This window comes from Akkermansia sp. UBA7090, assembly GCF_002493465.1.
In the GTDB taxonomy this organism is placed as follows: Bacteria; Verrucomicrobiota; Verrucomicrobiia; order Verrucomicrobiales; family Akkermansiaceae; genus Akkermansia; species Akkermansia muciniphila_A.
In genome coordinates, this window is sequence record NZ_DKYW01000019.1 from 1 (window position 1) to 57,671 (window position 57,671).

Genomic DNA, 57,671 nt, shown 5'->3' on the forward strand with positions numbered 1-57,671 from the left:
TCCGGATTTGCAATCCGCCGCCCGAATTCCCGCCTCATTTGCCCCGGGCATTCTTTACTCATACGATTTTTTCATTGCCCGTAGTTATGGATTCCTGCATCATGGCGTTTCGCAGTACCCCTGCTTATGATACACATGACTTTAAGAAAGAAAACTCTCTGGTTTCTTGGAGCTTTGAGCTTTTTTGCCCCTCTTGCCGCAGGGTTCGCTATCTTCTGGCTCAACAGGAATAATTCTTCTTCCGTGGAATGGAATTTCAACCCCATCTGGACAAAATCGGAAAAAGAACAAATTCTTACCGCTGCGAACTTCACAGCCCATCGGAATCCGGAACGTTTCATTTACCGCGGGCTTTCCCTCAATTCACGCCATATTGACTGGCACATGTTCTCCGAGGTTTCCATGCGCCAATACATGCAGGACGAAATCAGGGAACGGCTTCAGATGATACGGAATACGGCGGAAAGCGCAGACGGCCGCTGCATCACTCCCTCCCATGAAACCCTGCTGCATCTTGCCGCCGGGCTCGGAGAAGTGCAGTTGCTGAACCGCCTTTTACAGCGCCATGCGGACCCGAACGTTCAGATTATCCTGCCGCAACAGGCTTTTCCCTCCATCCCGAACTCCGAACAGGGAAATACCCCCCTGACTTACGCCTGCCAGCCAGGCATGGACGATTCCATTCCCCTGCCGGTGCATAACAGGCTCTCCTGCATTCATCTCCTGATTCAACACGGTGCGGATGTGAATAAACCGGGGCCGCTGGGCTGGCCGCCCATCGTCATCACCTGCGTGTCCGGCATTGGAGGAGCGCCTTATGAGGAAACGGCCCTGTTTCTCCTGAAATGCGGTGCGGATATTTCCCTCCAGCCTGAATTGAAAGGCCAAAAAACAAGCCTTCTCACCTGGGCCGCGGCCGCCGGATACCCACGGCTGATCCGCAAGCTCTGCGAAGCCGGGTATGATCCCAATTTCCGCGGGGAGATGGCCCCTCCCCTTCTTTCCCTGAATCTGAACACTCCGAACACCGCACTGCAAACAGCACATATTCTGCTGGAATACGGAGCGGACGTGAATGCGGCCATGCCCGCGTCCACAACCCTGCCGGAAACCGCGGGGGATACGGCCCTGCTGAACCTGTGCCGCCAGCTGGCTTTCATTGATGTGTCCTACCTCCCTCAAATCAGGGAACTGGTCAGTCTCTTCATCAGCAAGGGAGCGGACGTCAACCATCAAAACGCCGCAGGAGAAACTCCCCTCATGGCGTGCTGCCAGGACATGCTGCTGGGAGACGATTCCCTGGACCGGCTGAAACTGGGTATCGCGCGTCTTCTGCTGGACCACCACGCAAACCCCTCCCTGAAAGACAAACACGGACGCACAGCCCTCCAGCGGACAGGCAGCCGGTCAAACGAACATCTCCAAATGGTGCTGAAATACCTGCCGGAATTAAGCGCTCCGCCGCTGCCGAAGAAGGAAAACCGCTGAATCCCGCCGCTCGTTACTTCACCCGGGCATTCACCGTATCCAGCAGAATGCCGGCATCCGGTTGGGAACCGGTGCTGATGAAATGGATATAGCTGGCTCCGTTGGGGGATTTATTAGACATCTTCAACGTTCCGGCCTTCTTTCCGTCCAAAGACACCACAGCCTGAGCCCCCTGCCACAGAAGGGAAATTTCATGCCACGCGCCGGGCGTGAAAGGCACTTTTTTCATCCCCAGCAATAGATGGGGCGCAGGTCTCAGCCTGATCGGGAAGGTGAACAGGGCATAATCCTTTGTAGTGGAATCACAGGCATTGAACAGCCGGTCCGTCAGAGAGACCTGAAGGCCGGAATCATCCGCCTGCTCCCCGTCCGCTGCACGGAAGCGGAATTTGACCAACCCTGTAGTTCCGTTCGGAAAGTTCCAGGAAGCTCCGCCGTTCCGGTAATCCACATTGGATTTTTCATTGACCAGTTCGGGATCATTCAGACGCTTGATTTGCAGCACCTTTTTCGCGCCTCCGGACGGGTCCGGAACCAGCTCTGCGGAAGGCTTGCGGTTATAACTGCAATGGCCTTTTTTCTGGGGGATATAAGTATGAATGGTCCACTGGGAATCCAAATCTTTCCCCGTCTGCGTGGCGCGCGTTTTGGCCCCTACCCAGCGGCGGTCCACAATAACCAGGCGGCGGTGGTTTTTATGCTGCCCCAGGGAAATAAGGATGCGGTTTTTGTCCAGCTGCACCATTTCGCTCTGGTGCTTGCCGCGGTCTTCCGGACCATCCAGCGTAGCATAGCCGGGATGATTGCGATGTTCGTCCAGGATAATCTCCCGGAACCCGTACCAGGTTTTGCCCTCGTCCCCGGACATGGCAATGTGGTGGGAATCACGGTTCGTGAACACGTCCTCCCACGTTCCGTTGCCGGCTGTGGCGTTTTCAGGCAAAGCCATCGTATTCGTCCACAGGGAAACGATGGTTCCGTCATCCAGGCGACCCAACGTGTTCATGGTCAGGGTGCCGAAAAAGCGGGAAGGTTCCGGGCTGCTCCATGTTTCCCCGTAATCCCTGGAGAAAGCCTGCCATGCCTGATCCTGGGAAGTGCGGGCAAGCGCCCACAATGTACCGTCCTTCATTTCCAAAACCGTGGCTTCCACGGCATTGTTGAACCATCTGACGCCCTGGTGGGGAGGCCTGGCTTCATGTCTGGGGGAAGTAACACCGTTCCTGGATACATGCCAGGTCAGCCCCCCGTCATCGGAAATATGGAACTTGGTGCCGCTGCCCATGTTGTGGAACGGCACGATCACCCTGCGGCCCTTGTTCACAAAAATGGGGGTGCGCATGATGCCGCCCAGTTTTTTCAGGTTTTTCCTCTTTTCCGGGTCTTTCCAGTCTTCTTCCAGTTTGCCGTCATTCGTGACGGCAAGCCACTTGCCGTCCAGCCCGCCCCTAGAAAGAAAAACAAAGCCTCCGATAGGCTGCACACGAATGAATTCCCTGGTCAGAGGGTTGCGCGCAATAGCCGGGGATTCCTTGGGAATGCCGCCGTAGTTGGGAGGATAGCCGGCCGGAGCGGCCTTCATTTCCCATGTTTTTCCGTTATCCCTGCTCACCAGGTAATCCGGTTCCTTGCGGGTACCGGAATAATGGCGTATTTCACGGGAGTCCACACGGATAAGGCCGCGCCCCGCGTCAGCCGGCGGAATGGCGACAACTTCAGGCTCCGGAACGGGTGCAGCCTTCTGTTGGGCATAACAGCAACAAAAGGAACCGGTCAACAATGCAAACAACAGGTTTTTCATAAACTAAATAAAGGCCGTATATTTCCTCAACCGGGGCTTTCTCTTCAAGCGCAATTCCCGCTTTCCTCCAAAAGATCGTTCATCAGGACGCTTTCCCTACTGCTTCCCTCCCCGGTATTTTGCATCAAGCTTTTTCAAAAGCACGGCCAGTTCCTTTTCCAAAACCTCATACCCCCTGGCATTGGGATGCACCACATCCTTCATGAATTCATTCTTCGGGGAAACGCCGTCTGCGGAAAGAAGCGCCTTTCCCGGATTGGCAAAGAAAATGCTCTTTCCGTTATGCAGCCCCGCCAGAAGCCTGTTCGTCTGCTTCACCGGTTCCGCCAGGTTTTTCTCCTTCCGAGGGAGAACGCCCAGCAACAAAATTTTGGAAGAAGGGCATTTCTGGCGCACCAGGCGGACAAAAGCCCTGATATTGTCCGCACATGCCTGCGGCGTATCCTTGCGGTGCCCCAGATTATTGGTTCCCAGCAACACAATGATGACCCGCGGAGAAATGCCGTCCAGCTCCCCGTTTTGCACACGGTAATAGGCATTATCCACATAATCAAATCCAAAGCCCATATTCGTCGCCGCATGCGGGCCGAATAATTTCTCCCAGGAACCCGCTCCCGTATTTTTTCCGTCACCGGAAGGCTCTCCTCCCCAATGGTGGGTAATGCTGTCCCCTATCATCACGTATTCAGGTTTGACGGTCCGGTTTCTTTTTTTAACGGCTTCATGCCGGGCATTCCAATCATACGGGTCCCGTTGATGGGGCTCCGGCTTCAGGGTATCGGGCAACACGGGGGCCGGAACGGAAGATGCAGAAAACACCAGACAGTAAACCACCAGCAATATGGTGAGCATGCAGGATAGGAACTTCATGATAAAAAAGTGAAACCGGTTTTCATTTTAAGCAAATCCCGCCGGGCGATCAAGACCGCAGGCGGCACTTCCGCCGGCGGAATAAAAAAGACCACTGCCCGTCCGGCAAATCCCGCCGTAATAAGACCCCAGGCAAACACCGCGTCCGGCCTTTTCCAAAATGCATTCCATTTCATCCATCTCCCGGCCTCGCCTGGAACAGGAGCGATCTCCCCTTCTTATTCTACTTCCATCAGAGAAAGGGCAGTTTGCCGTACTTGCGGTCCATTTTCTTCAGCAATGCGTTCAATGACCTCCCCGCATGTCGTCCCTCCGACACAGGGATGCAGCCCATCCGCCGGCAGCCCGGGCTTTGCGGACACGCCGTCCTCCCCTGAAATTCTCCGCCGGGATTGGAGAAAAATACGTTGTTTCCGCCACTTTTCCGCAATCGTATTCCCCCCCTCATCTCCCGTTCCGCAACGGACAAACAGGTGAAACATGCCAAGCCAACGCTCCCATATTCCGTTCACAAAGAATTAGCCTTGTTGTCCCCCGGAATTCACGATATAATTATGTGGCGCGGAGTTTTGCCGTTTCCGGCCTTTCAGGGGTTGCGGAACGTTTTTCTCCGGTCTTCTTCACTACATTCCATTTATGATCAGCATAGTAAAAGACTTGACGGAATCCACCGCCCTTCCGCAGGAATGGCGGGGATTCAAGCCGGGAGCATGGACGGAGTCCATTGACGTACGGGACTTCATCCAGCATCATTATACACCCTATTCCGGCAATGAAGAGTTTCTTTCCGGCCCTTCCCAGCGCACGCTTCGTTTATGGGATGAACTGAAAGTCCTGCTGAAACGGGAAATAGACAACGGCGGCGTACTGGATGCTGATGAAGAAGTAGTATCCTCCATCACATCCCACAAGCCCGGCTACATTGACAAGGAACTGGAAGTGGTCGTAGGCCTCCAGACGGACGCCCCCCTGAAACGGGCCCTGATGCCCTTTGGCGGCCTGCGCATGGCCCAGCAGGCTCTGGAATCCTACGGGTTCAAGATGTGTGAGAAAACCGCGGATATTTTCAAAAAGATACGCAAGACGCACAATGAAGGCGTTTTCGACGCCTACACCTCCGACATCCGGGCGGCCCGTTCCGCCGGCATTATCACCGGCCTTCCGGACGCCTACGGTCGCGGCCGCATTATCGGGGACTACCGACGGGTGGCCCTGTACGGCACAGACAGGCTGATTGCCGAACGCCGCAAAGATCTCAAAAACCGTGAACATTCCCCCCTTACGGATGAGCTGATCCGTCTGCGTGAGGAAATGAGCGAACAAATACGCGCCCTGGAAGAACTCGCCCAGCTGGGCGCCTCCTATGGCTGCGACCTCACGCGCCCCGCTGCAAACGCCCGCGAAGCCGTGCAATGGACGTACCTGGGCTACCTGGCCGCCGTGAAGGAACAGAACGGAGCGGCCATGTCCCTGGGCCGTGTTTCCACTTTCTTCGACATTTATTTCACCCGCGACCTGGAACAGGGGCTCATCACGGAAGAGGAAGCTCAGGAAATCATCGACCAGTTCGTGATGAAGCTGCGCATCGTCCGTTTCATCCGCACGCCGGATTACAATAATCTGTTCTCCGGAGACCCCACCTGGGTGACGGAATCCATCGGCGGCATGGGAGAGGACGGCCGCACCCTCGTCACCCGCAGCTCCTTCCGCATGCTGCAGACCCTGTACAACCTGGGGCCGGCTCCGGAACCGAACCTGACCGTTCTGTGGTCCCGGGATCTGCCGGAAGCCTTCAAAAACTTCTGCGCCAAGGTCTCCATTGAAACGTCCTCCGTCCAGTACGAGAACGACGACCTGATGCGCCCGCACTGGGGCGACGACTACGGCATCGCGTGCTGTGTGTCCGCCATGCGCATCGGCAAGCAGATGCAGTTCTTCGGAGCGCGCGCCAACCTCGCCAAGTGCCTTCTTTACGCCCTGAACGGCGGCGTGGATGAACTCAAGGGCAAGCAGGTGGCCCCGCCCTCCCCCCGCTATACGGAGGAAGTTCTCCACTATGATGAAGTGATGGCCCTGTACGACAAGATGCAGGACTGGCTCGCCAAAACTTACATTGACGCGCTGAACATCATCCACTACATGCACGACAAATACTGCTATGAACGCATTGAAATGGCGCTGCATGATCCGGAAATCCTGCGCACGATGGCCACGGGAATCGCCGGGCTTTCCGTGGCGGCGGACTCCCTGTCCGCCATCAAATACGCCACCGTGAAAGCCATCCGCAATGAAGAAGGGCTGATTGTGGACTTCAAGACGGAAGGGGAATTCCCCTGTTACGGGAACAATGACCCGCGCGTGGACGACATAGCATGCAGCCTGGTCAGCAATTTCATGGAAAAACTGCGCAAGCTCCACACTTACCGCAATTCCCTGCCCACCCAGTCTATCCTGACGATCACCTCCAATGTGGTGTACGGCAAAAAGACGGGCAACACGCCGGACGGCCGCCGCGCCGGGGAACCGTTCGCCCCCGGCGCCAACCCCATGCACGGCAGGGACAGGAACGGAGCCGTGGCCTCCATGCTCTCCGTAGCCAAGCTGTCCTATGACGACTCCCTGGACGGCATCTCCTACACCTTCTCCATCGTTCCGCAGGCCCTGGGCAAGGAGGAACGGGAACGCCGCGTCAAGCTCGTCTCCCTGCTGGACGCCTACTTTGCCGCTACAGGCCACCACATTAATGTGAACGTACTGGAACGGGAAACGCTTCTTGACGCCATGGACCACCCGGAAAAATACCCGCAGCTTACCATCCGCGTTTCCGGCTATGCCGTGAATTTCATCAAGCTGACCAGGGAACAGCAGCAGGAAGTCATCAACCGCACCTTCCACACCCGCTAACCCGGAAGACAAACGGATGCCGCAGGTTTTTCCACAAAACCATGACCCGGACGGGAAAAACTCCGTCACCGGGTTGGTTCATTCCGTGGAATCCTGCGGCACCGTGGACGGCCCCGGCATCCGCTTCGTCCTTTTCCTGTCCGGCTGCAGCCTGCGCTGCCGCTACTGCCACAATCCGGATACCTCCTACGTGCGGCGGGGCCGGACCAGAAGCGCGGATGATGTCCTCAGGGAAATAGCCCGTTACCGGGATTTTTTGCAGGCGGCGGGCGGCGGCGTTACCCTCTCCGGCGGGGACCCCCTCTTCCAGCCGGATTTTACCGGCGCCGTGCTGAAAGGCTGCCGGAAGCTTGGGCTGCACACCTGCCTGGACACCTCCGGCCATCTGGGCGCGAATGCAGACGAAAAAATGCTGGCGGATACGGACCTGGTCCTGCTGGATATCAAGGCATGGAATCCGGAACGGTACCGCGCCCTGACAGGCGGGGAACTGCGCCCTACGCTGGAGTTTGCGGAACGCCTGGCCTCCCTCCGCAAGCCCGTGTGGCTGAGGTATGTGCTGGTACCCGGCGTTACGGACAATCTGGAAGAAATTAAGGAACTCTCCCGCCATGCGGCGCTCCTGGGCAACGTGGAACGCGTGGACGTGCTCCCTTTCCACCAGATGGGGAGATTCAAATGGGATGAATTGAAGCTGGATTATACCTTGAAGGACGTCCCGGAACCGTCCGCAGAACTTGTGGAACAGGTACGCGCCGTTTTCCGGCAGGAAGGCTTTCCGGATTGCGTGCATTAACCGGATTTGCGCGCCTTGGCGCCATCAACCGCAGCAAACCCCGGATAACAGACACCTTCCCCCCCTTTCCCAAATTATTCCTTCCCGGAAATTTCCCGCAAAGCATCCAGTACTTCCCGCACGGCAATGTGACGGTTGCAGGGGACATCCCGGTCACATGTCTCCCGGAAGCAGGGGGAACAGCACTGGTGGCTGTAAAGGGAGCGGTTGAACGTGCCCATAGGGCGGTACACATCCGGAAGCCGGGTGGAAAACAGAGTCACCACCGGAAGCCCCCGGAAAGAACAGAAGGACGGGAAATCGCCATCCACGGCTACCGCCGCCGCAGCGCCGTCCATCACGGAGAACAGAGCCTCCGGCGTTCCCACCGCGAGCTCCACATTCAAATGTTCCGCCAGCGCGGCGGCGCGCTCCCGGTCTTCTTCCAGAGCCGCCAGCACCGTCCTGCCCGGCAGAAGGGAAACCAGCTCCGTCCACTGCTCCCTGCTCCATTCACTGGCGCTCCCCAGACGGGAAAACGGAGCAATTAAAATGGGGGCGCCTTCCGCCGGGGCCGCTTTTTTCACAGGGAACAAAGACGGTTTGCCGACGTCCAGCCCATGCAGCTCACCCAATTGCAGATACAGCTGCACCCGGTGCACCGGGGGGGCGGCGCGCAGGACGGGGGCCTTTACCCGGAATTTGTATTTCCGGGCGCCGGGATGCGTGTCCAGCCCGGAGAACATCATGGGGCCATACGGTTCCAGCGCTTTCAGGGTTTCCATATCTCCATCCAGCATGACGCCCAGATCCAGCGGGCCTTCATTGTAAAATTCATCTGCCGCCAAAGCTTCCCGAAGCTGCTTCAGGGAATCGTGCGGCAGCACATGGGTAATTTCCGGCACCGTCTTCCATATCCCCAGCTGGGCAGACGGGCAGATGACGTTCACCTGCATGTCGCACCGGACGGTTTTCAGGGCACGAATCAGGGGAACAGTCGCCAGGGCTTCATCCAGCGCCCCGGGAACGGCTACCAGAATGCGGTACGGCTTCAGCTCCATATTTTCCAGAAGCGCAGCCGTTTTTTTATCCTGCGGAGCAAAGCGGTCAACGGATTTCCACCGGTGGTGCATCCAGAACACATCCAGCACGGATTCCCGGATCAACGTTTCCAGCCCCCTGTTTACTTCAATAGTATCTCCCGCCAGAGAGCCGTCCGACCCGGAAAAATCCACCACATTCCCCATATCCGCTATCCAGTGTCCGGGAGCGTCCGTGCGCACCGCTATGGCCACCATGTCCGCGCCCGTCCTTTTTCTCAGCAGAGCGGGCAGCGGAGTCGTGCCGGTCACCTTGCCGAAGAAGGGGACATACACCCCCTCCCATACAAACTGGTCGCTCAGCACGCCCAGGGCCCCTCCTTCCTTGAGCATTTTCATGGGCGCCTTAATGCCGCCCTCCTTGGAGAACATCTGAGTTCCACGTTCCGTGCGCCGCTGGTACACGTATTCCTCCATCAGCGGATTGTCAAACTGGCGGTACATGGACCCGTAACGCTCCACCTCCGGGTAAAACGCGCGTATTCTCGCCAGCGCCTCCCAGTTGCCGGAATGGGCTATGGCGCAGACCTGCCCGCGCCCTTCCAGCACAGGCGCGGCAAACTGTTCGTGCCCTCCGACCGTCACGCAATGTTTCAGCTGCTCATCCGTCAGGGTGGCCGTCTTCGCGGAACACAGGAAATTGGCAATAGTCCTTTTGAAATTTTCCCTGCTTAATTTCTGCAATTCCCTTCCGCGCAGGGCCGGATTCAAAACGATGCGCAGGTTTCTTTCCACAATGTTCCGGCGCTGGGGAAGCAAATGCCACGCCACGGCCCCTGCCGCGCGCCCCAGACGGTACAGCGTTTTCATGCCCACGAGCTTCAACAGCCCTTCCATGAGCAAAAACCCTTTCATTCCCAGATGATGAACAAACGCATTCCGGGAAGCCGGGGTGGAATCAGAAGAGGAAGAATCAGTCATAAGGAAACCGGAAAAGATGTTATACGAATCCCTTCCGGTCCACAAACCCTTTATTCCCCGGCTGCCCCCATTCCCGCACTTTATCTTTTCGGATAAATTATGTCTTCTCAAAATTGTTCCGCCGGACCGGAATTCAAAGCCATCCATGCCCACGACATATTCCTCACAAAAGCATCCCCGAGGGGACCGCATCTTACTTTTGGCAAAGAAATGACTTTACAATTCTTAACTAATCGGTATATTCCGTCTCCCGAACCGAACACCAAACCGGAGTTATACACCATGAAAGTTCTTTCTTCCTTAGCCTCTATGAAGCGCCGCCACGCAGACTGCCAAATCGTGAAGCGCAAGGGCACGCTGTATGTGATCTGCAAGAGCAATCCCAAGTTCAAGGCCCGCCAGGGCGCTACGGCAGGCACGCGCCTTTCCAAAAAGGGCGTCAAGTAATTCCCTGGCCCAGCACAGATTTCAAGAAGACCGCCGCCCGCCGGGTGCCGGTCTTTTTTTGCTGACCAAGCATCTTTCCGTACAACCATGCAGCCTCCTGCCGTCCAAACCAAATTCCTGCATCTGTCCAATTCATTCTCCCTGAGGAATGGAGCTACACTGGACAAGGTATGCGTCGCCTATGAACAGTACGGAAGCCTGACGCCGGAAAAAGACAACGCCATCCTGCTGTTCCATGCCCTTTCCGGCAGTCAGCACGCCTACGGCTACAATCCGGAAGTCCCGGGCACCGGCTCCCTCTGGAAACCGGAAAACCACGAAGGCTGGTGGAACAGCATCATCGGCCCCGGCAAGCCGCTGGACACGGACCGCTTCTGCATTATCTGCGCCAATTACCTGGGAGGATGCTACGGCACCACAGGCCCCGCTACCCCATGCCCTGCGGACGGCCAGCCCTACGGCTCCCGCTTCCCGCATGTGGAGGTCGCAGACCAGGCGCGCTTCCAGGCCCTTCTGCTGGACAGCCTGGGCATAGAACGCGTTCATCTTATGGGTCCCTCCGTGGGCGGCTTGATCGCCCTCAGCTTCGCGTGCCAGTTCCCGGAACGGGTACGGAGCTTCATTTCCATCGGTTCCGGTTACCGGGCTTCCATTGAACACCGCCTGTCCCTGTTCGAACAAATCCTGGCTATTGAGCTTGACCCGGATTTCCAGGGCGGAGATTATTACCGGGGGCCGGCGCCCAAAAAAGGGCTGGCGTTCGCCCGCATCATCGGCCACAAATCATTTGTTTACCAGGAGGGGCTGGAACAGCGCGCCAGAAAAGAGGTAGGTGGCCAATACGGCCTGCTCACGTGGATGACCCCCACCCGCAGCACGCAAAGCTACATGCTTCATCAGGGGACCAAGTTCGCGGAACGCTTTGACGCCAACTCCTATATCCGCATTGCGGATATGTGGGCGGAGTTCGACATCCGCGACCATACCCCGGACGGAACCTTTCAAACCGCCCTGGAAGGCTTCCGCCGCGCAGGGATTCCCGCGCTTGTCTTTTCCATTGATACGGACTGCTGTTTCCGCCCGGCGGAACAGCAGGATTTCGCGGCGCAGCTTGAAGCCGCCCATATTCCCACGGAGTTCCATACCATCGCTTCCACCAAGGGACACGATTCCTTCCTGCTGGAGCCGGAGCTTTATGCGGAACCCATCCGGCGCATTCTGACGGCAAAGCAGCCGAAGAGGTCGGCGTAAGCTTTTTCCCGCCGTGAGAAGGTAAAAAGAAAAAATTGACCATGTCATGGAGGAACGGCCGGGTTGGGTTCCCTGTACCGCGGAACCACACGGCGCTTTCATATGAAAATAACCTGATTCGGATGAACCCGGACGGGGTTGCCGCTGTCAAACCTTCATGACTGATCATTATTATACCTCCGAAACGGAGAATGTCGGGCAATTCCGCTGCGAAACCACCTTTATTCCTTCCAACATCACTTTTGCCACGGACCTGCCCGCTTCTTTTGAAGGCCGCGCAGAATTCCCCTCCCCCGGCGTCATGCTCGGCTCCACGCTCGCCTCCTGCATGATGAGCCTTGTTTCCGTGGTCGCGGCCAGAAAAGGAGTGGATTTGAAAGGCATGCGCGTTCTGGCGCGTGCGGCGGAATCATCCAGGGGAATTGAAAAAATTGAACTCAAGGCCATTATGCCCCTGGAAGGCAGCCACCCTCTCCGCGCCATGCTGGAAAAAACCGCCATGTCCTGCCCTGTGCGCCAGGCGCTGCGGCCTGATTTGGAAACGCCCATTGAATGGGAATGGAAGTAAGCCGCCATCAGGGCCAAAAACTCAAGCTTGAAGTTATCCTCAAAATCCCGCCTGTTTATAAAAAAGCCGCTGCGGAATCATCCGCAGCGGCTTTTCGATTGCCAACGTTTTTCCTTTAGAAGTTGTAGCGGTAGCCGACGCTCCCGTTGATGGAGCTGGAACCGCTGCGGACATCCGCGTTGCCGTCCACGAAAATGACGCCCTTGGTGCCCACGGGAACGCTCAGCCCCGCACCAATCTGGAAGGCCGTGCTTCCAACCTTGGCGCCATATACCGGACGCGTATAGGAAGGATCCGCCAGGAAGCCCACATTGGCCTGCCCGCGGCGGTCTCCCATATCCTGGGAAACGTTCACCCGTACCTCTCCCAGCGCTTCACGCCCGAAGACGTTGGACCCCATGAGTCCGGAGAGCCGGACGCCCACAGCGACAGCAGCCGTAGTCAGTTCCTGGTCTTCCACCCTCAATCCGGCATTTCCGGCAGAGCCGCTTTCCTGATAACCGTCCATGCGGGTCGTCACAATGGAAGCGTTGAATAAAGGCTGGAGAATCACGCTCCTGTCTTCATTGAGAGCGATGTCGTACGCCAATTCGTACATGGCTCCGAAACCGGCCCCCGTCGTACTGCCGTGGGCCTGGTAAGAACCCGTACCATAGTTCACCGTGCGCGTCAGCGCGGCATCATTCCAGCCGCCCGTCAGGATCAGCAGATGGGACCATTTGCGGGACTGGTAGCGGACGAACAAATTGACATAGTAACTGTCCAGGTCTCCATCCGCCGTATCCGCAGCATTGGCTGTCAGGCTTCCGTAATTGGCCGTAAACGCCGCTCCCGCCGTAAAGCGGGCGTTGATATCCACGTCCATGCCTACCGTGCCGCCCCAGGTAGTAAGTTCGTAGCCGCTTTCATCGCCCTTGGTATCCAGCTTGGCATAGGACCCTGTCCCCTGCATCCACATATGGAAGTAGGGCATGTCCTCATGGACGTATGCGGGATTAACGCCCATCTGCGCCACGCGGTTGCGTATCCAGCCCATCTGGTCACGCAGGGAGTCGCGCTGGGCGATGCCCAGGCTGGTAACCGTGCTGCCGGCGGCGGCGGCCAGTTTGCGGGCGGCGCCGGAATAGTCGCCTGAATTCTGGGAGAGAAGAACAGAGGTATAGAAATCGCGCAAGGCAGAGCCTTCCTCCATGTGATAGCGGGAATTCCAGAGGATGTCCGCTCCCGTGGAGGCATTCCGCGTCAGGGACGAGTTACGGAAAATGTTTTCCGTGCGCGCCGTGCCGGTGAGGATGATGGCCGTCATGCTGTCATTGGTGGCCAGCTCCAGATTTTCATACATGGAGCCAAGAATCATGTCCTGAAGGGTGACGTTGCCGCCCAGGGACACCAGCGCGCCGTCCGTCGTCTTGAACAATTCCATATTCAGCGTTTCCGCGCTCCCGGAAACCAGGGTATCCAGATTGTTCATGACCAGCGTGACTTCTCCCGTCCCGTCTCCCAGCGTAATGTTGCCGCTGGAAGTAACGAAAGGATTGCCCAGGCCGTCCACAGTGGTGGCGGAGGTGGTAATGGCAACCGTGCTGTCCCCCGTTACGCTCAGGCCGTCCGAGCCAAGCGTCAGCTGGGTTTTAGGATCGTCCGCACTGCCGATATTGAGCGTGCCGCCGTTCACGGTAATCCCCTGATAGGAAGCCTGGGCGGGATTGCCGCCCTCCCCTGCCGCTCCGGCCAGGGTCAGGACGCCGCCGTCACTCACATTCAGGAGATAACCCGCATTGCCCGCACCCTTGAGAGTCTGGACGCTTCCGTTGCCGGATTTGACGTTGAGCGTTCCGGATGCCCCGTCCAGCGTACCGGTAAAGGTATGGGAGGCGGAGGAGTTGATCGTCATTTCCGCGCCGCTCAGCTTCAGGGCTCCGCCGCCCGCCAATCCGGAAACGGTGTTCACGGAACCGGTTGCCGCGGACAGGGCGGAACCTTCACGGATGTCCAGCAGAACACCATTCAGGGAAGAGCCGTTGCCCAATGTCAGGGAGGAGTCCGTGCCCGTGCCGCCCAGGGTCAGCGTACCGTCCCCGGAGATAGTCACCTCCGTGACATGGCTGCCGGCCTGCTGGCCGGTAAGAACCATCTGGGTTCCGTTACCCAGCTCCAGAGTTCCCCCTTCCGCGCCGGAAGCCAGTGTTTCCACCGTAGTTATGCGGGACGCGCCGTCATCACGGCCGCCCAGCGTTATGTCTCCGCCCGCGAGTTCCAGCTCAGTAAGGCTATTGCCGGCGCCGTTCAGGACGATGTTCCCTTCCGAGGAAGTGAGCCTGGAATCATTTCCGGTGAAGTTGCCCTCCACGGTGAGGGTTTCCGCGCCTTTTTTGACAAAATCCACATGGTCCCCGCTGATGGTTCCGCCGTAGCTGTTGCTGCCGGCGTCAACGTCCTGAACCAGATCCACTACGACGTGGTTGGAGGCCGCATCATCCGCCGTATTCGTCACCACCAGCGCACCGTCGCTGCCGACCAGATTGCTGACTTTCAAGCCGTCTCCGTTCCGGGAGGCTTCCGGCGCCCCGTTCAGGCTCACATGAAGCGTAGTGCCATTAATACCGACGGACTTGTAGGGATCCAGCGCGGCGTAATCGCCGATATTGGGGTCGTCTGAATTGGGGGTGGTGTCCACCAGATAGACAAGATCCGTATTGCCGCTGACCATCAGCGTCCCGTTCGCACCCAGGACTTCCGTCACGGTATAACCGAGAGAAGTCAGAAGAGGTGAGAATCCGATTTGCTTGAAATTATCCACAGCCAGGGTTCCCATTGTCAGTACAAGCCCTACGCCGTCAGTGGAATCCCGGTTGGCGGCGAGCAGGTCCAGAACGCCCTGGTTGCTGAGGTTGATGGTTGTGTCGGCGGCGGAGAGCGTCAGGCTGTCCGCATCAATGACGCCCTGTCCGGTTGTTCCGCCCGCGGTAAGGCTGCCGGAATCCAGTTTCAGCGTCACCGTCTTGCCCGTCATGTCCAGAGCCCCGGAAACGCCTGTAAGCCGGGAGTAATCCTCCATGACGATGGAGCCGACCATGGAACCGGACAAACCGCCCAGGTTGATCGTATTCAGGTCTCCCTGCGTTCCGGCGGAAGCGGCTACTTCCACATTCCCGGCGGTTTTGGCTTCCGCGTTTTCCAGGCTGCCCTTCGTAATCAGAATGACGTTGGCCGCATCCAGGGAAGCCAGATCGAGAACGCCGTCGTTGACGGTGACCCGCCCGGACCCCAGGGAGTCAGCCCCTCCCAAAGTAACGGTGCCCGTTCCCGCGAGGGTGGTGGAACCGGTGAACCCGGTGTTGCCGGCCGCCAGCGTTATCTCTCCGGCAGTGTCAATGACCAGGGAACCGTCTCCGGAGAGGGACCCGGCCCAGGCGCTCCCGTCACCCAGACGCGCCGTAGCGCCGCCCGCAATGGAGAGTGCGCCCAGGAAGGTGTTCGCTCCGGTGAGTTCCAGCGTTCCGGCGTTTACGGATACCGTGCTGCCGGCCGTGCCGCTGATGACGCCTCCGTAGGAGAAATCGCGGGCAAAGGCCAGCGTGGAGTTGTTCTGGATGTCAATGCTGTCCCCCAGTTTGGTCACATTGGCGGAATTCACGGTCACCGTGCCGCGGTGCACCTTGAGCTGACCGTCCAGGTTGACGCCGCCCGCCAGGGTCATATTGCCCGCGCCCTGGGTGGAGAACGCCGTTCCACTCAAATCGCCGCTGAAGGTGAAATCCTTGGTGGCAAAGACCTGGTTGCCCGTAAAGACAACGTCATTGGCAAACGTTCCTCCGGCTGTTCCGTTCCATTCCGTACGGACGTTGGAATCCGCAAGTTTCAAGATGCCGTCCGCCCCCATCGTTACGTTATTCAATTGGAAATAGCCGGACGTCACGGACAGGATCCCCTGAAATTCCGTGCTCATATTCAGGACATTGGCCCCATAGCTGGTTCCCAGTCCCACGGAAACGGTACCGGAACCGGAGGCATTCAGGTTCAGAGCCGAGTTATCATTAGCCCCGCTGACCATCAGTACGGAACCGTCCGCCAATTCCACGGCTTTTCCATTGGCCAGAGCCTTGGCGACGGTGGCGGCCACTTCCTCGCCCAGCGTCATGGAACCGCCCGTCCACGTCATGTTGTCTGCGGTAAACGCCGTGGCAAAAGAACCGGAAGCCAGATTGAGGCTGCCGCCCTGCAGGTTGATCATGCCCATTCCCGGCTGAACTTCCGCGGTAGCCAGCGTGAGCATGCCGTCCGTAACGGTAATGGCGCCGGACCCCAGGGAGTTGGCGACCTGAGCCACCAGTTCGCCCTGCTGGACGGAAATATCCCCGTTCCAGCCCGTGTTGTCCAAATTAAGGACCAGCTTCCCTTCGCCGCGCTTGGTCAGCGTTCCCTGGGCGATTTTTCCGGTGCCGTCGGAAACGAAGACATAATCGCTGCCGGCAGCATTGTTGACTGTGATGGAAGCAGGATTCCCGCTCCGGATAGGGTGACGGTTCCCGCCCCGGTACTGTTGAAGATCAGATTCTTCCCGGCAGCCGTATCCGTGGAACCTTCAATGCCCCACATGGCGCCCGTGTTCGTATCGCTCCAGGTCACTCCTTCCGCTCCCTGCCAGATCCACACGTCCCCGGCGGAAGTCACTACCAGCTTGAGGGATGTTCCCGTCTGCTCCAGTTCATAAATCAGCGTTTCGTCCCCGGTATATCCGGCCCAGTTAAAGACGGCGCTGGCGGCATCAAGACCGCTGGCGGCGGAAATCAGGGTATATTCCCCGGCATCCGTAATGCCTTCAAGCCCGTTCAGCGTAAGATTGAACGTTCCGGCCCCGAAAGCGCCGCCCACTTCGAGGGCGGAGCTGATATCCAGTGTCAGCGTAGAGTTGGCCGCCAGGTTCAGGGCGCCCGCAGTCGTCATCCGCGTATTGGCCGCCATCGTGATATTCCCCAGGGACGTAGCTCCGGAAGCAGTAAGAGCGAGCGTTCCCCCCTGAATATCCGTCAGCCCCGTGTAGCTGACCGTTCCTCCCAGCGTCAGCGTTTCCTCGCCGACCTTGGTCAGAGACAGGACGCCGGATTCGTCATACGAAATGGAAGTGGCTCCGTACCCAAGAGCAACACCACGGTCTGTGAGCGTGCCGTTGTACGTGCCGGCCCCCACCGTCAGCGTGCGCGCACCGCCTACGGCTCCCACTTGGGAATTTTCCGTTCCGTCCAGAGAGGCAATTTCAACATCCCCCAGCACGCGCATGAAAGCGAATCCGGTCGTGTCCGTTCCGGATGTCAGGGTGACGCCACCCTGAGAGATGGAAGTGCGCAGATCCAGCCCGGCGCTATAGCCGTTGGAAGCATTCATGGTGATCATTCCGGTAAATCCGGAAGCGTCTCCGCTGATGATGAGCTTTCCGTTGGAATTGTACCTGCCGTCGCCCGCTCCGCGGCTGTAAGTCAGAGAGCCGGCTCCAGTGAGCGTTCCGGTGAAGCCCATTTCTTTGGCCCAGTTGTCCCTGCCCACCAGGGAGACCGCCCCGTTGACGGTAACGGTTCCGGTGAAGCTATGCTGATAGTCCGCGGCGCTTGCCTGGGAGGCGTCCACCCATTTCAGGGAAACGGCGTCGGACGCGTTTGTTCCCAAAATCAAATCGGAGTTGATGGTATGGTGGGAGGTTCCCGAACTGTTGCCGGCAATAATCAGCGACGTGCCGTTTTCCAGGGTGACGGAAGAACCCGCGCTTCCCCAGCGGATGGATGAGGTTCCGTTCCCTATCTGGAGGTTGCCCTCCTGCACCACGATGTGGCCGGAGTTGCTCCCCGTCAGTTTCAGCAAGCCCGTGCCGGTTTTCCGGACAGTTCCTTCCCCAGTAATGGCATTGCCGAAAACGATGTCGGACGGAGTCGCCAGAGTGATGAAAGAGTTGGCATCCGGAGAAAGGGAGAATACCGGGTTAGTGACGGTTCCCAAATCCACCGTCACCGTCGCTCCATTGGCCGCACCCAAAAAGGAACCGGCCTCCCAGGTTACCCCCGTGCCAGGCAGGGCCGTATCATAACCGAATGCCAGAACACCCTGCGACACAGCCACAGTAGTACCCGTGCCGAGTATGGAAGAGGTGCCGAGGACCAACGTTCCCGTGCCTTCCTTGGTGACGGCCGTATTGGTAATTTCTCCCGTCCCCGTCAGTTCATAACGGGTAGTGGAGTTGCGGACAAGCATGGAGCTTGGCGAAACCTCGGAATCCAGCTGTACAACAGAGTTAGAGACTCCGGCCTGGTCTGCAAAGGAAACCGCCAGACCGTCCTCATACGAGGCTGGGGCGCCGCCGTCCGTCCAGACATTTTCCGCGCTCCAGACGCCGCTTTCACCGCCCGCCCACAAGAGGAGGGTTCCCGCCGTATAAACAAGGTCTTTGCCGTTTTCGGAAACGGTGACGGTTCCCGCCACGCCGTCAGCAAAGGAAACCTTAATGGAAGATATATTGGACAGGCCTGTAGTTGAAAGGACGGACATGCCGTCTGTCAGGGTTCCGAATTCGGAAAGATCCAGGCTCAATTCTCCTTCAGCGGAAAGAGCGAACGTACCGTCCACACTGATTCCCGTTCCTGCCCCTCCCGCCAGCGCCAGCACGCTGGAACCGGTCATGTTCAGATTCCCCGTAAAGAAAGAATCCTGGAACATGGTCACGATGTCGAAACCGGTCACAGCCGTATTGGAGAAGGAAATGGCATGGTCCGCCGTATTGCCGTAACCGCCCAGAAGCAAGGAAGAGGTGCCGCCTACCGTACCCTCCGATGCATTCAGCGTACTGCCCGTACGGAATACTGCTTTCTTAACGATAAGAGTAGCGTCCCCGTTCACAGCGGACCTTGCCCCGCCGCCGCCCGCATAGAGGGCTCCCGTATAAGTGCCGCCATCCAGCGTCAGGCTGGAATTGCCGCTGACGGTGGATGTTCCGGAGGTGCCGTAGCCGCCGCCATAGACAGCCCCGGTAAAGACGGCGTCACTGGCGGCGGTAATGCTGACGCTGGAATCGCCTCCTATCGTATACGCCCCGGAACCTCCCGAATAGGAACCGCCCACGATGCTCTTGACAAAGCTGCCGGAGGCCGTTCCCAAATCAATCGTCACATTGGTGCTTCCGGTAATGGCGGCACGGGATGAGGAGTTGGCTTCATAAGTGCTGCCGCCGATGATGAAGCCCCGGACAACGGAGTTGAGCGAAATGGTTTCGTCCGTGACGCTTTGCATGCTGCGCACGACGACGTATGTGCTGCCGTCAAGGTTGTTTACGGAATTATGGGCTGCCGTGCCTCCGCCTACCAAACTGCCTTTAATGACGGCATTCCCGTCCACGGATACGTAAACGTTTCCCGTGATGCCTGCCGCCTGGCCGTCCTTGTAGTTGCCTCCCACGACCCAGTTGACGGAGGTGTCCCCCTGAATCTGGGTATGGACGTCTCCCGTAACGTTCCACTTGCCGGAACCGCTCCAGTTGTTGGCATAGCTGCCGCCGATAATCAGATTATAATTGCCCCCCAGCACATCCGTCCAGATGCCGGTGGTGATTTGCGTAGCCGTGGCATTGGACGCAGTATTGTAGTAGCCGCCGGCCAGGGTCACTCCTGTCAGGTCTCCCGTTCCGGTGACGGCATTCACGGAACCGAACCCCTCCTGCATGGAAGAAGGCCGGATACCGTACAGGGACAAAGACTGCTGGTTCGCCAGCGTACCTGTTGCGGAAGAGGGAGCTTCTTCCAGCCCCCAGGCAGGGTCCCAGACGGTCTCATGGGCGCCGGAAGCCGTAAAGGTGATGACTGTTTTTCCGTCCACAGTACTGATCGTGTACAGGGATTCGTCAACATCCGCCAGAGTGAAGCCAGACCCCAGATCAACGCCCAGGTTATAGGAGGTGTTCACCAGGGCTTCAGAACCGAACAGGTCCTGGAATTCCTGAAAACCGGAGAAATCAATGAGACCGGAAGTCAGCGTCACGTTCTGCAGCACGCTGCCTACATTGTCCATGGAAGTATAATACAGGCGGCCTCCATCCACCGTCACATTGCCCGTGATCTCCCCGGAACCGTTGGCAAGGATGCCCATCGTTTCCCCTACCGTGAAGGCGTCCTGGAAATGCATGGTGCCCGCAGAAGCGGAAAGGACGCCATTTCCCGACAGCCCCGCCACGGTCATGGTTCCGGCCCCCGCATCCAGTCTGCCCCCGGCAAGAGCGGCGTTGATAGAGCCGACCTTGGAGAGAACAGCGCCGGAATTGACGGTATAGGTTCCCGTAAGCGCTACGTTCTCGGAAAGATGCACCCAGCCCGACTGGGCAACAAAGTTGCCGGCTCCGGTGATGGAGTTGCCAATAACATCCGCCGTTTCTCCCGCAGTACCATAATACGTCACATACTGGGAACCAGTGGAAGTGGTTACGGCAGCATTGCCAAGGGAGCCAGAAGAACTAATTCCCAGGGAGGTGAAGTTACGCGTAACGGCAATCGTCCCTCCAATTTCATTGGAGGCATTGAGCAGGTTGTAATAGGTATATTCATTCGCGCCGCCGCTGATGGAGAAACCGCTTGCCGCGGTAAGAACACCGGAAAACTTCACGTTCTTGCCCCAGCTGGAAGTCAGATTGACGCCGCTGCCGAACGTCGTCGCTCCGGAAAAGTTAAAACCGCCGCTGTTGACGGAAGTGGCGTTATAGCCGGCAGACCCCGCCACGGAAGGACCGTCCTGTACGTTCAGCGTGGTGCCGTCACCCATCACCAGTTTCTGGGACCAGGTGACATTGCCGGAAAACAGGGAAAGAGTGCCGCTGCTGATTTTAAGAGTGGCATCAGGAGAGGACGCGGGCGTAAGCGCCGTACCCTTGTTGGAATTGCCCAGGGTGAAGGTCCCTCCCCCCGTATAGTCCACTGTCACGGTCCCGCCGAAACTGCCGCCGTAGGAGGAAGAATTCCCCGTGATGGTCAGCGTAGTCCCCTCCCCGGTGATCAGAGCCGCGGTATTGTTGTGCTCCAGCTTGCTGATGGAAGTGTTCACGCCGGCTTTCAGGACGGAAGCTCCCGTCGTGTAACCGTGGCCGCCCAGCTTGATCGTGGCGTATTGGGCAGCCTGCGCGTGGTTGAGATTCAGGATGTTATTCTGTGATCCTCCCGTCGTGTTGGAATAAAGGGAAATGATTCCGTTGAAGGTCCCTGCTCCGTTCAACGTCAGCGTGGAAAGGCTGGCGCCCCCGCTGGCCACGCGGTTTACCGTCAGTATGGCTTCCGGGGCCGTTCCGTTCAAATTGGTGATGGTGGCCGTGCCGGCTCCGGCAAAATTCAAGGTGGTAGAAGCCGTGACAGTACCAATGTCATAGGAGGCCGTACCTCCCGCCGCCACATTCACCTGCGTTCCGTCAAAGGCAACATCCGCCGCATAAGACTGTGATGCTGTCATCAGAAGACCAGAAACTCCTGCCAGCGTGGCAGTGCCAAGCGTTACTCCGGAGAAGGAGGTCATCAGGGCAGCCAACAAATTCAAAGGGAGGTGTAATTTCATGTAACGTTTGATAATTAGGTATTTAATGAAACAAATAAGACCCTTTCCCACAACACGGCAAGGGGAATATGATTGTGAATATAAATAAGGAATTCGCAATCCGCTTCGCTTTTATTCACATATTATTCAATTTTCTAAATAAAAATTGTATTGATAATTAATATGTTATTATCTTCAGAATAATCTGTCGGAGGGAAATCTGGATTTTCTTTGACGGAAGGAACGGCCCGGATATTCCGGAAAACCGTTGTAACTGCTTCTTTTCCTTTGACAGCGGATTGCGAATCCGTATTTTCATAACCTATTACCAGATAAAATAAAATAGGCCTGCACAATAAGTTGCGCAGGCCTATCCTTAAAAGCCAGGGAGAAACGCGCGGTTCAGCCTCTGGTCCATTTTCCCAAAAATTCCCAGGCGTCCTTCCCTTCTCCAATATGCCTGAGCAGAGCGCTCCCAAGCACGGCGGCATCCGGCCGGGCATCTTCAGGCAGCGTCTCCAGCTGGTCCGGCGTCTGAAGCCCGAAGCCCAGCGCCAGCGGCACATCAAAAACTGACCGGGCACGGCGCATAGTTTCCGTCACGCTCTGTTCCAGGTTAGCCTTCCCTCCGGTGGTTCCCAGAACGGAAACCACATAAACGAAGCCGGAAGTATAAGGCTTGTATTCCCGCATGCGTTCCACGGAAGTATTGGGAGCCACCAGAGTGACGAGCGTCAGGCCACGGGGGCTGAAAACTTCCCGGAACATTCCGGATTCCTCCAGCGGCATATCCGGTACGATGAAACCGCTGACGCCAGCCTCCTCCGCATCCCGGGCAAGCTGTTCCAGGCCATACTGGTAAAAGGGATTTACATATCCCATCAGCACCAGCTTGGCAGAAAAACAGCCCTTACGGGCTTTCAGGCCGTCCAGAATCCATTTCAGGCTGACGCCGCGGGCCAGGGCATCCCGGGATGCCTGTTCAATAACCGGGCCGTCCGCCACGGGGTCCGAGAAGGGAACTCCTATTTCAATAATATCCGCGCCGGATTCGTCAATGCGGGACAGGTGGGTCCAGAAAGAATCCTTGTCCGGAAATCCGGCGGTGATAAAAGGAATAACGGCGCGTCTGCCAAGGGCATGGGCCCTTTCCACGGCTTCCTGTAACGGTGTTTTCTGCATGTTGTTCATGGAAATGATGCGGCTTAAAGATTGATATATTTCCTGACGATTCCCAGGTCCTTGTCTCCGCGGCCGGAGAGATTGACCAGAACGTCCCCTCCCTGCGGCAATTCCTCCGCATGGTCCAGCACCCAGGCCACGGCATGGGAGGATTCCAGCGCAGGAATGATGCCTTCCTTCCTGGTGAGCGTCTGGAAAGCGTTTAAAGCGGAGGCGTCGCAAATCATACCGTAATGAACGCGCCCCGTTTCCGCCAGATAGGCGTGTTCCGGGCCTACCCCGGGATAGTCCAGCCCGGCGGAAATGGAATGGGACGGCTGTATTTGCCCGTCTTTATCCTGTAAAAGCATCGTCACATGGCCGTGCAGCACGCCGGGACTGCCCAGATTGATGGGGGCGGAGTTATAGCAGCCGGGCTCACCGGTGCCTCCCGCCTCGACACCCACCAGGCGGACGCCTTCATCCTCCACAAAGGGGTGAAGCATGCCGATGGCGTTGGAGCCGCCGCCCACGCATGCCACCACCACATCCGGCAGCCTGCCTGCGCGCTCCAGCATCTGGGCGCGGGCCTCCCGCCCAATGACGGATTGAAGCTGCCTGACCAATGTGGGGAACGGATGGGGGCCAGCCGCCGTACCGAAACAATACAGGGTATCCGCCTGATGGGAAATCCAGTAGCGCAAAGCCTCATTGATGGCATCCTTCAACGTGCGGGAACCGCTCTCAATCGGGAAAACCGTCGCTCCCAGCAGTTTCATGCGCATGACGTTCATGGACTGGCGTTCTACATCCTCTGCGCCCATAAAAATGGTGCAGTCCATGTTAAGCCGGGCGGCCGCCGTAGCCGTAGCCACGCCGTGCTGCCCCGCCCCGGTTTCCGCAATAAGATGCGTTTTCCCCATCATTTTGGCCAGAAGGGCCTGGCCGAGGGCGTTGTTGATTTTGTGGGCTCCGGTGTGCAGCAGGTCCTCCCGTTTCAGCCACAGGCGGAAGCCCAGTTTTTCCGAAAGGTGGGGACAGAACGTGAGGGGAGTTTCACGCCCAGCGTAATGGACCAGCAGATCCTGAAGCGCATCCCGGTACTCGCGGGACGGCATGATGGAGTCCATGGCTTCCTCCAGCTCCATAAGCGGGGGGCGCAGCGCTTCCGGTACGAAGCGACCGCCGAAATTGCCGAAATATCCTTCTTTCTTCATGCGATGTGGTAAGGAGTGTAAGGGGTGAGTGGTTTGAGGGCCGCCAGCAGTTTTTGCGGGCTTTTCTGGCCGGGAATGGCTTCCACGCCGGAGTTCAGGTCTATGCCGTCCGGAGAGCATTGTTCCAGCGCCCTGTTCAGAGAGGCGGAGGAAAGGCCGCCCGCCAGGAACCAGGGCCGGGGGGAACTCAGAAACGCCAGGGAGGACCAGTCAAGGGAAACGCCGTGGCCGCCGCCCTGGCTGCCGGCATCCAGCAGAAACCAGGCGCAGCTGTCCGCCCATAGCTCCATTTCCCTTTGCAGGGCATCTACGGATTCATACCGGTCCGGCCACAATACGCGGATTACCTTTTCCGGACCGATGCGGCGCGCGCAGTCCAGAGAATGGGCACCATGAAGCTGGGCAAATTCCAGACGGGCCGTTTTCATGATATCCATGATTTCCTCCGCGTTCTGGTTCACGAAAACGCCCACGCGGCGGATCAGGGCGGAGTCCAAGGCTGCCGCGCGCGACGGCGCAATATAACGCGGACTTCCGGGATGAAAGATGAAGCCGCAGAAATGGGCCCCCATCCCCATGGCGGTTGATAAATCGCTCTGGCGGGTAATTCCGCACACCTTGATTGCAAATGAATGCTTCTTCATATTGTTTCTTCTAAAATTGCTGCCAGTTTTTCACCCGGCCTTCCTCCGTCCATCAGGGCTGTTCCCATCAGTACGGCCTGGAAGCCCGCTTCCGCGGCTTCCCTGAGATGAGCCCCGGCGCTCATGGCGCTGGCGGCAATCCACACCTCCCCCTCACGGCGGAATTTCGCCATGTCCAGGCAGGCCTGCCTGTCCGTTCTCAAGGTATCCAGGTCACGGGCATTTACCTGGATGATGCGCGCGCCGGAGTCCCTGGCAATTTCCAGATCCGCCGCGTCAAACACTTCCACAACGGCGTGCATGCCGTAAGCCTCCGCCTGCTCCCTGAGAACACGGAGCGTCCGTGCGTCCGGCGTCAGACGGACGATGAGCAGCAACGCGGAAGCCGGCGTAGAAGCCGTCTCCATCACCTGAAGCTGATGAAAAATGAAATCCTTGCGGAGAAGCGGAAGCCCGGCGCGGCTCATGCGTTCCAAATATCCGATGCGGCCGCCGAAAAACTGTTCTTCCGTCAACACGGAGATGCAGGAGGCTCCCGACGCAGCGTACTGTTCAGCCACTTCCTCCGGTTTCAACCCGGAGGCGATGACGCCGCGCGACGGAGAGGATTGCTTGAACTCCGCAATGACCGCCACCGGCTGGCCGTCCGGCGGTTCCGCAATGGCTTTCAGGAAATCCGGCCGGCGCCCCTTCCACGGGCGCGGCAGTTCCCGGCGGGAGGCCATGTCCATAAGCAGGGCTATTTCCTCCGCCTTGGCTTCCCGGAACCGGTCAAGCAGCATGAAGCGTTCTCCTTCCTATGCCGGCGCAGACGGCTTCCCGCGCTTTCGCCATGCAGACGGACAGGTCCATGTGCTCCTCCAGCAGGAACATGGCTACCCCCACATTCAGAATCACCATATCCATCATGGCACGCGGGCCTTTCCCCGCCAGGATGTTCTTCAGCACATCCACGGCTTCCGACTTGGAATGAACGGCCAGTTCCTCCGGATTGCAGGGCTGGATGCCGTAATCCGAGGGGTCCAGGGACATGGGCGTCAAGTTACCGTTGTGGACGATCATCATCTTGGTGGGCCCCAGCGGCGTCACCTCGTCATATCCCCCGGCGCCATATACTACGGCAGCCTTGCGGATGTGGGACTGGCGGAGCGTCTCCGCCAGCAGCTCAACGAGTTCCGGACGGGCCACACCCAGCAGGATATGCGTGGGGCGCGCCGGGTTGATAAGGGGCCCCAGCAGATTGAACAGGGTGCGGATGCCCAGCTCCCGGCGGATGGGGCCTACATTACGGAAGGCAGGATGAAAATTAGGCGCGAACAGGAAAGCGAAGTTCCGCTCGTCCAACAGGCGCCGGACATCCTCCGGAGCTACGTCCAGCGGGAACCCCAGGCCTTCCAGAGCATCCGCAGAACCGCAGGAGGAGGACACGGCGCGGTTGCCGTGCTTCACCACTCTGTACCCCATTCCGGCCAGCGTCAGAGCTGTGGCCGTGGAGCAATTGAAAGAGTTGCGGCCGTCCCCGCCCGTGCCTACCACGTCAATGCAGTCACCCTCCAATCCTTCCACCCGGTTGGCGCGCCCCAGGGCAATGCCCACGGCGTGGGCCATTTCCAGCGGGGTTTCCCCTTTCATGCGGAGCCCCATTAAAAAGCAGCCCGCCTGGGCCGGAGTCATACGGCCATCCATGATGTCCGCAAAGCCTGCGGCGGCCATATCCGCCGTCAGATCCTGTCCGGCGGCCAGGGCGTCCAGAATGCGGCTGATGCGCTTTTCCTTCTGCCCCGAGGGCACGACGTTATCCGGGAAGTTGCCCAGCAGCTGAAGCCCGTCCGGCGTCAGGATGGATTCCGGATGAAACTGAATGCCTACCCACGGCCGGTCATTGTAGCGCAGAGCCATGACTTCCCCTTCCGGACCGCGGGAAGTAACGGTAAAACGGGGGTTCGGCTCGTCCTCCTTGGACTGGACCACCAGGGAATGGTAGCGGCCCACGGTCATGGGATTGGGAAGTCCGGCAAACAGCCCCGCGCCGTCATGGATGATGTCGGAGCTCTTGCCGTGCATGACATACGGGGCGCGGGAAACCTCCGCTCCGGCGAAGTAGCCCAGGAGCTGGTGCCCCAGGCACACGCCCAGCACGGGAACGGAAGCGGGAAGGCGTTTCAGGAACTCCAGGCACAGCCCGGCGTTGCGCGGATGGCTGGGGCCTGGGGAAATGCACACGGCTTCCAGCTCCGGGCTGGCCGCCAGTTCCAGGATACGCGGATCGTCATTCGCATGCACCACGGGCTTGCGTCCCAGGGCGTAAAACGCCTGCACCAGATTCCACGAAAAAGAATCGTAATTATCAATGAACAGAAACATGGTCTTCTCCTTTCAAAATAACGTCAATAATTTTGCCCTTGTTCATGCACTCCTGCCATTCGGCGGCCGGATCGGAATCATATACGATGCCGGCTCCCGTCTGCCAGTGGATGCGCCCATCCTTCACCCACATGCTGCGGATGGTAATGCCGGAATCCATGTGAACGCCGTTTTTGTCCAACCCCAGCCACCCGATGCATCCGGCATACGGACCGCGGGGCAAAGGCTCTTCCTCCGCCAGGATTTCCATGGCGCGCACCTTGGGGGCTCCGCTAACCGTCCCGGCAGGGAAAGCAGCGCCGAGAATGTCCAAGACGCCCAACCCGTCGTTCACCTGGGCGGTCACGCGGGAAGTCATATGCATCACATGGGAAAAACGTTCAATCTCCATCAGGCGTTCCAGCTTCACGGAACCGGGCTTGGCGACACGGCCCAGGTCGTTGCGGCCCAGATCCACCAGCATGACATGTTCCGAACATTCCTTCGGATCTTTCAGAAGATCGGCGGCCAGGGCGGCGTCTTCCTCATCATCCCTGCCGCGCCTGCGCGTTCCGGCAATGGGGGAAAGCTGAAGTTTGCCGTCCGTACAGCGTACCATCAGCTCCGGAGAAGAACCGAACAACGTCACCTCCGGCAGGCGCATGAAAAACATGTATGGGGACGGATTAATGCTGCGCATGCGGCGGTACAGCATGAAAGCGTCTCCGTGGAACTCCGCGGAAGCCTGGGAGGAAAGCACCACCTGGATGGCTTCTCCGTCATGCAGCAGCTCCTTGATATGCTCCACCCCCTTCATGTAAGCCGCCTGGTCCGGCGTGCGGGAAACCTCCCCTATGGAAGGTTCCTCCGCCCCATGGAGCGGGGCATGGGACAAATCACGGTGTTCGCCCAGGCTGAGCTGGGTAAGGCGATTGTACAAATGGTCAAAAACAATCACGGTGCCAGCCAGCACCAGGCAGGACTCTGCGGAAGAGGCAGGAATGGCCTGCGCCAGCCTGGGCTGGAACAGGGCGGCGGTTTCATACCCGAAATAGCCGTACAGAGCCCTCGTGATGGGAGCCTGCCTCATATCGTCCCCCACCAGCTCCAGACGCTGCATTAGGACGCGCAGCCCATCCAGGTAAGGCATGCCTTCCAGCTCTTTCAGGGATGCCAGGCGGTCGTCTTCGATGGAAAGGGAAAGCCTGGCGTCTACGCAGGAAACGGTCATCAGGTAATCGCAGGCAATGATGCTGTAGCGCCCCCATCTGCCGTCCACTTCCGCGCTTTCCAGCAGAAGTCCGGGAATTTTGTTCTGAGTCAGGCTCAGAAACAGGCTGATAGGGGTCTCCAGATCGGCGCTCAGGCGGCGGCTGCGCTGTTGGAGAGTGATCATGGATGGTGTTTGCATGGATGATGATGTAAGTTGAAAATAAAAAAACTGCTTTGACTCTCGGAGGAATCAAAGCAGTTCTTGAAAAATGGTCATAGCTGAATGCTATTACTGCACCTCGGGATTCCCCCGTCCGGACATGGGTACGCGCCACCAATAGCCGTTGCCGTAATAACGGTTCTCGCTAAAAAAGGGCTGTACAGTGCTGAAACGCATCTGCGCGTTTATTACTCCTCTGCCTCTGCCTTGTCAAAAAAACTTTCTGTCCATGACGAAAAAACACCGGAGCTTTCCCAACAGAGCCAAAGGAAGCAAACCCGCCTCCCCGGTTGCGATATTGAAGCCACTTTATCGTGAATATACCGGAAAACAGTTTCTTTGCCGGCCCTGGATCCAGTATTTTTGATGTCAATACTGACAGCAGAATAAAAAGCCGTTGAAAGAAACGGCCATTAAGCAACCGCTTGCCAGTGGACAGTTCTCTATCAGCCCAAAAAAGGGAGCCCGCCAATCCCGCGGGCTCCCTTCGTTAACCGTGAAAAAAATTTTCCTGTTTAAAACAGGGTCACGGCGATGTTCACGCCGGCGGTGACGATGGCCACCATGCTCATGAGCTTGATCAGGATATTGAGGGACGGGCCGGACGTATCCTTGAAGGGGTCGCCCACCGTATCGCCGATAACGGCTGCCTTATGGCTTTCCGAGCCTTTGCCGCCCACATGGCCCTGTTCAATATATTTTTTGGCATTGTCCCACGCGCCGCCGGAGTTCGCCATGAATACGGCGAGCACAAAGCCGGAAGCCAGGCCGCCGGCCAGCAGACCGAACACGCCGGGAACGCCGAAGACGATACCCATGCAGATGGGAGTGATGACCGCCAGCACGGACGGCCAGATCATTTCATGCTGCGCACCCGCCGTGGAAATTTCCACGCAGCGCACGTAATCCGGCTCTGCCTCCCCGGTCAGGATTCCCTTGATTTCCTTAAACTGGCGACGCACTTCCTTGACCATTTTTTCCGCGGCGCGGCCAACGGCATTCATGGTCAGTCCGCAGAACATGAAGGACATCATGGCCCCCACGAAGAGCCCCATGAGCACCTTCGGGTTCATCAGGGTTACCTGGAAATAGCCCATGAAATCAGACAGGGAAGCAGTAGCGATTTTGGAAACCTCCACGCTTACGGCGTCATTAATTTTGTAAATGGTATTGCCCGTGGCCTCACTCCAGTGAAGGATGGCAATCTTCAATTCTTCAATATAGGAAGCCAGAAGCGCCAACGCCGTCAGCGCGGCGGAACCGATGGCGAATCCCTTGCCCGTGGCGGCTGTCGTGTTGCCCAGGGCATCCAGGGCATCCGTGCGGCGGCGCACTTCCGGGTCCAGCTTGCTCATCTCCGCATTACCCCCGGCGTTGTCGGAAATGGGGCCGTAAGCGTCCGTCGCCAATGTCAGCCCCAGCGTGGAAAGCATGCCGACGGCGGCAATGCCGATGCCATATAGCCCCTTGCTCATTTCAGCCCCGGTGAAATGCCAGTCCCCGGAAGCCATGCCGTAAGCCAGCACAGTTCCCACGACGACAGTAATTACAGGAATGCAGGTGGAAATCATGCCAATGCCAATGCCGGAAATAATGACGGTGGCAGGCCCCGTCTTCGCGCTGTGGGCGATTTTACGGCAGGGATAGGAATCATGGGAGGTGTAATGCTCCGTGCTCTTGCCGATGACGATGCCCACCGCCAGGCCGGTGACGATGGCCCCCCAGATGCCGGCCCAGTTATCCAGGCCGATGAGCTGGAGCAGGAAAGCGGAGGCTATGGCAATCAGGAAGGAACTCAGGTTAATGCCGCGGTTCAGGGCTGCCATCAGCTCCGTCTGGGAAGCGCCGCGCTTCACGCGCACCGCGTACACGCCCAACAGGGAAAGAATGGTGCCGAGGGCGGCGATCAGCATGGGCGTAAGGACGGCCTTGATCGCCATTTCAGGAACGGCCATGTAAGCTGCCGCGCCTAAAGCGGCGGAAGCCAGAATGGAACCGCAGTAAGATTCGTAAAGGTCCGCCCCCATGCCGGCCACGTCCCCCACATTATCGCCCACGTTATCCGCAATGGTGGCGGGGTTGCGGGGGTCGTCCTCCGGAATGCCGGCCTCCACCTTCCCTACCAGGTCGGCTCCTACATCCGCCGCCTTGGTGAAAATGCCGCCGCCCACACGGGCAAACAGCGCCTGGAGGGAAGCCCCCATGCCGAAGGTCAGCATGGTGGTAGTGATGACGACCAGGCGCATGGAAAGCTCCATGTCCCCGTAAAACCAATCCAGCACCCAGTACCAGACGCCAATATCAAGCATGGCAAGGCCCACGACGGTCAGGCCGAGCACGGCGCCCGAGCGGAAAGCGATTTGCAGCCCGGCATCCAGGGAATGGCGGCAGGCATTCGCCACGCGGCCGGAAGCGTACGTAGCCGTCTTCATGCCGATGTACCCGGCCAGACCGGAGAAAAAGCCGCCTGAAATGAACGCGAACGGCACCCATGGATTCTGGATATGCAGGCAATAGGCCAGGAAAGCGAATACAATGGTAATCAGCACAAAGAAAATGGCGACAATCTTATACTGCTGCCGCAGATAGGCCATAGCGCCGCTGCGGACATGCCTGGCAATCATTTTCATAACTTCGTTCCCCTCATCCTGCGCTTTCATGCGGTAAAAAAAGATGCCCGCAAAAATGAGGGCCAGCACGGAAGCCGATGGGATGAGCCAAAATAAATCCTGGATGCTTATCATTGTCAGTACACTTTAAATTAAAGTGGTGGAAACATAACACCAGCTCTACTTTACTCCAAGAAAAAACCTGTGTCCGGAACGGAAAATGCCCCTTCCTGCAAAAAGACCAGCTCCACGGGAAAAGCAGCGCCTATCTATCCGCATTTGCGTCAATAAGAGAGAGCTCCTCCGGCGTAAACGGCGCGCTATCCAGAGCTTTCAGGCAATCCCTGATTTGCGAGGGGCGGCTGGCGCCAATCAGGGCCGTGGTCACTACGGGATCTTTCAGCACCCAGGCCAGGGCCATCTGGGCAAGGCTCTGGCCCCGACTCCGGGCCAGGGCGGCCAGACGGCGAATCTTATCCCCATACTGAAGAACCCGTTCTTTTGTTAAAAAGACGGAGGAACCTGCCGCGCGGGAATCTTCAGGAATACCCTCCAGATAACGGTCCGTCAACATCCCCTGGGCCAGCGGAGAAAAAGCGACGCATCCGGTACCCGTTTCCCGGACAGCTTGGAAAACGGATGTTTCCGGTTCCCGATTAAACATATTGTAACGAACCTGATGCACCAGGCACGGAACGCCGGCCTCCCCGAGCATGGAGCACATCTGTCTGGCCTGTTCCGCCGGGAACTTGGAAATACCGGCATACAGGGCCTTTCCGGAGCGAACCGCCGTAATGAGGGCTCCGGCCGTTTCCTCAAGGGGAGTTTCCGGATCATGCCGGTGCGCATAGAAAATATCCACATACTCCAGCTTCATGCGGGAAAGGGACTGGTCCAGGCTGGCAAGCATGTGTTTGCGGGATCCCCAGTCCCCGTACGGGCCGGGCCACATCAAATGCCCGGCTTTGGTAGCAATGACAAGTTCATCCCGGAAACGGGACAAATCCTGCATGAAAATACGGCCAAAGCATTCTTCCGCCGAACCGGGAGGAGGACCGTAATTATTCGCCAGGTCAAAATACGTAATGCCGGCATCAAACGCGCCGTGAATAAGCCGGCGGGCGTTTTCAAAATTATCCGCTGCGCCGAAATTGTGCCAGAGCCCCAGGGAAACGGGAGGGAGCAGCAGACCGCTGCGCCCGCAGCGGCGGTAGGCCGCATGGCTGTAGCGGCCGGGATCAGGAAGATAGTTCATCAGAAAAAAGGGAAATTACCGTGGTTGAGACGGGCGCCCATGCCGTACGCCGGAACGCCATGCTTCCGTACGGTATTTGGAAGCCAGCAGTTCCTCCACGCGGGCATCCATGCCGGGGAACAGTTCCGCGTCCACGCACAGGGAATGTTCCTCCGCCAGACGGGCGGCCAGCAATTCATCCCATCCGGAAGGAAGAAAACAATTCTGGATGCTCCCCTGGTGAAGAACGCCTCCGCGGACTCTTCTCTGGCCGCCGCCAGCCAGTTTCTCCCCGCCGGGAAGGACAAGATCACTCGTTACGGGGCTGGAAAAACAGGCCCGGCCTCCGTCCGGAGCATCCCCGTCCAGCATCACGCACTCCACGCCGCAATCCCTCAGGACGCGGGCTAGCGCCCCATGAATCCAACGGTACAGAACCGCGCTGGAAGGACGCTCTTGTTCTCCCTTGCGGTGCATGGCCAGAGTAAAGGGAATATCCTGCCGATGATCCACAATTCCCCCGCCCGTCCAGCGGCGGACAAAATGAAGCTCCTCACCCGGGAAAATGGCGCGCGCTGTGGCTTCCTCATCAAAATAACCGTAAGTCACGGTCGGTTCCGCCCAGCGGTACGCCCTCAACACAGGTTTCCTGCCCCATTCCAGCAAAGCTTCGTCCACGGCCATGGCTTCCTCCCCGCTTCTGGCGACAGGATCACGCCACAGCACCAGCTCCGGCAGAGGGGATAAATTACCGACGATATTTGTAAACCCCAACATATTGCAACTACAGAACAATGAATGGCAGGAAACGCTCTGGGCAAAAGGCGGCAACGGACACTCCGTCCTCCCCCAATTTCCCGGATACAGGCCTAACGGTTCATAGGCAATGCGATCCGCTGGGTGAAAGACCGGGTATAACGTTCGAAAAATTCTTCAGGAGAGGGAGCGGGACGCTTCTTCTGCCGGATCTGGTCCACAAGGGCCATGCCTTCATCCGTCACCACCGTCATGGAAATCGTCACGGCAGTAACGCGGCCGGATTTCAAATCATCAATATTCACGCTGCTGCCTACGATATCCAGGCGGTTGCCATACACATCCATCTGGGTGCAGGAGCCGAGGCGGTTGGCCCCCGTAGTCATGACAGGAACCAGCACGGATGCTCTTTGCGTGGCATCCTTGTCCGATTTGTTGCTGCCGGAATTGCCGATCTTTTTCTGGTAATCCACTTCAAAAATCAGCGTCATTTCCACAATATTCTCCACCAGGAAGTTGGAAGGGACGGTTTCATCCTGCCGGTACCGTTCGTAAGCGGACCAGAGATCCTGCTGCCCCAGAAGGTTCCGCACGGTATCTTCCGCACTGATCAAGTTGCGGTACAGGGAATAAACGGGAAAACCGTCAGACTCCGCCGTAGCGTCCTGATCCAGAATCTGATCGCGGTAAAGAAGCTTGTACCCCACGCAATTCACGTCACCGATGATGCGGTCATTACGCATATCCATGCTGGATTTGGCCGGGTTGCGGTCTGTAGCCGTGGTAAAGAAAACCAACTGAGAGGCATTCGTGACTTTGGCGCCTTCCGGCCCCATGGTCATCAGGTTCACGCGGGCTTCATCCAGGGAGGACGCTCGGCCCTTTTTCCTGGAAACCGCAGTCTTTCCCGCACGGGCAACCAGGTCGCTGTCCCGCTGCACCAGCATCCACTCAAAGGGATTCCCGGGCCGGAACTGCATGCTTTCAAAATCCTTGGTCATGGTATCCATGGCCGTGCGGGCAAGCGTCGTGGTCCGCACATCCTGCAGCACCCATCTCCAGATATCCACCCCGCGGGAAGTCAGGGCCACAATGACCAGAACCAGCACGGTAGTGATGGTCATGGCTGCCAGGAGTTCAATCAGGGTGAACGCGCCGGATTTGATTTTGGCAAATGTCTTCATGTTTTTTCAGAGGTCTTCAGATAATACCCGCTAACGGCGGAAAGCGAGATTGCGCGTAAACACGGGAGTCTTTAAATTTTCCCACGTTAAATGCTGTAAACGTTCGGGATCCGTATTCAACAGCTGGAAGAACTCCGCCTGGTACAGGACTTCCGCCCCCCACGGCAAATTCAGGCCGCCTCCTTTCTCCGGCGTATAAACATACAGGGAAGGTTCCTTAATCACCTTGCCGCGGTTATAAGGATTGTAAATCGTTCCATACTTGGGGGCCAGTTTATACCCGTAAGAGCTGGAATCCATGCGCTCCACCACCAGCTGGGTCATGCGCACGGCGAAGACGGGACCCACAAGGGCCTTGAAATCATCCCAACGCTCTTTGTTGTTCGCCAGGCAAACCCCTGTCACTACCGCCGTATTTTTGCCGGGAACGCTTCCGCCTTCCTCCAGCCAGGGCTGGGGAGTTCCGTCCCTGCGGGCTCCTTTGGTCAAATCCGCCCTGTAATTGTAAACAAGAATGGTCGTAGCAGGCCTGGACGTAAACTGCATCCAGTAAAACGCCTTGTCAAAAGCGGAAACATATTTGGATGAGGAAGACTTTCTGGCGTTGGACGCGGCACGCTCGGAATTGCGGAGTTCTCCCAGTTCCGCCGTCAGGGCGTGGACGATGCGGTCCGCTTCACGAATAGTCAGGGCGGACTGAACCGTCCTTCTGGCAGGAATAAACATGGCCATGAACACTACAATCAGCACGGCCACCACGCCGATCGCAAGCACCACTTCCGTCAGGGTGAACCCCTTGGCACGAGACTGTTTCATACACTTGGTCAACATAAAATGGGAAATCTGGTATTATATCACAGAAACTAATTGGGAATCACCTGCTCCGTCGTCCTCAGACGGCTGATATTGCCTTTGGGATAAATCACAATGCCGCCTGCCAGGCCCGGTTTGCCGTCCACCATCGGGGTTGGCCTCTCCTCCTTGCCGTTCCCGGCGGAACCGGCAACCACCACCAGGCGGGTGGGGGCGTTCGGCTGGGACATGCGGCCTTCCTCGTCAAATTCAATGAAGTAAATATCCGTCATTCTGTTGCCGGGAAGGTTGACGGTATCCTGCCCGTCACGGCTGGCAAAATCGCGGGCCGTGGATTTCTCGCCCCTGGCTTTCTTCGCGCCTTCCAGAAGGGTGCTGTAGGTCGGACTGACGTAAAAACCGGCGGGAAGAGTCTGCAAACGGTTCACCAGATGCCATTTCCCGGTGCGGGTATTTTTGGACATCACGCCCAAAGTGCGCATATTGCGGGCTTCGTCATCGGGAGTGCTCACAATAATCAGGCGGCTCCACGTTCCTTTGCCCATGGCATCCAGCCGCGCCTCCTGCACCATGCCGTCCACCATTTCAACGGCGGCCTGAAGGCCCTGCCCCCTGCCTCCGCCTCTTAACATGCTGGCGGCCAAGGCCATCATGGCCACCATAATGGTGATCACGACAATCAGTTCCACCAGGGTAAACCCTTCGCTCCCTGACAAGGAACAGCGCAGAGCCATTCCGGAATGCTTGGAAAAATATCTCATACAGATAATGCAGGATTAAACAACGATTTTTGGCATGCTACCCGTTTCAGACGGACACGGCAATCATTTTTTGAGGAACGGGAATGCCTGATATATTCCTGTCCAACAAAATTCCGGCAAGGAATTGTCATCCGGGAATCACCGCTCCCGCCATCCTTCCGGAAAAGGGAAACATCCGGCCGTCTCAAGTCCCGCATTTCAAGACGCGAATAAGACCAAAACGACATGAAGAGCGCCTTCTCCCCCTTTTCCGGAGCCTTCATTTTCCCCGTTTCATCTCCATCTCCCCTGCGGAAAAGCATCAAGCCCTTTCTACCTCAATTCCACCCACACGCCGCGGTGGTCGCTGGCCTGGAAGGAGGAGGGAGAGTCAAGAATGCCCATGGGGGGCTTGCGGCCGAGGCGCTTTTTCAGCGTATTGTTCAGGAAAAGATGGTCGAAAGAATGGTAGGTATCTCCGTCTTCATAGTAAATGGTCCAGGTCTCCCCGCGGGAATCCCTAGGCTTCAAACGATTCAGGCGGTATTCCGTTTTAACCGGTCCCTGGATGACCTGCACGGCGCTGTCTGACGGGCCGTCATTAAAATCTCCGTACAGAAGCAGAGGCATGCCGTCCTGAGAGGAAAGAGCTTCATTCAGGTAGTCCCGCAGGGCGTAGGCTTCCCTTCTCCGAGTGTCCTCAGCGGAACCGTCACGGCTGAGGCGCGATTTCAAATGAATGCCCACCAGGCGGAAAAGCCGTCCGTCCGGCATGCTGACCGTGGCGTCCAGAATGCCCCGCAGCATCGTCTTTTTCCGTTTCGTCTCTCCGGATACAGGCATGTCCGCTACGGAACGGTTATCCGCGATGCGGTATTTGGAAAGAAGGGCCAAACCACGGTCTTCCCCATCCCGCATGACAAGAACTTTGTACGGCAAATGAACTCCCTTTCTCTTCAGCCGCATTTGCAAGTCACGAACGGCAGCCTCCCCGCCCATTTCACACAGCCCCACGATTTCCGCCCCCGATTGACGAACCAGCTCCGCCACGGCTTCACGGGCTTCCACAGGTTTGTATTTTACCTGAAAATTGCTTCTCCTGGGGTCTTCAGGAACAAAGTAGTTGCCGGCGTTCATAGTCAGCAGACGAACGGGCTCCCCCTTGTCGGGGATTTCCACCTTCTCCCGAACCGTCTGCCGCCCTTCCCTCTGGCGGGCGGGAACCGCCTGCGGTTCATTATCCAGCGGAGCCCACTCCGTCAAACCGTACCCCACCACCGCGCACAACGCAACCAGGGCCGCGATGACGGAGGTTCCCCTGCGTTTTGACGTTTTCCTGATCATGTCTGTTTCCCTGAAAGATTTTCTCCATGGCGGACGTAGTGAATGAACAAGCCGGACCATACAGAATTTTCCGGCCTATTACTCGGCTTTCGCTTCACTTCCATCCGTAGTTCATGATAAACCATGAATGTGTCCCCATTGCAACCCCATAACGAATCCCAGCCTGACGAACAGACACTTTCCCAATACGCGGAACATACCAGGAAAAGCCTGATCGCGCGTTTGGAAAACTGGGAAGACCAGCGCACCTGGGATGAATTTTACCGGACGTATTGGCGCCTTATCTATTCCGTCGCCCTCAAGGCCGGATTGAGGGAAGACGAGGCCTGGGACGTGGTACAGGAAACCATTCTTTCCATCGCCAAGCAAAGCAGGAAAAATATTTACAAACCGGAACAGGGCTCCTTCAAACTCTGGCTCTGGAACATGACCCGCTGGCGCATCAACGACCAGTTCCGCAAAAGGAAAAAGGACACGGCCATGCTGATGAATCCGGATGCCCCGGGCACGTTGGAACACCCCATTGACAAAATCCCGGATGAAGGGAAGAATAATTTTGACCAGGTATGGGAACGGGAATGGCAGAATAACCTTCTTCAGGCGGCTCTGGAACGCGTCAAGGCAAAAGTGTCTCCAAAGCAGTTCCAGATTTTTGACTATTATGTCCTGCGGGAGTGGGACGCGGCCAAGGTCCGCCGGCAGCTCGGAGTCACGATTGCCCAGGTTTATCTGGCAAAGCACCGCGTAGGAAGCGCTTTAAAGAAAGAACTGCAATTTCTTCAATCCCAGGAAAAGGAAAAAGAAAAATAGGAGTTCATCTCAAAACCTGCCGGCGTCCTTGATACGCGTTCTTCCGGCCGGCCCTCCTTTCAGAAAGGATTCCTTTATTTTGCCTCTTGCCAAGACAGCGGTTTTATCGTTAGATTAACGGCAACTGAAATGCCGTCCTCACGCAACAGACATTCCGCCCAGAGAGTTTTTACCTGGGACAAAATCAAGATGGCCCTGGCGGCGGCGGAAGAAGGATTCTACATCTGGAATATTAAAACGGGCGTCATCCATTACACGGACCGCTGCCTGACCATGATGGGGGCCAGCCGCAAGGAGAAAGCTCCCAATATTTTCACCCAGCCGGAGCTTACCATACATGAGGAAGACCAGGCCTTTTTTTCCCAGGAAGTGCGCCGTTACCTGGATGGCCACACTCATGTGCCCATGCGCATTGAAATCCGGATGAAAAAGCTGAACTCCAAAAGCTGGAGCTGGGTTCGCGTCAACGGCCTCGCCCGCAGGGACAAGCAGCGCCGGCCCGTTATGCTGGTGGGCGTATGGGTTAATATAACCCGGCGGAAAACGGCGGAACTGCGCGCTGCGGAGGACAGGGACCTGTTTCATACCCTGATTGAACACATTCCCGACAGCATCTATTTCAAGAACCGGGAATCACGTTTCGTCCTGGCGAATACCGCCACAGCCAATAAGCTGGGCGTACCGACGCCGGCAGACCTGACCGGACGAACGGACGATTATTTTTTTGACCAGACGATGTCCGATATTTCCCGCAAGGAGGAAATAGACATCATGGTTACCGGACGCCCCATCCGCGCCCGCCTTCATCATGAAACATGGCTGCACAAGGATGATTCCTGGAGCCAGAACAGCAAGTTCCCGTGGTATGGACGCAACGGAGAGCTAAAGGGAATTGTGGGTATTTCCAGCGATGTCACCAAACTGGTGAAGACAGAAATCAAGGCCACAGAAACGGCCCGCATTCTGGAGGAACGCAACAGAACTCTGGAAAAGGAGATAGATTTGGCTAGGGAAATCCAGTTCGCCCTGCTTCCCTACGAAATTCCCTCCCGCTCCCATACGGAACACGGCCTGACCCGCCATGCGGATTTTCACCATATTTTCACTCCTTCGGAGGGGGTTGCAGGAGACTGGTTCGATGCTTTTCCCGTAGGCAATTCCGGCGTTGGCGCCATCGTTTGCGACGTGATGGGCCACGGCATCCGCGCCGCCCTGATCGCCTCCATGCTCCGCGGCCTGATGGAACAGTTGTCCCACCTGGCAGATAATCCGGCGGCTTTCCTTACTTCCCTCAACCACCAGCTCGCCAAAATCCTGCAACGGGCGAACACCACCATGTTCGCCTCCGCCGTTTATATTTACCTGGATCTGGAAACCGGGGTCATGACAGCCTCCACAGCCGGTCATCCGCATCCCATCATTCTGGGTCCGGACGGGGTCGCCCGCAAAATGCCGCTGCCCAGAGGAATCGCCCTGGGACTGCTGGATGACGCCACATACCATAATGCCCAGTTTTCGCTTCTGGCGGGGTCCCGCATCCTGATGTACACGGACGGTCTGACAGAAGCCGCCAACCAGGACGGGGAAGAAATGGGCGTAGAAAGGCTGATTGACTATTTCAACAATTCCTCCCCTCACAGCACCAAGGATTTCGTTCATCAGGCCCTTACCTGCGTAGCCAAATTCACCGGCTGCACCAATCAAGCCGACGATATCTGCATGCTGGGCATCAGCTATTCCGAACACGAAGCAAAAACGGACAGCTAACAGCCGGCGCCTGACGTTTCTGTAACCTGCTTCCTCTTCCCTCATCCGGCCGCATTCCGGAATTTCCACGGGAAAAAGCCTCCCATGCGCCCCCTTTCCCCGCAGAATGCGGACCGGCGTTTTTCCTCCCCTGCCGCAAATGGAGAAAAGGCGTTATGTCGCCTCCGGACAATCATCCGGAGAAAATTTGAAATGGCGCCAAAATGGAACGCTCAACATCCAAATGGAAAACAAGGCTTCCAGCCCACCCGCCAGGACAATCGTCGTCTGGACACCCCAGGCATCCACCACAGCCCCCCAGCCCATGGCCGCCAGCGGCTGCACTCCGATGGTGACGATGCTGAACAACCCCAGAATAGCCGACTTGCGTTCCGGGGGAGACAAAAGCTGCACGGCGGATGAAGAAGTAACGAAGAGGGAAGAAGTGGCCAGCCCGGCAAAAAAGAAACAGAGGGCCTGCACTTCCACCACCGGGATGACGCCGGCCACGCACAGCGCGCATCCCATCCACAGGGTACCTGAGGAAAGTTTGGCCCCCACCCTGTCGCTTTTGCGAGCAAACGGCAGGACAAAGAGGATGCTCGCCATGGCCCCGGCTCCGACCGCTCCCAGAATGAGGCCGGTATGCCTGGGATTTCCATGCATCAATGCCGGAACAATCTGATAGAGGGATTGCCCGCAGATATTCTGAATCAGAGCGCTGATCATGATAAAGAGCAGGCTGCGCGTGGCAAGCACCGCCTTGAGGCCGGATGCTTTCCTTCCTGCGCCGCGCTGCTTTCTGGGAGCGGAGGTATCCGCTACGCGTCCCTTTAAGGCAACCAGGCAGCCAACCAGCGGAAGACTTGCCGCTACGTTGCCGCCAAAGGCGGTTCCGGCGCCCCATTCCGCAATGATGTAGCCGGCAAGCGCCGGCCCTATGGCCCGGCACGTATTAAACACCAGAGAATACATGCCCACGGCCTCCTGTAATTGCCGACGCGGTATCAGGTCGCCCACAAAAGCCTGCTGCGTGGGAAAACCCACCGTCTGATTGACGCCCATCACCAGCCCGGCGGCGTACAGGTGCCACAACTGAAGCATATCCAGCACAGTCAACAAAAACAGGGCTGCCGCCACCAGCCACTGGACACACTGCACGGCTATGAGAAGTTTTCTCCGGTCAAAACGGTCCCCCAGCCCGGCCAGCAGCATGCCGCCCAGAAAGAAAGGGAGGGCGTTCAAAGCTGCCAACAGCCCCACTGCCGTGGCGGAGCCGCCGGAAATATCATACACAAGAATGCCCATGGCCGTCACCTGCAACCACATTCCAATCAAGGCGGAGGCCTGCCCCGACCAGAATATTTGCAGGTTCCGCACCTGAAGGGGCTTGAAGAAGCCCAGCCAGTCATTCAGCCATCTCATCAGCTCCGCCATCCTAGCCCCAGCCGGCGGAACCGTCCAGAAACGAGTGCGGCAACGTCCCTGTTCCGGGATCTTCTTATTCCTCTGCGGTATAACAGGCCGGATAATCCCTGGAAGGCAGCCAGACGGGAAGGTCTTTCATCCTGCCTGCGGCGCGTTCGGAAACCGGCGTACGCCACACCTTAAAGAAAGGCCCCATGTTCTTTCCCGTGACCCTGGAAAAAGCGTTCATGACCCATTCCCATTTCTTTTCATCGCTCAGCTCACCGTTGTCGTACGGCTTATCATGGAATTGAAGAGCCACCTGGCGGAAGGCGTCAAATCCCAGATGGTACATCAGCTCCACCCAGAAGAAGAGCTGCACCTTGTTGGGCGCCTCATTGTAAGTCTGGGTGCCAGAAAAATATTTTTTCATTTCCGCGCTCATGCCGTACGGCCCCATGCCGCCGCCCCAGCAGGATTCAAAGTCTTTTCCAGTCCCCATCACTTCACACACCATGGAGAATATGTTGACGGATACCTCCGTCTGGCCTTCCATCGTGAAGGGAGGGGATTGATGGTTATGCCCCAGTTCATGCCACAAGCCCCAGCTTCCGGAATGGATGATGGAACCGGCGGCGATGGAATTCGTCCAGTCCTTCGTAGCCATGGCGGGATAACCGGAATGCCCGGCCCCGGCGGATATCTGCCTGTCCACGACAAAACGCATCGGATGATGCAGACGGTCCGGCTTGGTATCCCAGCCCATAATCCAGTCCTGAAGAGCCATGTTTTTTTGCAGAAACTCCGCCGTCTTCTGAACCTCCGGACACTGTTTCAGCTGTTCCACGGGCATCGTGACAATAAGCCGGGGCATGCGTATTTCCCCCCACGGAGCCTTGGTATTTTCCAGTTGTTCGGCCCATTGTTCCGGAGTGGTCTTCCCCATTACGAACAGAGGCGACGGCACGGCTCCGGAAATCTGGACCTTGAAGACCTTCCCCCGTCTGGGACGCTGGCCTACATTCACATAAACAAGGCCGCCCATCGGATTCACCATTTTCACGCGCCCCCGGCCAGCCGGAACCTGCATGGTTATTTCCGGCACTCTTTTCCATTCATCCAGCTTATGAAGGCTGTCCGTATGGCATCCTATGCGGATGCTGATCGAACCGTCTTTGGGAGCGCCGGACAGGGAACACGAAATTTCTGCCCCGGGCGGCGCATACAGCCCCGTACTATGCCAGCCCCCAATATTGGAATCTATCTCCACCGTCCTCCTGACCGTCTGAGCTCCATCCTCCGGGACGCCGGGAAAATCCTTCGCCGCCGGGCACGCCTTCAGCGAGGCAAGCTTGGCGTCATTCCATTCCCGGCATTTTCCCAGAAGCGCCTGCATGCGCCCGGCGTCTTTCCCTTTTTCCCACGGAGAAGAACCTGTGGGAAATTCCTCCATTCCCTCCATTTTCTCCGCCTTGTCCCAGGACCATGTTTCCAGCGGCTTATCTTTTTCCGTCTGGATTTCATCCCTGCAAGGAATCGAATAAACGGAAAGCTCCGGCATCCGGTTTTTCACGGGTTGAGGGAAACGCCCTTCCGGTTCCGGCTCTTCCTCCGCAGGAATATCTTCCTCCTGTCTGCGGGCCTCTTCCTCACGTTCGCGCCGTTCCAGCTCCTCCCTCCTCTTTTTTTCCCGTTCTTCGCGTTCGGCCTGCTCCTGATGTTTCCGGGCCGCTTCCGCAGCCTGCCGCGCTTTCTCTTCCTGCGCTTCCCCATAAGCCTTCTGGGCCGCCAGCCGTTCCTTTTCCTTCCTCTCCCTGATTTCCCGTTCCCGTTTTATCCGCTGTTTTTCCGCGGCTTCCCTGGCCTTCTTCTCCTTTAATTTACGCTCAGCGGTCAATTCCTGGGCTGCTTTTCTTTTTGCCAGGTCATCCTGGTAAAGATAATATCCGGCGCCGGCGCCGCAAACCAGCAGCACCACTAAAAACCAGCCTACGGCGGAACCTCTGGAAATGCTACGGGAAAAAGATGGAGTGTTCATGCAATCGGGAGTGGAAACGAATCTTTCTCATTTCCGCATTGCAGGCATTCCCTGTCAATACGATTCTTCCTCTTCCGGGAGCGCCCTGATGAAAGAAACATGTTGAAAGCCGGTTTTCAAATATCCTCCCGCGGAACCACCGCCTTCATCCCGAAATAGGGAAACACACCATGCGCCAGTCCGTCCAGAACGCCCCGGGTGCGCGGTTCCGGGCTAATGTACCCATGGCCGCGGGCAACCATATCCTTCACTTCCTGCGCCGCATTGGAAGGGCAGCACCGGAATGCCTCCGGCAAGTGCCGCATGGCGTCCAGATCATTGTGCCCGTCGCCGAAAATGGCGATATGGGCGGACGGAACGCCAAACCGGGAAGCAACAAAGGAAAGGGATGTTCCCTTATTGTAATCACGATGGCTGAAACGAAGGTAGGGGCCTGCCCTTTGCGTGACAATTTCCTTATACGGACCAACCGCATTCTGAATAACGCAGGAAACTTCATCCAGGCCGCAGGCATCATTCACCACCAGGGAAAAGGCGTCATTGTCCTGCCTGCGGAGTCCCAGCCCGGAAAACCGGCCTTCCAGCTGGTTCATCAATGATTCCAGGACGCCGCCGTAACGGGTGAACAAGTCGTCATGAGCAACTGCGCAGGCATCATTCCACATAACACCGGGCATCAGCCTGCCTTCCGCATCCGCCAGGTGCACATTCCGTTCCATCGTCACCGTAAAATCCGGAGCAAACGCTTCCGCATTATCCCGGAACATATCCGCCAGACCTTCTCTCAGATAAACAGGGTCGCGCCCCGTATTAACACCCCAGAGTACGCCGTACTGCGCGCGGAGCACGCGCATGGTTCTGAAAAAAATGCTCCTTTCTTCCGCAGGGCCGCCAGGAGTAAACAGAGTATCGTCAAAATCAAAGGAGAAAAGATACCGGAGCCGTCCGGGTTTCGGCAGCGCCCGGACCGGCAGAAAACGCATCAAATCCATCTCCGTCTGGCCCCTCCCTTCACTAAGCCGCGGCTCCCCGCACGCACGACGGGTTCGGCCAGCGGGATATCATCCTCTACCGGCTCTGCCGAAGGGATGCGTTCTTCCACAGGCTCTGCCGAAGGAATCATTTCCGGAATGGGTGCCGCGTCAGGAATTATTTCCTGACGCGGCACAGGATTTTCCCGGCGTTCCGGAGCTGCAGAAGATGGCCGCACGGCGGGAGGCTCTTTCCTTTCCGCCGGGGAAGCGGGGATTCCGGAGCGGGAACCCGCGCCGGCCCGCACTTGGCGGGCGACAGGGGTGTTCATATCCACCGCATGCGTGAGGGGCAGGCTCCCGGCGGGTATTTCCTCTCCCGGCTTGCGCATGTGGATTTCCACCCTCCGGTTGGCGGCCTGGGCATCCCGGTCCCCCCTGATGGATACGACGGGGCGGGAAGCGCCGCAAGCGCGTATGTACAACCTGCATTCACCATTCGGGCGCGTCAGGGCTATGCCGTTATCCTTCAGCCATTGGCGGACGGCATTAGCGCGCATCAGGGAAAGCACGGCATTATATTCCTCGGAACCAAAGCTGTCCGTATGACCTTCCACAATGAAAATCGTATCCGGATTTTTCATCATCAGCCCCGCAAGCTGAAGCATGCTCAGCCGGGCGGAATTTTTCATCACCGCCTTGTTGTATTCAAAAAGAAGATCCGCTCCCAGCCTGCTGTACCCGCTGTCCTTGCCCAAGGAGGACTGGGCCATGAGCTGGGAAAGAGATTTGCTCCCATCCGGCAAATGGGAATCATCCTGCCCGCCCGCCCCTTTGAGCTTATTGTTATACCATTCATCCGGATTCACCATGTCCGGTTCCACCGTCTTGATTGTAACCGGACTGGCGGAAGCTTTCAGCATCTCAGGCGGGGAAGGTTCGGGCAACCCCTTCGCGACGGCTTTCATGTCCACCTGCGGCATTTTCGGAGTCAGGGATTCCGGGGGGGAAGGGCTCACCTGATCCGCGGAAAAGCTGGTTTCCCCCGGAGCAATCACCACCTGTTCCGGAAGCATATCCTCTAAATCCGGCAATTCCGGGGGAATCTCCTCAAGTTGCTCGATATCCGGTTTTTCAACGGCTTCCGCCACATCCGGAGCGGGACGGTCGTCCGCCTTCAGAACTATTTTTTCAGGCAGAGGCTTTCTGTCCTCCTGGACAGCGGGGGCTTTGTGCACATGAATGCCCAGGTCAAACCAGCTCAGAATGATAAACCCCAGGTAATGCACCAGCACGGCGGCAAGGAGAGCCCCTACCGCCACAGCGGCCAGATGTCTCGGCGCGGGCAGAATAAAACGGCTGCGCCTGCGGCGGTTTTCGCGAAGTTCTCGGTTGTTGTCCTGGTTCGCACTCACGGGATCATCGGCAAAAGGAAAGGAACAGTTCATGAACCGGAAGGAGCGGTACCCGTAACAGGCGCACTGTAAGACTCATGGGGCAACACCCTGGGCATGGGCATGCGCGTATTCTCATGAATCCATTCCGCAATGCCAGCCTGCAGCTCGTCATCCCCCGCATAAACGTTGACCTTATAGACCTTTTCAAATTTTTCCCCCTTCTTTCCTTCAATGGAATGCAGGAAAGTCCGTTCCCGGGTGCCATACGGTTCCCCTTCCCGGATGGATTCATAAAGCTGTTTTTTCTCATTCTTCAGGGAATCGTAAATGCTCAGGCAATCTTCCAGCGTGGAGAAAAAGTATTGGTTCGTACAAACCACCATGACCGGATAATCCAATTTCAGGGCGTCATCCACGGGGGCCACGTCAAACGTGCTGAAACCCGCACGCCAATCCACTCCGGCATCCAGCAGCCAGTAAGCGGCATAGCACAGAGGCTTGCCCCAATCCTGCTCCATCTCCCGGACAGCCACGGTTTTCAGGGAAGGAAAACAGTCCATGCTGACCATGCAGCGGATGCGGGGATCTTCAGACGCGGCTTTCAGCAGCACGGCCGCGCCAAATCCCTGCCCCACGGCGGCCACGGGGGGCAATCCGCCCTGCTTCCTGGATACGGCGTCCAGAAGCGCCGTTACATCCGCATATTCCCTTAATCCGTACGTGCAGAATTTACGGGTATTGTTCTTTCCGCGCGGATTCCATATCAGGCTCGTATAACCGGCTCCGGCCAGCCCTTCCGCCAGAGGCAGGGAACTTTCCACCCCCTCGTTCCAGGAGGAGGCTATCACAACCAGCTCCGGTTTCGCCTCCAGATGCGGCATTTTCCCGCGCAGTTTCAGAGTATCCCGCACACGGCTCTGTCGCGGGGACAGAGCCTCCGGACGGCCCGGGCGCACCAGATAACCTTCAACAGCCGTGCCATCGGCCGAAACGGCTTCCACCGGTTCCATCACCAGGGAATCCGCGACGGGCGAAGAAGCGGGTTCCTCCCCTCCCACGGGAATGAGCAGGGGAGTGGAAACGTACCACGCAAACCACGCCAGAACGCCCACAGCAGCCAGAAAAAGCAGAAGAAACAATTGAACAAGACGTTTGAACATGGAAAGACTGTTGCCGGGAAACAGTTGTCAGAAAGATTTTACCTCATCCAGTTTACGTTGACAACAGTCAACTTCTATCACGCGGAACATCTCCCGCATGACTTTCCGTCCCTCAAGAAGCGGAACCGTATACTGAGATTCACGCATCAAACACGGATACGCGCTTCCGGCAGTCCTTGATCCCTGTCCGGCGGCCAAATAACGCTTTATTTCCCGCTCCCGATCTGGCATTCTTGCCCTACCCTCTCTTTTCATGGCAATCCAGGCCCGACATTTCCGCCAATGGTCCGCGTTTCTCCTCCTGCTTGCGCTGGGAGGAACGGCGGCCTGGTTCCTGATGCCCCGGGAATGGTCCCAGATGCAATGGGAAATTCCCGGTACGCCGTCCGAATATCCCCTCTCCCAGCTTCTGCGGCCCTGGCTCATCCTTCTGGGCTGCTTTCTCCCTGCGCTGGGGATGTTCCTGTACAACCGTTCGAGCATCCTGGACAAGTATGTGGCGCGCACCTGGTTCACGGCTTTCACCATGTGCACGGCCATCCTGACGCTGATCTACATTATCGGAGATTTTGCGGACAATGTGGGCGACCTGATGAACCTGGACTCCCCCCTCACGGGCACATTCCGCTTCTATCTGAGCCAGCTGCCCATGATCCTGAACCTGATTCTGCCTTATACCCTTCTCCTGGGAACGCTCTGGGCGCTTACCAAGCTTTCCTCATCCTCAGAAATCACCGGCATGCTGCAATCCGGACGGTCCCTGCTCCGAATCAACTCCCCCATCATCATCGGAGCCGTCTTTGCCTCCATTTACTTCGGCATTTTCGGGTTTCACTGGGCGCCCAACTCCGCCCTGTACAGGAAACTGATGTTCTCCTCCCTGAGCCAGAACAAAAACAACCATGCTTCCCAGAGCTCCATTTACAAAAATGATGCGGAATCCCGCATCTGGTATCTGGGCAATCCTCCCGGAATTGATTCTCCCGGCGATCCGTTCCGGCAGGTGCGGGTGGAACAGTTCAGCGCCCCCGGAAAGATGAAGTACGAGCTGTTTGCCGATGAAGCCACCTGGAATCCGGTCTCCAGAACATGGACCTTCCGACAGGCCATCAAAAGGAATTATTCCCAGGAGGAACCCCGCCAGCTTCATGATGTTCCCGTTTTTGCCGGGCAGGAATACCAAACGCTGACAGAACGTTACCCCGAAACGCCCTGGCAGCTGATCTCTCCCAACGTCCGCGTGGATACACAGGGAACACCGGCTCTCCAGGAACTCATCAAGTCCGGAACGACAAACGCCAGGTATCTCAGAAGCCTGCAAACGGAATGGCACGTCAGGATAGCCCGCATATTTTCCTGCATCATCCTGACGTTTATTGCCATTCCCTCCGCCATCACGTTCCAGAGACGCTCCGCCATGTCCGGCATCGGCATTGCGCTGTTCCTGGCGGCAGCCATGCTGTTCCTGTATGAGTTTTTCCCCACCCTGGCCTCCGCAGGCTACCTCCCCACCTGGCTGGGAGCATGGATGCCCAACATCATTTATACCATCATCGCCATCCGCCTTTTTCAAACCAAGCTGGCCCACAGAAGCTTCTCGGAAATATTGAGAAGCTTGAAAAAGACTCCCGTCCATGACCCTTCCTGATCATTTTGCCGGTTCCCGGGAAGCCGTTCTAAAAGCCCGCGCACTGCTCCGGCAAGCACACGCCGTTATTTTTGATTTTGACGGATTGCTGGTGGATACGGAATATGCCATTTATTCCTCCTGGGAACGGGTTTTCGCGTCCTGCGGCCACCCTCTTCCCCTGGACTTGTTCAACCAGTGCCTGGGCAGCGGCTACACCCACTGGAACCCCGGAGAACATCTGGAGAAATTGACGGGGCGCACTTTCGACTGGGAAACCGTCAACAGCCGCCGCCAGGAGGAAATCGTCCGGGATCTGGAACACGCCGGCCTCCTGCCCGGCGCCGGAGAACTCATCCGGAACCTGGCGGAAGCGGGAACGCCTATGGGCGTGGCCTCCAGCTCTTCCCACCGCTGGGTGGACGACTGGCTGAACAGGTTGGGCATCATATCCTGTTTTCAAACCGTCGTGTGCCGCGACGACGGCCTCCCCGTCAAACCGGATCCGGCCCTGTTCCTGAAAGCCGCGGAAAACCTGGGCAAATCTCCGGCCGAATGCCTGGTGCTGGAAGACTCCCAGAACGGCACTACAGCCGCATACCGCGCAGGAATGCCAGTCATCTCCGTTCCAAACAGGGTGACGGCGCAGGCGGATTTTTCCCTGGCGACCAGTATCATCCGCTCTCTGAAGGAACTTCTTTAGAAATCAGGAATTTTTATTCCATAACGCCTTGTTTCTTGACGGAATTCCTTTCATGCCTGATGCAGGGAGAATGGCTTCCCGGCGTGCTTCATGATACCATTATCGCGTCAAAGACAAAATGGTGGGGTCTATTTCCCCGGCGGATATCCAAGCCTCACACCTTTTTCTATGTGAAAACTCTGTTCGTGCCCGCCATTGCGTTTTTCATGGGGAAAAATGCTGATGTACATGCCCCTTCTCACCGGTGGCGTCAAGGAAATGCCCGCGCAGGAGCAGGAGCGCTGACACGGCGACAGGAATTTCCCCTGTTCCATGGAATATTTCTTATTTGGCAAAACCCCGCCATAACGCGCCAATAAAAAACCGCCGGCTCCGTAACGAGCCGGCGGCTTGACACCCCTTATTCAGGGAAATTATTTATTCAGATCCGCAACAGCGGCTTCCAAACTGGGCACGTCTTCAATGGAAATGACCGTAGCCTCCTTGCAGATGCGAGCCATCATGCCGGCCAGCGTTTTGCCCGGCCCCAGTTCAATGAAAAGGCGGTGGCCCTGATCCACCAGCTTCTGCATGGAAGCCGTCCAGCGCACGGATCCGCATACCTGGTGTTCCAGCATGCTGCGGATGTCATCCGGACCTTCCACTACCCGGGCTTCATAATTGCAGTAAACAGGCATGGACGGCGTACTGAAGGAAATATTCTTGAGCTCTTCCGCCAGCTTTACCATCGCGCTGTGCATCAAACGGGAATGGTAGGCGCCCGCCACATTGAGCTTCTTGGCAATCTTGCAGCCGGCGGCCTTCGCCCCTGCTACAGCCTTGGCCACCCCTTCCTCCGTACCGGAAACGACTGTCTGGCCGGGGCAATTGAAATTGGCGACGTCCACGTCACATTCCTGCGCCAGCTTAATGACGTTTTCATCCGTGCCGCCGATCATGGCGGCCATGGTGCCTTTCGTGGCGTTGCAAGCTTCCTCCATAAACGCGCCGCGCTTCTGGACAAGGCGAAGGCCTTCTTCAAAAGAATAGGTCCCGGCAGCGGCATGAGCCGTGAATTCCCCCAGGGAAAGGCCGGCGGCTGCCACGGGATTCAGGGAGGGAACGAGCTCCTTCAGGACGGCCAGGCAGGCCAGGCCATGAACGTAGAGGGCGGGCTGGCAGTTGCAGGTACGCGTCAGTTCTTCGCCGGGGCCTTCAAACATGATGGCGGAAAGGGATTCACCAAGCGCCTTGTCCGCCTGTTCAATCAGGGCTTTGGCGGCGGGATACTGGTCATACAAATCTTTGCCCATGCCTACTTTTTGGGCACCTTGTCCGGAAAACAATAATACTGCGTCCATAGTTAAAGTTAGATTATAACGTTCCGGCAGGAAAGAAGCAAGAGCGATATTATCACCATAACTCTCTTATTCCCAATAAAAAACCGCTCCGGCCTCATCAAAGGCCGGAGCGGGGGTATTAACAGGACGTTCCAGAAGCGCGGCTTAGGCGGTGGCTTCCGTGGTGGCGGGAGCTTCTTCCTTTTCGGCCGCCTCACGGGGCAGATCGATAATTTCGATCATGGCCACGAGAGCGGAATCAGTCAGACGCTGACCCAGCTTGACGATGCGGGTATAGCCGCCCTTGCGCTCCGCGCAGAGAGGCGCGATTTCATCAAACAGACGCTTAACGGCAGTCGTATTATGAATGGTGGCGGTGGCCAGGCGGCGGGAATGCACGTCACCGCGCTTGGCAAGAGTAATCAGCTTTTCCACATAGGGGCGCAGAGCCTTGGCCTTGGCCAGGGTGGTGGTGATGCGTCCGTTGAGGATAAGGCTGCATGCCTGGTTGGCGAGCAGAGCCCTGCGATGGGAAGCGTTGCGCTGAAGCTTGGAGGTTTTTACACCGTGTCTCATGATGATATTTTTCTATGTGTGTTGGTTTTGTGAGATTTAGTCGTCGTCGTCTTCGATGTTGGCGGCAATCAGGTCTGCCAGGCCCACGGGGCTTTCCTCTTCCAGACCCAGGCGCGGCTTGGCCTGCGGCACGGGGCCGGTAAGCAGGGAGGGATCCACCTGAACGCCCAGGGAAAGGCCCAGTTCCAGCAATTTGTCCTTGATTTCGTTGAGGGATTTTTTGCCGAAATTGCGGTACTTGAGCATTTCGCTTTCGCTCTTCATGGCGAGCTGGCCAACGGTCGTGATGTTGGCATTGTTGAGGCAGTTGGCGGCGCGCACGGAAAGCTCGATTTCGTTGACGCTCATGTTGAGCAACTTGCGCAGGCGGGCCGTTTCTTCGTCCTGGACGGCGGAAGGAGCTTCTTCAAAGTTGACCTGCTTGTCGTCATAGTTGACGAAGACGTCCAGGTGATGGCGCAGAATGGCGGAAGCCTGGAGCATGGCGTCTGCGGGGGCGATGCGGCCGTCCGTCCAGACTTCAAGGATCAGCTTGTCGTAGTCAGTCATCTGTCCCACACGGGTATTCTGCACAGAATACTTCACGCGGGTAACAGGGGAGAAAATGGAGTCGATCGGAATCACGCCGATGGGCATATCCGGCACCTTGTTTTCATCGCCGGTGGAAAAACCGCGGCCCACGCGAACCTGGAATTCGCATTCAAACATGGTGTCCTGGTCCAGAGTGCAAATGATTTGATCGGGATTGACCACCTGGTAAACGGTATCGTCGGCAATATCGGCAGCAGTCACGACGCCCTGCTTATGCACGCGCAGAGAGAGCAGGCGCGGTTCCTTGCCGTTATGCTTGAATTTGACTTTTTTCAGGTTCAGCACGATTTCCGTCACGTCTTCCACCACACCGGGCAAGGAGGAAAATTCATGCTGCGCGCCGGCGATGCGGACGGAGGTAATGGCGGCGCCTTCAAGAGAACCCAGAAGAACGCGGCGCAGGGAGTTGCCAAGCGTATGGCCGTAACCGTTTTCAAACGGTTCCGCCACAAAGGTCAGATGATTCGCATCATTCGGATCTTCAATTTTTTCCAGACGGCTGGGAACCTCAAAACGGGCCAGCGTGGTAACGGCGGTTTCTTCTGCAGTAGTGGTTTCGTTTTCCGACATAATCATATGTAATGTACCGGGTTTCCCCTCAGCACGGACACGGCGGCCAATGCGCCTGAAGGACCAACGGCATGTTCTGGGAACGCCCGTGCGGGGAGCAATGTAACGATCTGTTTTCAACAATCAACTCTTTTCATGCCCGCCGGCAAATTTTCTGTGACTTAACGCGCGTCATCTGGTATAGTAAGGCAAACCTATCATACCAACTCATGAAGCATCCTGATTTTTTGGACAACAGGGATTTTACAGGAGAAGACAAGAAACGCCCCTCCTCCATGTCCATGGACTCCAGCTACCAGACTCTGGAAAACGCCGTTAAAAAGCTTTCCGAAACAGCCTCCACCAGGCACGATCCCCGCTACCTCCAGGAGTATATCAAAACGGGAATCAACATGGCCCAGTCCGCCGCCTCGGACCATGACTTTACCGTCCTGATCCGTTCCGGGCGGGAGATGTACCGCGCCAACTGCGTTTTCGCCCCGTACCGCCACATCCGCAAGATTTCCGTCTTCGGCTCCGCGCGCATCAGGAACGACGAACCGGCGTATGAAACCGCAAGGGAATTCGCCAAAGAGGCCAGCGAACACGGCTACATGGTCATTACCGGGGGCGGCCCGGGCATCATGCAGGCGGCCAATGAAGGGGCGGGAGAACAACGCTCCTTCGGCCTGAACATCACCCTGCCGTATGAACAGACCTCCAACCATGTGGTGGCCCACAGCGACAAACTCATCAATTTTTATTACTTCTTTGTCAGAAAACTGAATTTCGTGGCGGAAAGCGACGCCATGGTGGCATTCCCCGGAGGCTTCGGAACCATGGACGAAGTGTTTGAAACACTCACCCTGATCCAGACGGGAAAAGCAACCATTTACCCGATCGTCCTTCTGGATTCCCCCGGCAAAACCTTCTGGCTGAACTGGCTGGCCTTCATACGCGTGGAACTGGTGGACTCCGGACTGATTTCCGAAGACGATCTCCATCTCATCCATGTCACTAAAAATCCGGCGGAAGCCATGGAGCACATCGACCGTTTTTACAGGATTTTCCACTCCTACCGTTTTGTCGGAGATTCCATCGTCATCCGCCTGAACGCGCAGCTTCCCGCCCAGTGGATGGAACATCTGGAACGGGACTTTTCAGACCTGATTCTGCCCGGGGGGAAAATGGTTCAGAGCGGCCCCCTGCCGGATGAAGCGGACGAACCGCACCTGGACCTCCTGCCCCGGCTCGTCTTCCCCATCAAACGCGGCAATTACGGCAGGCTGAGACTGCTGATTGACCGCATCAACCAGACGCCCAGCCGGACCTATTCCCCGCCTTCCCATGACTGACGCCTTTCCCGCATGGGTGATTCCCGTGGTTTTCGGCCTGATGGGGGCCTGCATAGGCTCCTTCCTGAACGTGGTTATCTACCGTATGCCGCGGGGTGTCTCCGTCAACGATCCGGCGCGTTCCTTCTGCCCGGAATGCGGAAAACCCATTCCCTGGTTCCTGAATATTCCGGTTCTGAGCTGGCTGGCTCTCCGGGGTAAATCCGCCTGCTGCGGAACGCGCATCAGCTTCCGCTATTGCTTTGTGGAGCTGCTCACGGCCCTGCTCTTCGCGGCTATCGGCTGGAAATACGCGGACTTTTCCCTGGGGGCCACCGCCCTGCTCTGCCTGTGGACCGCCATCGCCATCGTCATCATGTTTATTGACGCGGAACACCTGATTGTCTTCCGCTCCCAGGCCTTGACAGGCGCTCTGGCCGGAACGGGGGCCTGCGCCCTTTACCCTTTCCTCCTGCCGGACAACCATATCATGACCTGGACGGACGCTTTCACGGCATCCGTGCTGGGAGGAGCGGCCGGGTATGCAGCCATCAGGTTGGTGATTGAATTGGGGAAGTTTCTGTTCGGCACCTGGAAGCAGCATTTTGACGTTCCCGCCCCGTGGCACTTAAGGGAGCCGGAATCCGAGCAGGAGGAACTCCAGCTTATCATCAACGGCCAGCCTCACGACTGGTCCATGCTTTTCCACCGGTCTACGGACAAGGCTGTTCTTTCCGGAGGCTCCGTCACCATTGACGGGAAAACGCACCCTCCCTGCTCCGTCACGCTGCGGCACGACAGGATAGAAATGGAAAACGGAGACGTTTTTCTTTTGGAAGAGCTGGAGAGTGTGGAGGGAAATCTGACGGATGTTCATGCCAGCAGGGAAGCCATGGGCTCGGGCGACGCCTGGATTCTGATGATGGCCGGATGCGCAGGCGGCTGGCAGGGCGCCCTGTTCTGCCTTTTCCTCGGCTCCCTGCTGGGGATTGTACAGGCTGCCGCCTCACGCATGGGATTCGGCAGAAACCTCCCCTTTGGCCCCGCTCTTCTCAGCGCCGCTCTGATCTGGCTGCTGGGCGGCAACCAATGGTGGCTGGCCTACATCCGTTTTATTTCCGGCGAATAATTTTTTCCGCTATGACACGGGCGGCGCGTACCCCTGCCCGGCCACGGCCTTTTTTATTGATTTCATTCATCATCAATAACTTCCACCTTCTTCACCCTGAAAGAAAAAAGGTGTGATAAGAACGGTAACGCAGCCCCTCTGCAACGCATTCTCCTTTTTATTTTGCAACTGGAATGAATTCCGGGGGTTCCTTTTAGCAAAGGGAGACGTTTCCGCCTGTTTGAGACACACAGCGCACGCCCCTTTCCGAAACGCATCAAACCTCACCATTCAAAAATATGAGCAAGCAAATGATTATCGCCGCGGCTTTCGCCGCATGCTCCGCGTTCGCCCAGGACGCACCGCCGCCTCCCGCTCCGGGGGCTCCTTCCGATGCACCTGAAATGCAGGCCCCCCCGGAAAGAAGGGGTGGCCACCGCCATCACGCCGGGGGCAGGGACCGCCAGGGGCCAAAACGGGTCCAGATGAAGAGAATCGACCCCGGCATCATGATTATCGGAGAAGAACTGGTATTGGCCAAATATGACGCCGACAAGGACGGGAAGCTTTCCGACGAGGAAATAGCCGTTCTGCAGGCCGACGTCAAGAAGGCTCAGGAAGCCAGGAAGGCCGCCATTCTGAAGAAGTTCGACAAGGACGGGGACGGAAAGCTTTCCAAGGAGGAAAGAAAAGCTATGCAGGAAGAATGGCTTAAGGACCACCCGGAAGCGGCCAAACGCATGGAAGAAATGAAAGCCCGCCAGGAAGCCCGTAAAGCCGAAATGCTTAAGAAGTACGATAAGGATGGAGACGGAAAGCTTTCCGACGAGGAAAAGAAAGCCATGCGGGAAGATTGGGCCAAAAACCACCCGGAAGCAGCCAGGCGCATGGAAGAAATGAAAGCCCGCCAGGAAGCCCACGCCGCCGACATGATCAAAAAATTTGACAAAGACGGCGACGGAAAGCTTTCCCCGGAGGAATTGCTGGCCATGCCCCCCCATCACGGCCAGCCCGGCCCGCACCATGCCGTTCCCGGCGGCCCCAAAGGACCGGGAATGCCCAAAATGGGCGGTCCGAGGCGTCCGGGTGGCCCCAGAGCTGAAGGCCCCCGCGCTCCCAGAGGACCGGAAGGCCGCAGAGGCGGTGAAGGACGCCGTGAAGACGGCAACCGGGGCCCCCGCGGCAACCGTCCGAACGGACCTCGCCCCCAGCTTGACCCCAACCGCGCGCCAATCATGGCTGCCGGATGGATCCTGATTGAAGAAAAGTATGACGCCGACAAGGACGGAAAGTTGAATGAGGCTGAAATGTCCCAGCTCAACGCTGACGCTTCCAAGGCTCTGAAAGCGCGCTGGGAAGCCAGAAAAGCAGCCCGCGGCAACAATGATATGCCTCATCCTCCCGCTCCGTCACAGGAGAAAGGGGATGATGAATAACTTCACCCGCAGAAACGCATAGCAGGAAATCAGAGATACGGCCCCGTCTGCCTAACGGCAGGCGGGGTTTTCTTATACCGGAAATACAAGGAAGGAACACGAGTCAGGAAAATCATGCGGAAACCGTAGCAGTAGATGACGGAAACAGAAAAAGCGAAGGAGGAAGATGAAGGAAAGAAATTCGCGGGTTCTATTCCGGACAAGGCCTTTCTCTATCCCTCTCTTTTCAAGAAACAGACAGGGGAAGGCATGATGCCTTCCCCTGTCAGAGACTTAATGAATCAACGCCAAATCTCAGGCTCCGGCCTTCATGGCCTGTCTGACTTCTTCATGCAACCCATGCTTCCGGGAGAAGATGAGTGCCGCCGGAGAAGCGATGAAGATGGATGAGTACGTACCGATCAAAATACCTGCGGAGATCGTCCAGGCGAAGTCTTCCATGGAAGGACCGCCAAAGAAGTACAGGCACACCAGCACGGCCAGCGTGGAAAGAGAGGTCAAAATAGTACGGGAAAGCGTCTGGTTGATGGCCTCGTTCATGATCTGGGAAGCGCTTTCATTCGGGTCGGAAAAGCGGAGGAATTCGCGGATGCGGTCAAATACGATAATTTTGTCATTGATGGAGTACCCCGCCACCGTCAGCAACGCGCCAATGTGAATAACATTCAGCTCCGTGCCGCTGAGAATCACCAGGCCAAGCACCAACAGGACGTCATGCGTCAGGGCGATGACCGCACCAATGGCGAAGGTCCATTCAAACCGCACCGTCAGGTAGACCATGATTCCCAGAATGCCGAAGAAAAGGGCCCAGGCGGAAGTAATGAGCGTATCATACCCCATGGACTGCCCGATGGTTTCTTCACTGAACGGAGCATTGTCCAGCACCGGGAACGCCTTGTCCAATGCCGTGGTGATAGCCTCCTTGTCCTGGGCGTGGTCGGAGAAATTAATCAGAATATTCACTTTGCTGCTGTCCGTGGACTCCGCCACTTCCTGCACCGTAGCCTTCTGGGTCAGGGACAGCTTGTTGACCACGCTTTCCACTTCCCGGAAAGAGATGTCACCCTTGTTCACCAGATAGGAAATGGAGGAACCGCCCGTAAAGTCCATGCCCAGGCAATCCTTGCCCTTTACGGAGCCAACCACAATGCATATCACCAGCAGAATGGAGGAAAGAGAGCAGGACCAGATTTTCTGGCCCATGAAATCGATGTTCGTCTTTTTCTTGAAGATGTTGAGGAATTTAAGATCCTTCATCATGCCGACGGTATCCGCCCAGTAGAACAGGACGCGGGTAACGAGAATCGCCCCGATCATGGAAGTGATGACGCCTACTGTCAACGTAACGGCAAACCCCTTGATGGTGCCGGTTGCCATCCAGTACAGAATGACGGCTGTAATAAGCGAGGTGATATTGGAGTCAAAGATAGCGGAGAACGCCTTGTCAAAGGAGTTGCGGATAGCCACGCGGAAGGGGCGCCCCATTTCCTTTTCTTCCCGCAGGCGTTCATAAATCAGCACGTTCGCGTCCACCGCCACGCCCAGAGTCAGCACAATACCGGCAATACCCGGCAAAGTCAGCTCAAACCCGAAGATAGACATGGCCCCCAGGAGAAGCAGGGCATTGATCGTCAGGCCCATGATAGCCACCAAGCCGGCAAAGCGGTAGTAAATGATCATCATGATGAAGCAGAGGATTAACCCCGTGATGCCAGCGTATTCCCCCTGAAGGAGGGCCGTATGCC

41 protein-coding genes (1 of these 41 running past the window's edge) are annotated in these 57,671 nt (G+C 57.3%); 13 read left to right on the forward strand and 28 right to left on the reverse strand.

The window, feature by feature from the left end:
• Nucleotides 1-135 precede the first annotated feature (135 nt).
• Nucleotides 136-1,488 carry an ankyrin repeat domain-containing protein gene (locus tag B3075_RS06760; protein ID WP_290489292.1) on the forward strand — a complete coding sequence of 451 codons (1,353 nt, stop codon included), beginning with the start codon at nt 136-138 and terminating at the stop codon, nt 1,486-1,488.
• A 13-nt stretch (nt 1,489-1,501) separates the two neighbouring features.
• Here the strand turns inward: B3075_RS06760 and B3075_RS06765 are convergent, their stop codons facing one another.
• From B3075_RS06765 to B3075_RS06775, 3 genes are all read right to left on the reverse strand, one after another.
• On the reverse strand, nt 1,502-3,289 hold the full coding sequence (locus B3075_RS06765; protein ID WP_290489290.1) for a sialidase family protein: 1,788 nt from the start codon (nt 3,287-3,289) through the stop codon (nt 1,502-1,504).
• 96 nt (nt 3,290-3,385) lie between these two features.
• The gene (locus B3075_RS06770) at nt 3,386-4,159 is read right to left on the reverse strand and encodes a GDSL-type esterase/lipase family protein (RefSeq protein ID WP_290489288.1); all 774 of its coding nucleotides are present in this window, start codon (nt 4,157-4,159) and stop codon (nt 3,386-3,388) included.
• Nucleotides 4,156-4,335 carry a hypothetical protein gene (locus tag B3075_RS06775; protein WP_290489286.1) on the reverse strand — a complete coding sequence of 60 codons (180 nt, stop codon included), beginning with the start codon at nt 4,333-4,335 and terminating at the stop codon, nt 4,156-4,158. The genes B3075_RS06770 and B3075_RS06775 overlap by 4 nt, the downstream gene beginning before the upstream one ends.
• Nucleotides 4,336-4,795: 460 nt before the next feature.
• Between B3075_RS06775 and pflB the strand changes: the two genes are divergently transcribed.
• The gene (pflB, locus tag B3075_RS06780; protein WP_290489284.1) at nt 4,796-7,063 is read left to right on the forward strand and encodes a formate C-acetyltransferase; all 2,268 of its coding nucleotides are present in this window, start codon (nt 4,796-4,798) and stop codon (nt 7,061-7,063) included.
• 16 nt (nt 7,064-7,079) lie between these two features.
• Entirely contained in the window at nt 7,080-7,859 is a 780-nt protein-coding gene (gene pflA / locus B3075_RS06785; protein WP_290489283.1) for a pyruvate formate-lyase-activating protein, read from the forward strand.
• 74 nt (nt 7,860-7,933) lie between these two features.
• Here pflA and B3075_RS06790 read toward each other — a convergent pair whose 3' ends face one another.
• A complete protein-coding gene (locus tag B3075_RS06790) occupies nt 7,934-9,859 on the reverse strand; it encodes a hypothetical protein (RefSeq protein ID WP_290489281.1) in 1,926 nt (641 codons plus the stop codon).
• 282 nt (nt 9,860-10,141) lie between these two features.
• Here B3075_RS06790 and ykgO point away from each other — a divergent pair, with 282 nt between their 5' ends.
• The 3 genes from ykgO to B3075_RS06805 all read left to right on the forward strand — a co-directional run bounded on the left by ykgO (nt 10,142) and on the right by B3075_RS06805 (nt 12,125).
• On the forward strand, nt 10,142-10,306 hold the full coding sequence (gene ykgO / locus B3075_RS06795; RefSeq protein ID WP_065529996.1) for a type B 50S ribosomal protein L36: 165 nt from the start codon (nt 10,142-10,144) through the stop codon (nt 10,304-10,306).
• An 87-nt stretch (nt 10,307-10,393) separates the two neighbouring features.
• Entirely contained in the window at nt 10,394-11,557 is a 1,164-nt protein-coding gene (gene metX, locus B3075_RS06800) for a homoserine O-acetyltransferase MetX (protein ID WP_094135792.1), read from the forward strand.
• A gap of 157 nt (nt 11,558-11,714) precedes the next feature.
• Nucleotides 11,715-12,125: an OsmC family protein gene (locus B3075_RS06805; RefSeq protein WP_094135791.1), complete on the forward strand. Its 411-nt coding sequence runs from the start codon at nt 11,715-11,717 to the stop codon at nt 12,123-12,125.
• Nucleotides 12,126-12,240: 115 nt separating this feature from the next.
• Here the strand turns inward: B3075_RS06805 and B3075_RS06810 are convergent, their stop codons facing one another.
• From B3075_RS06810 to B3075_RS06880, 15 genes are all read right to left on the reverse strand, one after another.
• Nucleotides 12,241-16,506 carry an autotransporter domain-containing protein gene (locus tag B3075_RS06810; RefSeq protein ID WP_290489279.1) on the reverse strand — a complete coding sequence of 1,422 codons (4,266 nt, stop codon included), beginning with the start codon at nt 16,504-16,506 and terminating at the stop codon, nt 12,241-12,243.
• A gap of 32 nt (nt 16,507-16,538) precedes the next feature.
• Nucleotides 16,539-21,698 carry a beta strand repeat-containing protein gene (locus B3075_RS06815; RefSeq protein WP_290492057.1) on the reverse strand — a complete coding sequence of 1,720 codons (5,160 nt, stop codon included), beginning with the start codon at nt 21,696-21,698 and terminating at the stop codon, nt 16,539-16,541.
• A 381-nt stretch (nt 21,699-22,079) separates the two neighbouring features.
• Nucleotides 22,080-22,859 (reverse strand): tryptophan synthase subunit alpha, encoded by a 780-nt coding sequence (gene trpA / locus B3075_RS06820; RefSeq protein ID WP_179218331.1) that lies wholly within the window; start codon nt 22,857-22,859, stop codon nt 22,080-22,082.
• Nucleotides 22,860-22,882: 23 nt separating this feature from the next.
• Nucleotides 22,883-24,055 carry a tryptophan synthase subunit beta gene (gene trpB, locus B3075_RS06825; RefSeq protein WP_094135785.1) on the reverse strand — a complete coding sequence of 391 codons (1,173 nt, stop codon included), beginning with the start codon at nt 24,053-24,055 and terminating at the stop codon, nt 22,883-22,885.
• On the reverse strand, nt 24,052-24,699 hold the full coding sequence (locus B3075_RS06830) for a phosphoribosylanthranilate isomerase (RefSeq protein WP_094135783.1): 648 nt from the start codon (nt 24,697-24,699) through the stop codon (nt 24,052-24,054). Before B3075_RS06830 ends, trpB begins: the two co-directional genes overlap by 4 nt.
• Nucleotides 24,696-25,481, reverse strand: a complete 786-nt coding sequence (locus B3075_RS06835) for an indole-3-glycerol phosphate synthase TrpC (protein ID WP_094135781.1) — start codon at nt 25,479-25,481, stop codon at nt 24,696-24,698. Before B3075_RS06835 ends, B3075_RS06830 begins: the two co-directional genes overlap by 4 nt.
• Complete coding sequence (gene trpD, locus B3075_RS06840) at nt 25,471-27,063, reverse strand: anthranilate phosphoribosyltransferase (protein ID WP_022197484.1); 1,593 nt, start codon at nt 27,061-27,063, stop codon at nt 25,471-25,473. The genes B3075_RS06835 and trpD overlap by 11 nt, the downstream gene beginning before the upstream one ends.
• Complete coding sequence (locus B3075_RS06845; protein WP_290492058.1) at nt 27,047-28,453, reverse strand: anthranilate synthase component I family protein; 1,407 nt, start codon at nt 28,451-28,453, stop codon at nt 27,047-27,049. Before B3075_RS06845 ends, trpD begins: the two co-directional genes overlap by 17 nt.
• 536 nt (nt 28,454-28,989) lie before the next feature.
• A complete protein-coding gene (locus B3075_RS06850; protein ID WP_179218323.1) occupies nt 28,990-31,218 on the reverse strand; it encodes a sodium-translocating pyrophosphatase in 2,229 nt (742 codons plus the stop codon).
• Between the two features lie 130 nt (nt 31,219-31,348).
• The gene (locus B3075_RS06855; protein WP_094135773.1) at nt 31,349-32,338 is read right to left on the reverse strand and encodes an aldo/keto reductase; all 990 of its coding nucleotides are present in this window, start codon (nt 32,336-32,338) and stop codon (nt 31,349-31,351) included.
• A gap of 15 nt (nt 32,339-32,353) precedes the next feature.
• A complete protein-coding gene (locus B3075_RS06860) occupies nt 32,354-33,094 on the reverse strand; it encodes a lipoyl protein ligase domain-containing protein (protein ID WP_094135771.1) in 741 nt (246 codons plus the stop codon).
• A gap of 92 nt (nt 33,095-33,186) precedes the next feature.
• The gene (locus B3075_RS06865; RefSeq protein ID WP_094135769.1) at nt 33,187-34,257 is read right to left on the reverse strand and encodes a PulJ/GspJ family protein; all 1,071 of its coding nucleotides are present in this window, start codon (nt 34,255-34,257) and stop codon (nt 33,187-33,189) included.
• Nucleotides 34,258-34,287: 30 nt separating this feature from the next.
• Entirely contained in the window at nt 34,288-35,073 is a 786-nt protein-coding gene (locus tag B3075_RS06870; protein WP_179218322.1) for a type IV pilus modification PilV family protein, read from the reverse strand.
• Between the two features lie 47 nt (nt 35,074-35,120).
• The gene (locus tag B3075_RS06875; RefSeq protein WP_290489265.1) at nt 35,121-35,831 is read right to left on the reverse strand and encodes a prepilin-type N-terminal cleavage/methylation domain-containing protein; all 711 of its coding nucleotides are present in this window, start codon (nt 35,829-35,831) and stop codon (nt 35,121-35,123) included.
• Nucleotides 35,832-36,143: 312 nt separating this feature from the next.
• The gene (locus B3075_RS06880) at nt 36,144-37,154 is read right to left on the reverse strand and encodes an endonuclease/exonuclease/phosphatase family protein (protein WP_290489263.1); all 1,011 of its coding nucleotides are present in this window, start codon (nt 37,152-37,154) and stop codon (nt 36,144-36,146) included.
• A gap of 123 nt (nt 37,155-37,277) precedes the next feature.
• Here B3075_RS06880 and B3075_RS06885 point away from each other — a divergent pair, with 123 nt between their 5' ends.
• Both B3075_RS06885 and B3075_RS06890 read left to right on the forward strand, forming a co-directional pair.
• Nucleotides 37,278-37,964 carry an RNA polymerase sigma factor gene (locus B3075_RS06885; RefSeq protein WP_022197496.1) on the forward strand — a complete coding sequence of 229 codons (687 nt, stop codon included), beginning with the start codon at nt 37,278-37,280 and terminating at the stop codon, nt 37,962-37,964.
• 129 nt (nt 37,965-38,093) lie between these two features.
• Complete coding sequence (locus tag B3075_RS06890; protein WP_094135753.1) at nt 38,094-39,731, forward strand: SpoIIE family protein phosphatase; 1,638 nt, start codon at nt 38,094-38,096, stop codon at nt 39,729-39,731.
• Nucleotides 39,732-39,884: 153 nt separating this feature from the next.
• On the opposite strand, the gene B3075_RS06895 is transcribed toward B3075_RS06890, so the two are convergent.
• The 5 genes from B3075_RS06895 to B3075_RS06915 all read right to left on the reverse strand — a co-directional run bounded on the left by B3075_RS06895 (nt 39,885) and on the right by B3075_RS06915 (nt 46,683).
• Nucleotides 39,885-41,135: an MFS transporter gene (locus B3075_RS06895; protein WP_179218321.1), complete on the reverse strand. Its 1,251-nt coding sequence runs from the start codon at nt 41,133-41,135 to the stop codon at nt 39,885-39,887.
• A 76-nt stretch (nt 41,136-41,211) separates the two neighbouring features.
• Nucleotides 41,212-43,155 carry a M60 family metallopeptidase gene (locus B3075_RS06900; RefSeq protein ID WP_290489260.1) on the reverse strand — a complete coding sequence of 648 codons (1,944 nt, stop codon included), beginning with the start codon at nt 43,153-43,155 and terminating at the stop codon, nt 41,212-41,214.
• A gap of 116 nt (nt 43,156-43,271) precedes the next feature.
• Entirely contained in the window at nt 43,272-44,009 is a 738-nt protein-coding gene (locus B3075_RS06905) for an HAD family hydrolase (RefSeq protein ID WP_179218320.1), read from the reverse strand.
• A 128-nt stretch (nt 44,010-44,137) separates the two neighbouring features.
• Nucleotides 44,138-45,574 (reverse strand): OmpA family protein, encoded by a 1,437-nt coding sequence (locus B3075_RS06910; protein WP_290489259.1) that lies wholly within the window; start codon nt 45,572-45,574, stop codon nt 44,138-44,140.
• Nucleotides 45,571-46,683 carry a hypothetical protein gene (locus B3075_RS06915; RefSeq protein ID WP_290489257.1) on the reverse strand — a complete coding sequence of 371 codons (1,113 nt, stop codon included), beginning with the start codon at nt 46,681-46,683 and terminating at the stop codon, nt 45,571-45,573. Before B3075_RS06915 ends, B3075_RS06910 begins: the two co-directional genes overlap by 4 nt.
• 253 nt (nt 46,684-46,936) lie before the next feature.
• On the opposite strand from B3075_RS06915, the gene B3075_RS06920 reads away from it, so the two are divergent.
• The gene (locus B3075_RS06920) at nt 46,937-48,331 is read left to right on the forward strand and encodes an LptF/LptG family permease (protein ID WP_094135740.1); all 1,395 of its coding nucleotides are present in this window, start codon (nt 46,937-46,939) and stop codon (nt 48,329-48,331) included.
• The gene (locus B3075_RS06925; protein ID WP_290489256.1) at nt 48,318-49,013 is read left to right on the forward strand and encodes an HAD family hydrolase; all 696 of its coding nucleotides are present in this window, start codon (nt 48,318-48,320) and stop codon (nt 49,011-49,013) included. The genes B3075_RS06920 and B3075_RS06925 overlap by 14 nt, the downstream gene beginning before the upstream one ends.
• Before the next feature lie 413 nt (nt 49,014-49,426).
• Here B3075_RS06925 and fabD read toward each other — a convergent pair whose 3' ends face one another.
• The 3 genes from fabD to B3075_RS06940 form a co-directional block, all read right to left on the reverse strand.
• Nucleotides 49,427-50,353, reverse strand: coding sequence for an ACP S-malonyltransferase (fabD, locus tag B3075_RS06930; protein WP_290489254.1), 927 nt, complete (start codon nt 50,351-50,353; stop codon nt 49,427-49,429).
• 144 nt (nt 50,354-50,497) lie between these two features.
• Nucleotides 50,498-50,908: a 50S ribosomal protein L17 gene (gene rplQ, locus B3075_RS06935; RefSeq protein ID WP_012420542.1), complete on the reverse strand. Its 411-nt coding sequence runs from the start codon at nt 50,906-50,908 to the stop codon at nt 50,498-50,500.
• A gap of 36 nt (nt 50,909-50,944) precedes the next feature.
• Nucleotides 50,945-52,069: a DNA-directed RNA polymerase subunit alpha gene (locus B3075_RS06940; protein ID WP_094135878.1), complete on the reverse strand. Its 1,125-nt coding sequence runs from the start codon at nt 52,067-52,069 to the stop codon at nt 50,945-50,947.
• Nucleotides 52,070-52,278: 209 nt separating this feature from the next.
• On the opposite strand from B3075_RS06940, the gene B3075_RS06945 reads away from it, so the two are divergent.
• From B3075_RS06945 to B3075_RS06955, 3 genes are all read left to right on the forward strand, one after another.
• Nucleotides 52,279-53,403, forward strand: a complete 1,125-nt coding sequence (locus tag B3075_RS06945; RefSeq protein ID WP_290489251.1) for a TIGR00730 family Rossman fold protein — start codon at nt 52,279-52,281, stop codon at nt 53,401-53,403.
• Complete coding sequence (locus B3075_RS06950; protein WP_290489249.1) at nt 53,396-54,511, forward strand: prepilin peptidase; 1,116 nt, start codon at nt 53,396-53,398, stop codon at nt 54,509-54,511. The genes B3075_RS06945 and B3075_RS06950 overlap by 8 nt, the downstream gene beginning before the upstream one ends.
• Nucleotides 54,512-54,789: 278 nt before the next feature.
• Nucleotides 54,790-55,926 (forward strand): EF-hand domain-containing protein, encoded by a 1,137-nt coding sequence (locus B3075_RS06955; RefSeq protein WP_290489247.1) that lies wholly within the window; start codon nt 54,790-54,792, stop codon nt 55,924-55,926.
• A 294-nt stretch (nt 55,927-56,220) separates the two neighbouring features.
• Here the strand turns inward: B3075_RS06955 and secD are convergent, their stop codons facing one another.
• Nucleotides 56,221-57,671, reverse strand: the 3' portion of a protein-coding gene (gene secD, locus B3075_RS06960; protein ID WP_290489245.1) for a protein translocase subunit SecD. The gene runs 931 nt beyond the window's last position; the window shows 1,451 of its 2,382 coding nt (coding positions 932-2,382); the start codon falls outside the window, past its right edge; the stop codon is at nt 56,221-56,223.

What these genes read in the sequence shown, in the direction of transcription:
- B3075_RS06760 (WP_290489292.1), top strand. Translation starts at nt 136, where the DNA reads ATGACTTTAAGAAAGAAAACTCTCTGGTTTCTTGGAGCTTTGAGCTTT.
- B3075_RS06765 (WP_290489290.1), bottom strand. Translation starts at nt 3,289, where the DNA reads ATGAAAAACCTGTTGTTTGCATTGTTGACCGGTTCCTTTTGTTGCTGT.
- B3075_RS06770 (WP_290489288.1), bottom strand. Translation starts at nt 4,159, where the DNA reads ATGAAGTTCCTATCCTGCATGCTCACCATATTGCTGGTGGTTTACTGT.
- B3075_RS06775 (WP_290489286.1), bottom strand. Translation starts at nt 4,335, where the DNA reads ATGAAATGGAATGCATTTTGGAAAAGGCCGGACGCGGTGTTTGCCTGG.
- pflB (WP_290489284.1), top strand. Translation starts at nt 4,796, where the DNA reads ATGATCAGCATAGTAAAAGACTTGACGGAATCCACCGCCCTTCCGCAG.
- pflA (WP_290489283.1), top strand. Translation starts at nt 7,080, where the DNA reads ATGCCGCAGGTTTTTCCACAAAACCATGACCCGGACGGGAAAAACTCC.
- B3075_RS06790 (WP_290489281.1), bottom strand. Translation starts at nt 9,859, where the DNA reads ATGACTGATTCTTCCTCTTCTGATTCCACCCCGGCTTCCCGGAATGCG.
- ykgO (WP_065529996.1), top strand. Translation starts at nt 10,142, where the DNA reads ATGAAAGTTCTTTCTTCCTTAGCCTCTATGAAGCGCCGCCACGCAGAC.
- metX (WP_094135792.1), top strand. Translation starts at nt 10,394, where the DNA reads ATGCAGCCTCCTGCCGTCCAAACCAAATTCCTGCATCTGTCCAATTCA.
- B3075_RS06805 (WP_094135791.1), top strand. Translation starts at nt 11,715, where the DNA reads ATGACTGATCATTATTATACCTCCGAAACGGAGAATGTCGGGCAATTC.
- B3075_RS06815 (WP_290492057.1), bottom strand. Translation starts at nt 21,698, where the DNA reads ATGAAATTACACCTCCCTTTGAATTTGTTGGCTGCCCTGATGACCTCC.
- trpA (WP_179218331.1), bottom strand. Translation starts at nt 22,859, where the DNA reads ATGCAGAAAACACCGTTACAGGAAGCCGTGGAAAGGGCCCATGCCCTT.
- trpB (WP_094135785.1), bottom strand. Translation starts at nt 24,055, where the DNA reads ATGAAGAAAGAAGGATATTTCGGCAATTTCGGCGGTCGCTTCGTACCG.
- B3075_RS06830 (WP_094135783.1), bottom strand. Translation starts at nt 24,699, where the DNA reads ATGAAGAAGCATTCATTTGCAATCAAGGTGTGCGGAATTACCCGCCAG.
- B3075_RS06835 (WP_094135781.1), bottom strand. Translation starts at nt 25,481, where the DNA reads ATGCTGCTTGACCGGTTCCGGGAAGCCAAGGCGGAGGAAATAGCCCTG.
- trpD (WP_022197484.1), bottom strand. Translation starts at nt 27,063, where the DNA reads ATGTTTCTGTTCATTGATAATTACGATTCTTTTTCGTGGAATCTGGTG.
- B3075_RS06845 (WP_290492058.1), bottom strand. Translation starts at nt 28,453, where the DNA reads ATGCAAACACCATCCATGATCACTCTCCAACAGCGCAGCCGCCGCCTG.
- B3075_RS06850 (WP_179218323.1), bottom strand. Translation starts at nt 31,218, where the DNA reads ATGATAAGCATCCAGGATTTATTTTGGCTCATCCCATCGGCTTCCGTG.
- B3075_RS06855 (WP_094135773.1), bottom strand. Translation starts at nt 32,338, where the DNA reads ATGAACTATCTTCCTGATCCCGGCCGCTACAGCCATGCGGCCTACCGC.
- B3075_RS06860 (WP_094135771.1), bottom strand. Translation starts at nt 33,094, where the DNA reads ATGTTGGGGTTTACAAATATCGTCGGTAATTTATCCCCTCTGCCGGAG.
- B3075_RS06865 (WP_094135769.1), bottom strand. Translation starts at nt 34,257, where the DNA reads ATGAAGACATTTGCCAAAATCAAATCCGGCGCGTTCACCCTGATTGAA.
- B3075_RS06870 (WP_179218322.1), bottom strand. Translation starts at nt 35,073, where the DNA reads ATGAAACAGTCTCGTGCCAAGGGGTTCACCCTGACGGAAGTGGTGCTT.
- B3075_RS06875 (WP_290489265.1), bottom strand. Translation starts at nt 35,831, where the DNA reads ATGAGATATTTTTCCAAGCATTCCGGAATGGCTCTGCGCTGTTCCTTG.
- B3075_RS06880 (WP_290489263.1), bottom strand. Translation starts at nt 37,154, where the DNA reads ATGATCAGGAAAACGTCAAAACGCAGGGGAACCTCCGTCATCGCGGCC.
- B3075_RS06885 (WP_022197496.1), top strand. Translation starts at nt 37,278, where the DNA reads ATGAATGTGTCCCCATTGCAACCCCATAACGAATCCCAGCCTGACGAA.
- B3075_RS06890 (WP_094135753.1), top strand. Translation starts at nt 38,094, where the DNA reads ATGCCGTCCTCACGCAACAGACATTCCGCCCAGAGAGTTTTTACCTGG.
- B3075_RS06895 (WP_179218321.1), bottom strand. Translation starts at nt 41,135, where the DNA reads ATGAGATGGCTGAATGACTGGCTGGGCTTCTTCAAGCCCCTTCAGGTG.
- B3075_RS06900 (WP_290489260.1), bottom strand. Translation starts at nt 43,155, where the DNA reads ATGAACACTCCATCTTTTTCCCGTAGCATTTCCAGAGGTTCCGCCGTA.
- B3075_RS06905 (WP_179218320.1), bottom strand. Translation starts at nt 44,009, where the DNA reads ATGCGCGTGCTCCGCGCGCAGTACGGCGTACTCTGGGGTGTTAATACG.
- B3075_RS06910 (WP_290489259.1), bottom strand. Translation starts at nt 45,574, where the DNA reads ATGAACTGTTCCTTTCCTTTTGCCGATGATCCCGTGAGTGCGAACCAG.
- B3075_RS06915 (WP_290489257.1), bottom strand. Translation starts at nt 46,683, where the DNA reads ATGTTCAAACGTCTTGTTCAATTGTTTCTTCTGCTTTTTCTGGCTGCT.
- B3075_RS06920 (WP_094135740.1), top strand. Translation starts at nt 46,937, where the DNA reads ATGGCAATCCAGGCCCGACATTTCCGCCAATGGTCCGCGTTTCTCCTC.
- B3075_RS06925 (WP_290489256.1), top strand. Translation starts at nt 48,318, where the DNA reads ATGACCCTTCCTGATCATTTTGCCGGTTCCCGGGAAGCCGTTCTAAAA.
- fabD (WP_290489254.1), bottom strand. Translation starts at nt 50,353, where the DNA reads ATGGACGCAGTATTATTGTTTTCCGGACAAGGTGCCCAAAAAGTAGGC.
- rplQ (WP_012420542.1), bottom strand. Translation starts at nt 50,908, where the DNA reads ATGAGACACGGTGTAAAAACCTCCAAGCTTCAGCGCAACGCTTCCCAT.
- B3075_RS06940 (WP_094135878.1), bottom strand. Translation starts at nt 52,069, where the DNA reads ATGTCGGAAAACGAAACCACTACTGCAGAAGAAACCGCCGTTACCACG.
- B3075_RS06945 (WP_290489251.1), top strand. Translation starts at nt 52,279, where the DNA reads ATGAAGCATCCTGATTTTTTGGACAACAGGGATTTTACAGGAGAAGAC.
- B3075_RS06950 (WP_290489249.1), top strand. Translation starts at nt 53,396, where the DNA reads ATGACTGACGCCTTTCCCGCATGGGTGATTCCCGTGGTTTTCGGCCTG.
- B3075_RS06955 (WP_290489247.1), top strand. Translation starts at nt 54,790, where the DNA reads ATGAGCAAGCAAATGATTATCGCCGCGGCTTTCGCCGCATGCTCCGCG.